The sequence below is a fragment of the Paenibacillus antibioticophila genome, from assembly GCF_000455265.1.
GTDB classification, from domain to species: domain Bacteria; phylum Bacillota; class Bacilli; order Paenibacillales; family Paenibacillaceae; genus Fontibacillus; species Fontibacillus antibioticophila.
In genome coordinates this window covers 93,937-151,607 of sequence record NZ_HG005143.1, presented here as the reverse complement: position 1 = coordinate 151,607, position 57,671 = coordinate 93,937, and the positions used below count along the sequence as shown (strand labels likewise).

The 57,671-nt window shown below is 50.7% G+C and carries 42 protein-coding genes (2 of these 42 only partly in view); 36 read left to right on the top strand and 6 right to left on the bottom strand.

Annotation, left to right across the window (positions count from 1 at the left end):
• From TX85_RS23435 to TX85_RS23425, 3 genes are all read left to right on the top strand, one after another.
• Positions 1–464: the 3' portion of a carbohydrate ABC transporter permease gene (locus TX85_RS23435; protein WP_044482328.1), read on the top strand. Its footprint begins 421 nt before the window's first position; only the last 464 of its 885 coding nucleotides appear in the window; its start codon lies off the left edge, out of view; the stop codon is at positions 462–464.
• A gap of 120 nt (positions 465–584) precedes the next feature.
• Complete coding sequence (locus TX85_RS23430) at positions 585–3,050, top strand: glycoside hydrolase family 31 protein (RefSeq protein ID WP_049895204.1); 2,466 nt, start codon at positions 585–587, stop codon at positions 3,048–3,050.
• A 16-nt stretch (positions 3,051–3,066) separates the two neighbouring features.
• Positions 3,067–4,488, top strand: a complete 1,422-nt coding sequence (locus TX85_RS23425; protein WP_233500845.1) for an alpha-amylase family glycosyl hydrolase — start codon at positions 3,067–3,069, stop codon at positions 4,486–4,488.
• Between the two features lie 56 nt (positions 4,489–4,544).
• Here TX85_RS23425 and TX85_RS23420 read toward each other — a convergent pair whose 3' ends face one another.
• The gene (locus TX85_RS23420) at positions 4,545–4,736 is read right to left on the bottom strand and encodes a hypothetical protein (RefSeq protein WP_148444407.1); all 192 of its coding nucleotides are present in this window, start codon (positions 4,734–4,736) and stop codon (positions 4,545–4,547) included.
• A 247-nt stretch (positions 4,737–4,983) separates the two neighbouring features.
• Here TX85_RS23420 and TX85_RS23415 point away from each other — a divergent pair, with 247 nt between their 5' ends.
• From TX85_RS23415 to thrS, 7 genes are all read left to right on the top strand, one after another.
• A complete protein-coding gene (locus TX85_RS23415) occupies positions 4,984–5,934 on the top strand; it encodes a VanW family protein (protein WP_044482326.1) in 951 nt (316 codons plus the stop codon).
• Between the two features lie 41 nt (positions 5,935–5,975).
• The gene (locus tag TX85_RS23410) at positions 5,976–6,797 is read left to right on the top strand and encodes a class I SAM-dependent methyltransferase (RefSeq protein WP_044482325.1); all 822 of its coding nucleotides are present in this window, start codon (positions 5,976–5,978) and stop codon (positions 6,795–6,797) included.
• 77 nt (positions 6,798–6,874) lie between these two features.
• Positions 6,875–7,048, top strand: a complete 174-nt coding sequence (locus TX85_RS27105; RefSeq protein ID WP_187375193.1) for a hypothetical protein — start codon at positions 6,875–6,877, stop codon at positions 7,046–7,048.
• 161 nt (positions 7,049–7,209) lie between these two features.
• Positions 7,210–9,417: an ATP-dependent helicase gene (locus TX85_RS23405; protein ID WP_044482465.1), complete on the top strand. Its 2,208-nt coding sequence runs from the start codon at positions 7,210–7,212 to the stop codon at positions 9,415–9,417.
• 216 nt (positions 9,418–9,633) lie between these two features.
• The gene (locus TX85_RS23400) at positions 9,634–10,890 is read left to right on the top strand and encodes a hypothetical protein (protein ID WP_044482324.1); all 1,257 of its coding nucleotides are present in this window, start codon (positions 9,634–9,636) and stop codon (positions 10,888–10,890) included.
• Positions 10,891–10,970: 80 nt separating this feature from the next.
• Entirely contained in the window at positions 10,971–11,117 is a 147-nt protein-coding gene (locus TX85_RS26920) for a hypothetical protein (RefSeq protein ID WP_158297371.1), read from the top strand.
• Between the two features lie 236 nt (positions 11,118–11,353).
• On the top strand, positions 11,354–13,270 hold the full coding sequence (gene thrS / locus TX85_RS23395; RefSeq protein WP_044482323.1) for a threonine--tRNA ligase: 1,917 nt from the start codon (positions 11,354–11,356) through the stop codon (positions 13,268–13,270).
• Positions 13,271–13,407: 137 nt separating this feature from the next.
• On the opposite strand, the gene TX85_RS23390 is transcribed toward thrS, so the two are convergent.
• Positions 13,408–13,908 (bottom strand): GNAT family N-acetyltransferase, encoded by a 501-nt coding sequence (locus tag TX85_RS23390; protein ID WP_044482322.1) that lies wholly within the window; start codon positions 13,906–13,908, stop codon positions 13,408–13,410.
• Between the two features lie 295 nt (positions 13,909–14,203).
• On the opposite strand from TX85_RS23390, the gene TX85_RS23385 reads away from it, so the two are divergent.
• The 5 genes from TX85_RS23385 to TX85_RS23365 all read left to right on the top strand — a co-directional run bounded on the left by TX85_RS23385 (position 14,204) and on the right by TX85_RS23365 (position 20,927).
• Positions 14,204–15,961 (top strand): glycoside hydrolase family 35 protein, encoded by a 1,758-nt coding sequence (locus tag TX85_RS23385; protein ID WP_044482321.1) that lies wholly within the window; start codon positions 14,204–14,206, stop codon positions 15,959–15,961.
• A 253-nt stretch (positions 15,962–16,214) separates the two neighbouring features.
• Positions 16,215–17,981 (top strand): alpha-glycosidase, encoded by a 1,767-nt coding sequence (locus tag TX85_RS23380; protein WP_044482320.1) that lies wholly within the window; start codon positions 16,215–16,217, stop codon positions 17,979–17,981.
• 199 nt (positions 17,982–18,180) lie between these two features.
• Positions 18,181–18,909 carry a ThuA domain-containing protein gene (locus TX85_RS23375; RefSeq protein WP_044482319.1) on the top strand — a complete coding sequence of 243 codons (729 nt, stop codon included), beginning with the start codon at positions 18,181–18,183 and terminating at the stop codon, positions 18,907–18,909.
• Positions 18,910–19,054: 145 nt separating this feature from the next.
• Positions 19,055–19,666, top strand: coding sequence for a TetR/AcrR family transcriptional regulator (locus tag TX85_RS23370; protein WP_044482318.1), 612 nt, complete (start codon positions 19,055–19,057; stop codon positions 19,664–19,666).
• Between the two features lie 28 nt (positions 19,667–19,694).
• Positions 19,695–20,927, top strand: a complete 1,233-nt coding sequence (locus TX85_RS23365) for an MFS transporter (RefSeq protein ID WP_044482317.1) — start codon at positions 19,695–19,697, stop codon at positions 20,925–20,927.
• 72 nt (positions 20,928–20,999) lie between these two features.
• Here the strand turns inward: TX85_RS23365 and TX85_RS23360 are convergent, their stop codons facing one another.
• A complete protein-coding gene (locus TX85_RS23360; RefSeq protein ID WP_044482316.1) occupies positions 21,000–23,720 on the bottom strand; it encodes an S-layer homology domain-containing protein in 2,721 nt (906 codons plus the stop codon).
• Between the two features lie 392 nt (positions 23,721–24,112).
• On the opposite strand from TX85_RS23360, the gene TX85_RS23355 reads away from it, so the two are divergent.
• Positions 24,113–24,745 carry a TVP38/TMEM64 family protein gene (locus TX85_RS23355; protein WP_044482315.1) on the top strand — a complete coding sequence of 211 codons (633 nt, stop codon included), beginning with the start codon at positions 24,113–24,115 and terminating at the stop codon, positions 24,743–24,745.
• A 3-nt stretch (positions 24,746–24,748) separates the two neighbouring features.
• Here the strand turns inward: TX85_RS23355 and TX85_RS23350 are convergent, their stop codons facing one another.
• A complete protein-coding gene (locus TX85_RS23350; RefSeq protein WP_044482314.1) occupies positions 24,749–25,738 on the bottom strand; it encodes a helix-turn-helix transcriptional regulator in 990 nt (329 codons plus the stop codon).
• Between the two features lie 125 nt (positions 25,739–25,863).
• Between TX85_RS23350 and TX85_RS23345 the strand changes: the two genes are divergently transcribed.
• Entirely contained in the window at positions 25,864–26,745 is an 882-nt protein-coding gene (locus TX85_RS23345; RefSeq protein ID WP_044482313.1) for an SDR family oxidoreductase, read from the top strand.
• Positions 26,746–27,239: 494 nt separating this feature from the next.
• Here TX85_RS23345 and TX85_RS23340 read toward each other — a convergent pair whose 3' ends face one another.
• Positions 27,240–27,671: a DUF2500 domain-containing protein gene (locus TX85_RS23340; protein ID WP_044482312.1), complete on the bottom strand. Its 432-nt coding sequence runs from the start codon at positions 27,669–27,671 to the stop codon at positions 27,240–27,242.
• 105 nt (positions 27,672–27,776) lie between these two features.
• Positions 27,777–28,712: an ArsR/SmtB family transcription factor gene (locus TX85_RS23335; RefSeq protein WP_044482311.1), complete on the bottom strand. Its 936-nt coding sequence runs from the start codon at positions 28,710–28,712 to the stop codon at positions 27,777–27,779.
• A gap of 143 nt (positions 28,713–28,855) precedes the next feature.
• On the opposite strand from TX85_RS23335, the gene TX85_RS23330 reads away from it, so the two are divergent.
• The 19 genes from TX85_RS23330 to TX85_RS26620 form a co-directional block, all read left to right on the top strand.
• Complete coding sequence (locus TX85_RS23330) at positions 28,856–31,588, top strand: glycoside hydrolase family 2 protein (RefSeq protein ID WP_049895203.1); 2,733 nt, start codon at positions 28,856–28,858, stop codon at positions 31,586–31,588.
• A gap of 217 nt (positions 31,589–31,805) precedes the next feature.
• Entirely contained in the window at positions 31,806–32,729 is a 924-nt protein-coding gene (locus tag TX85_RS23325; RefSeq protein WP_044482309.1) for an ArsR/SmtB family transcription factor, read from the top strand.
• A gap of 177 nt (positions 32,730–32,906) precedes the next feature.
• On the top strand, positions 32,907–34,667 hold the full coding sequence (locus TX85_RS23320) for a glycoside hydrolase family 2 protein (protein WP_044482308.1): 1,761 nt from the start codon (positions 32,907–32,909) through the stop codon (positions 34,665–34,667).
• Positions 34,668–34,687: 20 nt separating this feature from the next.
• A complete protein-coding gene (locus tag TX85_RS23315; protein WP_044482307.1) occupies positions 34,688–35,656 on the top strand; it encodes a glycoside hydrolase family 43 protein in 969 nt (322 codons plus the stop codon).
• Positions 35,657–35,903: 247 nt separating this feature from the next.
• On the top strand, positions 35,904–37,655 hold the full coding sequence (locus TX85_RS23310) for an extracellular solute-binding protein (RefSeq protein ID WP_044482306.1): 1,752 nt from the start codon (positions 35,904–35,906) through the stop codon (positions 37,653–37,655).
• 118 nt (positions 37,656–37,773) lie between these two features.
• Positions 37,774–38,745, top strand: coding sequence for an ABC transporter permease (locus TX85_RS23305; RefSeq protein WP_044482305.1), 972 nt, complete (start codon positions 37,774–37,776; stop codon positions 38,743–38,745).
• Positions 38,746–38,759: 14 nt separating this feature from the next.
• Positions 38,760–39,698 carry a carbohydrate ABC transporter permease gene (locus tag TX85_RS23300; RefSeq protein WP_044482304.1) on the top strand — a complete coding sequence of 313 codons (939 nt, stop codon included), beginning with the start codon at positions 38,760–38,762 and terminating at the stop codon, positions 39,696–39,698.
• A gap of 140 nt (positions 39,699–39,838) precedes the next feature.
• The gene (locus TX85_RS23295) at positions 39,839–40,084 is read left to right on the top strand and encodes a hypothetical protein (RefSeq protein ID WP_044482303.1); all 246 of its coding nucleotides are present in this window, start codon (positions 39,839–39,841) and stop codon (positions 40,082–40,084) included.
• 23 nt (positions 40,085–40,107) lie between these two features.
• Positions 40,108–41,529, top strand: coding sequence for a family 43 glycosylhydrolase (locus TX85_RS23290; RefSeq protein WP_044482302.1), 1,422 nt, complete (start codon positions 40,108–40,110; stop codon positions 41,527–41,529).
• A gap of 73 nt (positions 41,530–41,602) precedes the next feature.
• The gene (locus TX85_RS23285; RefSeq protein WP_044482301.1) at positions 41,603–42,454 is read left to right on the top strand and encodes an MBL fold metallo-hydrolase; all 852 of its coding nucleotides are present in this window, start codon (positions 41,603–41,605) and stop codon (positions 42,452–42,454) included.
• An 81-nt stretch (positions 42,455–42,535) separates the two neighbouring features.
• Positions 42,536–43,537, top strand: a complete 1,002-nt coding sequence (locus TX85_RS23280; RefSeq protein WP_044482300.1) for an aldose 1-epimerase — start codon at positions 42,536–42,538, stop codon at positions 43,535–43,537.
• 202 nt (positions 43,538–43,739) lie between these two features.
• Positions 43,740–45,269: a sugar ABC transporter ATP-binding protein gene (locus tag TX85_RS23275; protein ID WP_044482298.1), complete on the top strand. Its 1,530-nt coding sequence runs from the start codon at positions 43,740–43,742 to the stop codon at positions 45,267–45,269.
• Positions 45,247–46,257 (top strand): ABC transporter permease, encoded by a 1,011-nt coding sequence (locus TX85_RS23270; protein WP_044482297.1) that lies wholly within the window; start codon positions 45,247–45,249, stop codon positions 46,255–46,257. Before TX85_RS23275 ends, TX85_RS23270 begins: the two co-directional genes overlap by 23 nt.
• Positions 46,254–47,279, top strand: coding sequence for a galactofuranose ABC transporter, permease protein YjfF (yjfF, locus tag TX85_RS23265; RefSeq protein WP_044482296.1), 1,026 nt, complete (start codon positions 46,254–46,256; stop codon positions 47,277–47,279). Before TX85_RS23270 ends, yjfF begins: the two co-directional genes overlap by 4 nt.
• Before the next feature lie 75 nt (positions 47,280–47,354).
• Positions 47,355–48,398, top strand: coding sequence for an ABC transporter substrate-binding protein (locus TX85_RS23260; protein ID WP_044482295.1), 1,044 nt, complete (start codon positions 47,355–47,357; stop codon positions 48,396–48,398).
• A gap of 126 nt (positions 48,399–48,524) precedes the next feature.
• Positions 48,525–50,294: a cache domain-containing sensor histidine kinase gene (locus tag TX85_RS23255; RefSeq protein WP_044482294.1), complete on the top strand. Its 1,770-nt coding sequence runs from the start codon at positions 48,525–48,527 to the stop codon at positions 50,292–50,294.
• An 18-nt stretch (positions 50,295–50,312) separates the two neighbouring features.
• Positions 50,313–51,518: a response regulator transcription factor gene (locus TX85_RS23250; RefSeq protein ID WP_044482292.1), complete on the top strand. Its 1,206-nt coding sequence runs from the start codon at positions 50,313–50,315 to the stop codon at positions 51,516–51,518.
• Positions 51,518–53,407, top strand: coding sequence for a substrate-binding domain-containing protein (locus tag TX85_RS25580; RefSeq protein ID WP_049895202.1), 1,890 nt, complete (start codon positions 51,518–51,520; stop codon positions 53,405–53,407). Before TX85_RS23250 ends, TX85_RS25580 begins: the two co-directional genes overlap by 1 nt.
• Positions 53,408–53,526: 119 nt before the next feature.
• Positions 53,527–57,671: the 5' portion of a family 43 glycosylhydrolase gene (locus tag TX85_RS26620; protein ID WP_049895200.1), read on the top strand. Its footprint extends 2,437 nt past the window's final position; 4,145 of the gene's 6,582 nt are visible here — the first part of the coding sequence; its start codon is at positions 53,527–53,529; the stop codon falls past the right edge of the window.

Sequence of the window (57,671 nt, the reverse complement as noted above, 5' to 3'; positions counted from 1 at the left end):
ACAGCATCTGGGGGCTTGTATTAGGCGGAGGATTACCGGTCTTTAACGTCATTCTGGTCATGAACTACATCCGAAATATGCCCAAGGAGCTGGAGGAATCAGCCTTGATCGACGGCGCAGGGCCTTGGCGGATCCTGTTCAGCATTTTGCTGCCGCTGGCAATGCCGGTGCTGGCTACGGTGCTGGTATTCACCATCGTGTATCACTGGAATGAATTTTTCCAAGGGCTCGTGCTGATGAACAAGGCGGATCATTACCCGCTGCAATCCTATATCCGGCAGGTAGCTGTCGTCATCGACCCGACCAAGATGGATGAGGAATCGGTGAAACGGATGTCCAACCTATCGAACCAGACCTTGAATGCGGCGAAAATCTTTATTTCCATGCTGCCGCTGCTGGTCATCTATCCGTTCCTGCAAAAATATTTCGTGAAAGGCATCACGCTCGGATCGGTCAAGGGTTGAGTGTGCGGCTCTATTTTCTAATATTGATAAATGATTGAGATTTAGATAAAAGCAAGGGAGCATTTTACGTACTTGCCTATCATCAAATTTATAGCGTAATTGGCAGGAGGAAGCAGAGACATGCTGACAAGTGAAGCAATCAGTCCTGATAAGGTGCAGGCCGTTGGCCGAACGATCGGGTCTATGACCCTCGGCCCGGTTCAGTCTGTCCGAAGGCAGGAGCAGGACCTGATCATCAGCGCAGAAAACGGGAGTCTGGTGATCCGGATCCTTCCGCGCGGGATGATTCGGTTCAAGCTCTTTCCCGGAGCTGCCGGCGAGGATGCAGTTCTCTCGATGAAATCTACCGTTGCGGTTGTGCCGCAGGAGAATTCAGGGGGGACATTGCCGGAGGCGCGGCTTACGGAAGAGGGAGATAAGTATACATTTGCGACCAGCGAGGCGATTCTGTCTATCGGCAAGCAGGATGGCGGGATTTCGTTTATGAGCGGCAGCCGCCAATTCATTGCGGATCAGGCTCCGCTGGCATGGGATGAGAGCCAGGCTGTCACCGGACTGTTTACGGCTGGGAAATCGGCGCATTTCTACGGTCTTGGTGAAAAGACAGGGGCTCTCGATAAGAAGGGCGAGCGTTATGAAATGTGGAACAGCGATGTTTATGCTCCGCATGTTCCGGAGATCGAGGCATTATATCAATCCATTCCGCTGCTCGTCGTTCATGAGGAAGACTACACGTACGGTTTGTTCCTGGATAATCCGGGAAGAACGTTTTTTGATATGCGAAGCAACACGGACAGCTTTCTGATGCAGACCGAAACAGGGAGCATGGATTACTATTTCATTCCGGGACCGGATATGAAGGGCGTCGTCTCGCGCTATACATCCCTGACGGGACGGATGGAGCTGCCGCCGCACTGGGCGCTCGGGTATCATCAATCGCGCTATAGCTATATGTCGCAGGAGGAGGTGCTGGAGCTGGCCCGCACGTTCCGGGCGAAGCAGATTCCCTGTGATGCCATCTATCTCGACATTCACTATATGGAAGGATACCGGGTCTTTACCTTTGATCCGGAACGGTTCCCCGACCCCAAGGGGATGATTGCGGAGCTTAAGAAGCTGGGCATCCGGATCGTGCCGATTGTCGACCCCGGCGTGAAGCTGGACATGAACTACCCGGTGTTCAAGGAAGGGACAATGAACGGCTACTTCTGTCTGAAGCCGGATGGTCAGCCCTTCGTCGGGCCGGTCTGGCCGGGGATGAGCGTCTTCCCGGATTTTACGGAGGATCGCGCCTCGGAATGGTGGGGGGATTTGCACCGCTTCTACACAGAGATGGGTATCGAAGGAATCTGGAACGATATGAACGAGCCGGCGGTATTCAACCCGTCGATGACGATGGATCTGGATACGATGCACGGCAATAACGGGGAGCCTGTAAGCCACGGAGAGATTCATAATCTGTACGGACTGTTAATGTCCAAGGCAACCGCCGAAGGCATGAAGCGCAACCTGAACGGCCATCGACCGTTCGTGTTGACCCGGGCCGGTTATGCCGGGATTCAACGGTACGCCGCGGTATGGACAGGAGATAACCGCAGCTTCTGGGAGCATATGGCGATGTCCATACCGATGGTGCTTAACCTGGGGCTGTCGGGCGTGGCATTTGCCGGGCCCGACATCGGCGGCTTCGCTCACCATACGAGCGGGGAATTGCTTGTCCGCTGGACGCAGATGGGAGCCTTGTTCCCGTATTGCCGCAATCACAGCGAGCTTCGTTCGATCCGCCAGGAGCCGTGGTGCTTCGGCCCGGAGGTGGAGGAGATCTGCCGGGAGTATATCGGATTGAGATATCGCTTGCTGCCGCTGATCTATTCGGTGTTCCGGGAAGCGGCCGAAACCGGGCTTCCGGTCCTTCGCCCGCTGGTGCTGGAGTATCCGGAGGACCCGAATGTCACGAATCTGTGTGACCAGTTCCTGCTGGGTGAGCAATTGCTTGCTGCACCGGTATATCGTCCGGGGACGACCTGCCGGGCCGTTTATTTGCCGGCGGGAACCTGGATCGATTACTGGTCCGGTCAGCGGTACGAAGGCGGGCGGCATATTCTGGCGGAGGCTCCGCTCGAACGCCTGCCGCTCTACGTAAAGGCAGGAGCGATTGTGCCGCATCAGCCGGTCGTAGAGTCGACGGACCTTGAAGCGCAGAGGGAGTTGACGATTGATGTGTATTGCTCGGGGGACGAGTCGACAGGTCATTTTGAGCTGTATGAGGATGACGGGCTGACCCTGGATTATGAAGCTGGCGCTTACAGTCTGCGCCGCTTCCGGCTTCAGGAAGAGGCGAGCGTGATCAAGCTGCGCATCGATACGCTGCATTCCGGCTATGGGACCTCACTGGATACCTGGCGGCTGCGGTTCAAGCATTTGTCCTTCTTGCCGGGAGAAATCGCCGTAGGCGCAATTTCAGCGGACGGAGCCGTTGAAGCATCAAACAGCCCTGAAATTTATTACGACGAAGCCGAGCAGGAATTGACGTTATGGATATCCCGCCCGTCGTCAGACATGGAAATTCGGATTCACCAGAAATAACCGGGAGGTGAATGCTTTGAATAAACCGACGAAATGGCTCATTGTCGTTCCGCTCATGATTTCAATCCTGGGGCTCAGTGCCTGTGGAGGGACTTCCGGCGGAGACACAGGGGAAGGTGACAAGAAGCCGCAAGGAGAGAAGGAGCCGATATCCCGGTCTGCTCCGGTTCCGGAGTGGGCGGATCAAGCCGTGATGTATGAGGTCAATGTACGGCAATATACAAAGGAGGGGACGTTCCGCGCCTTCGCCGAGCATCTGCCCCGGCTCAAGGAGCTTGGCGTCGATATTCTTTGGCTGATGCCGATTCACCCGATCTCGGAAGTGAAGCGCAATGGCTCGCTGGGATCGTATTACGCCGTGCAAGACTATAAGGGAATTAACCCGGAATTCGGGGATGAAGAGGATTTCAGGGCGTTGGTGGAGCAGGCCCATGGCATGGGCTTCAAGGTCGTGCTGGATTGGGTCGCCAATCACACCGGATGGGATCATGAATGGCTGGGCAATCCCGGCTGGTACACGACCGATGAAGCAGGCAATGTCGTACAACCGCCGGGAACGAACTGGTCGGATGTGGCGGACCTGAACTTCGATAATTCCGAGATGAGGGCCGCCATGCTGGATGCCATGACATACTGGGTCGAGGAATTTGATATCGATGGATTCCGCTGTGATTATGCAAGCGGGGTGCCGACGGATTTCTGGGAAGAGGCCCGCAAGCAATTGGAGCAGATCAAACCGGTCTTTATGCTCGCTGAAGACGATCAGCAGATCAAGCTGCTTAGCTATGCCTTCAATGCCAATTACGGCTGGCAGTTCTACAATCTGATGAACAGCATTGCAAAGGAACAGGGACAGAGCCGTGTGGAGCAAGTGCTTCGCTATGGCGAACGGATAAGCACCGGCTATCCCAAGGGCACTTATCCGCTTCATTTTACCTCGAACCATGATGAGAACTCCTGGACCGGGACAGAATTTGAACGGCTGGGCGAGGCCGTTGAGCCGATGGCGGTTCTCACGTTCACTATGCCGGGGATGCCTCTGATCTATTCCGGGCAAGAGGCGGGACTGAACAAGCGACTGCAATTTTTTGAGAAGGATGAGATTGTCTGGGATAATCTGGCGATGCAGGATTTCTACCGGGAGTTAACGGAACTGAAGCATGCCCACCCAGCGCTGGGGAACGGGGATGCAGGAGGCAGCTTTGAGCGTCTTGACACCAGGGGAGATCCAGTACTGGCTTTTGCCAGGGAAAAGGAAGACAGCAAGGTGATCGTTGTGGCCAACCTATCGTCTGAAGCAGTCGAGGACAAGGTTCAGATAGGTTCCTTTGCCGGAGAATACAGATCTTTCAAGGATGGAGCCTCTGTAGCCTTAGCAGCTGAGCAGCATGTCACCTTGGAGCCTTGGGAATATCTTATTTATACTTCCTCTGAATAGTAGAATGAAATGGAACAGCCGCAGCCGCTCTGGGACAATTTTACGTTCCCGAGCGGCTATTCATGTGACCCAGCAATTTTAATGCCATATGTCACTTGTTTCGTCGTACGAGCCTCTCCCTCGGCAATTTTAATGCCATATGTCACTTGTTTCGTCGTACGAGCCTCTCCCCCGACAATTTTAATGCCATATGTCACTTGTTTTGTCGCAAGAGCCTCTCCCCCGGCAATTTTAATGCCAATAAGCACTTGATTGCTCGATTGAGCGAATAGCGGACCTCCCTCGTCCCTCTTATGTTGCTGTCTTCCGGCCAAATGGGGAACCGCTTGTGGTTGGCTGTGCTAATCATGTTGCAACCCACCCGTTACGGTGGGACAAAGCTCCAGTCTGTGTCTTTTGCTGCTTCATAGGTTGTATGTCTCCAAGGTGGTATGAGATATAGGGATTCAGGTCAAGCTAATCAAAAATTGGACTTGGATCGAAGGTGTATACACTTTGAAATGGATTGCAGCCACAGCGGTATCAACAATACTGGCGCTTCAGCCTGCAGTGCCGGACCATTTATCAATTAACTTCAAAGAACAGACGATAGCTAATGTGGAGAGACAGGAATATGAGCAGCCGGTCTGGCCCCTTGTGGATCAAGCCAAACTGGATTCGCTGATGAAAAGTCTTGTTCCCGTGGTGCACAAGCAGCCGGAGAACGCCCGATTCGGAAATTCCGGTGCGATTATTCCGGAGGTTATTGGCTATACGCTGGATGAAGAGCGTTTTGCTGAGCTTTTTTATGATTTTATGTATGGAGAAGGCTCGCCAGCGGTTGAGGTTCCTCGAAGGGCGCTTTATCCGCGGGTAGACAGTGAAATATTGGCTCCGCTGCGAGAAAAGGCGATCGGTTATTATGTGACTTATTATAATTCCCGGAATCAGAGCCGCTCCCATAATATCCATCTGGCGGCAAAGGCCATCGACAATACCGTTGTATTCCCCGGAGAGACGTTTTCCTTCAACGAAACGGTAGGAATCCGAACACGGGAGAAAGGTTATAAGCAGGCGCCGGTAATCGTACGAGGAGAATTATCCGAAGGCATTGGCGGCGGTATCTGCCAAGTCTCCTCCACTCTGTTTAATGCGATTGACCGTGCCGGATTACAGGTCGTCCATCGTTATTCGCACAGCAGGCACGTTCCTTATGTCCCTTCCGGACGGGATGCAACGGTCAGCTGGGGAGGTCCTGATTTTGCTTTTCGCAATCCGTATAATCAGCCTGTGTTGCTGCGGACATTCTCGGGTCAGGGCAGGGTCCAAATCACGGTGTATTCTTCGGAGATGATCGAATTCTATCCTCGGGAGGTTCCGGGTGTCTCCAAGCCGAAGCGCATGCCGGATGAAATCCGAATAGAAACCAATGCCGAGCCTGGCGACCAGCTTCAACCTCCTTCCTGAAATGGTATAATGATAACAATTCGGGAGAGGAGAAGCGGAAGATGAATATACCTGCGGGAAACAGACAAGAAAATGTGGAGAGATTCACCGGCTTTGCAGCCCTGTATGATCAGCATCGTCCAGAGGCGCCGAAGGCAGTTCTTGAGATTCTTGAAGGCTATTTGGGACGGAAGCCGCAGCTCGTTATGGATATCGGGTGTGGAACGGGTCTCTCGACCATGATCTGGAATGGACATGCGGAGCGTGTCATCGGAGTAGAACCTAATGACGGGATGAGAGAACAGGCGGAGGCCAAGCTGCGCAGCAGCGGTGCAGATGCAATTACCTTCGTCAAGGGATTTTCTAATCGGCTGGATACCGCGGACGAGTCGGTTGACCTGATCACCTGCTCCCAGTCGTTCCACTGGATGGAGCCGATCAGCACGTTGCAGGAAGTAAATCGGGTGCTGAAGCCAGGGGGTGTATTCGCTGCCTTTGATTGCGATTGGCCTCCTGTGATCGGGTGGCAGCTGGAGCAGGAGTATGTGCGGCTGATCGCAGCCGGGGATGAGCTTCTGCAGCGGCTTGAGGCGCCAGACAGCGGTGCGGTTAAGCGCGATAAAGAAAAGCATCTTGCGACCCTTCGGGAGAGCGGAGTATTTCGTTATACACGGGAAATTGTATTTCATCATCAGGAGGACTGCACTGCAGAGCGTTTTATCGGCTTGGCACTCAGCCAAGGCGGGTTGCAGACCGTGTTAAAGCTGCAGCCGGAGGCGCTTGCCCCGGCAATTGAAGCTTTTAGAAACCGTGTAGAGAAGGAATTCAGCGAAGGTAGCAGAACCATGCGATTTGGATATCGGATGCGGATTGGAATTAAATAAGAATTGGAAGAGAAATCCAATCCTACTGCATAGATTCCCCTGCTCATGGCAATGATGGAGCCAAGGGGGGTGATGGGATGGATATTACACTTGATGCAGATCAGGTTCTTGCCCGGATCAGACAGCTTCATTCAGAGGGGAACTCTGTGAACAAGAAGCAGGTAAAGCAGAAGGATCCCCAGTTAATGCGGAGCGCTTTATTCTACTTTCCCAGTTGGGAGCATGCCTTGAAAAATGCAGAAATTATGTAACACCAAGAACCACTCCTATAGCGGAAATTAACGAAATTTTGATCTAGCCAAGATTCGGAGACGAATTCTTGGTTTTTTTTATTTGGACCGGCAACGCCCCCAAGGCTGAAATCTGATATAATCCTATCTTGAATACCTGTGGGTAGAAAGGATAGACAATGATGACTACAGAAGCAGCCACAGATACGATCATTGATTTACCGTTGAACTATTTTGCATATATCCAGAATGAACTGGGCGTATCTTTGAACAAAATCCAGAAGCAGGCGGTCACCCAAACAGAGGGAGCCGTCCTGCTTCTTGCATCTCCAGGCTCGGGCAAGACGACCACATTGCTGATGCGAATCGGATATCTCGTACGTGAACTTGGAGTCCGCCCGTCCCGGATCAAGGCGGTGACTTTCAGCCGTGCCTCTGCGAATGAGATGAAGGAGCGGTTTGTCCGTTATTTTCCAGGCCAGCATGCTCAGGTGCAGTTCTCTACGATCCACAGCCTGTGCTTTGAGATTGTTCGGGAGCATTACCGGGATCAGCCGGATTCCTTCCGGATTATCGAAGGGAGCATGGATCAGGCTGGAGTCCGCTCCGCATCCCCGGATCAGCCGCCTTTATACAAGCAGGCCATCTTGCGGCATATCTATAAATCCATAAATGGAGAACCGCTGACAGACGACCAAATGGAGGAACTGACGACTTATATCAGCTATGTAAAGAATAAAATGCTATCCGAGGATCAATGGGGAGCTGTCAAGGTTAGTGTTGCTCAGGCGGAACGGGTCCTAAGAGAATATGAGCGCTTTAAGCGTACGAGCCATTCCTGTCTGCTTGTTGATTACGATGATATGCTCACGCTCGCTAACGATTTGCTGGATCATCATCCTGCGCTGCTTGCAGCTTATCAGGAAAGATACGACTATCTGCTGACAGACGAAAGTCAGGATACCTCGTTAGTGCAGCACGAGCTCATTTCCAAGCTGGTAAAGCGTCATGGCAATTTGTTCGTCGTGGCCGATGATGACCAGTCGATCTACGGCTGGCGCGGCGCAGAACCGGAATATCTGCTTCATTTCCGAGATTACTATCCTTCCGCCGAAGTGCTTTTCATGGAACAAAATTACCGGTCAGTCCCTGTTATCGTCAATACAGCCGATCGGTTTATCCGGCGCAATAAGCAGCGCTATGACAAGAAGATGTACACGGAAAATGAAGACGAGGGCACCATTCATATCCATACGGCCGCGGATTCAAGGGCACAGGCAGCCTATCTGGTGGAGGAGCTTCGCTCCTTGGACAGCGATCAGCTCGCGAGTTCGGCGATTCTGTATCGGAACAATGCTTCCTCCATTGCCATGGTTCATGCGTTGGACCAGGCAGCGATTCCGTTTTACATCAAGGATATGGATAATCGCTTCTTCTCCCATTGGGTCGTCGAGGATATTCTGAATTTCATGCGGATGACCTTTACGGACAAACGTGCAGACCTGCTCCACAAAATTCACTTGAAAATGAACGGGTACATCAGCAAGCAACAGATGGCAGCATTGCTGAGCATCGACAATCAGGAATCCGTGTTCGATAATTTACTCCGGCATGTTCCCTTAAAGGACTATCAAATCAAGCCGCTGGAAGCTGTCCGCGATACCTTGCGGGAGATGAAAGGGATGCCGCCGCTGCCGGCTATTCGGGTGATCCGTGAGAGACTCGGGTACGATAAGGGGCTGGACAAGCTGTGCGAGTGGCAAGGACACCGGAAGGATAACTTGAATGAGATTCTGGGCACCTTGGAGGAAATAGCCGGAACGCAGGAGTCGATGGAGGCCTTTGCGGCCAGGTTGAAGGAGCTGGAGGCAGCTTTAAAGACCTCTAAGAGACATCGGCAGGATCAACAGCTATTAACCCTTTCTACTTTTCATAGTGCGAAAGGTCTTGAATTCGAGAGAGTATACATGATTGATCTGATGGACGGCATGATTCCATCCTCCGAGGATATTAAAGCCTATTCATCCGGAGATGAGAGTCGGATGGAGGAGGCGGTTCGCTTATTTTATGTCGGCATGACCCGGGCGAAGCGACATCTTGAACTGATCTCCTGCCGGGAGCGGGGCGGAGAGAAGACGGGTGAGTCCCGCTTCGTCTCACATGTCCGCTCGCTGTTGCAGCCGGAGCAGGCAGCGTCATCGGCAGAAGGCAGCGTCAATTCGGCCGCCATCCGGCCTGGAGACAGTATAAAGCACCGCAGCTTCGGAACGGGCGAGGTGACCGGGGTGAATGGAGATCTGGTCGATATCCGGTTTGCACAGGAGCTTCGAACCTTGTCGCTCCGCGTCTGTCTTGAGATGGGGCTTTTAGAGGTGCTGAGTACGGAGTGAATGACTCGCATGTGATCTTTTATCCCCGGAAAGATGATGTCCCCATGGTAATATGAGGAATAAGAATCAGAAATTATCCGGGAGTGATAGGTATGAACCTAGCTATTGTTAAATCTTCATGCATAGCCTGACAGGGCCGGGAATGCATGAAGAGGATAGAAAAGGGGCCCTGATTCAGGCTTGATCCATCCAAAGAATAACTAAGGAGAGAGCTCAATGAATCTAACCCATCATTGCAAAGCCGCATTTTCGCAAAAAGACATTACCCCCGATTTTCCGGTTGAGTTGATTGGCGGCTATAGGGGAGACGGCCAAGCGAGAGGCATTCTGCATCGCCTAAGCGTACAGATCGTTCTGTTCGAGCTCGGACAGGAGCGCAGCTGTTTGATCGCGATAGACAGTCTTGGACTGACTGCGAAGCTATCGGATGAATTGCGTTCGTTAACAGCGAAAGCACTAGGCATTCCTGCAGCCAGGATAATGCTTAATTTCTCACATACCCATTCTGCTCCCGCTCCGTTATCACCGTTAAATGGACAGAGATATTTCACCCTGCTGTGCAGCAAGGTAGCTGAGGCGACCCGGGAAGCGCTGCTCCAGTTGCAGCCCTGCTTGATCGGTTGGTCGGTCACGTATTCGGAATTAGCCGAAAATCGGAGGGATGGATGCTCGCTTGCAGATAAGCGCCTCGGAGCGCTCCAAATCGTTAATGCGGCTAACGGCCGCCCGTTGGCCTTGGTTCTAAGGGTCGGTGCACATCCCAATATCCTGATGGAGCATACGGATATATCCAGCGATTATTTCGGGATGACCCGAGACAAGCTGTCGGATGAATTCGGTTGTCCGGTCATGCTGCTTCAAGGAGCGTCTGGAAATCTCAAGCCTAGAGGAGTAAACACGATTAACGGAGGTACGCTGCAGGATGTGGAGCGAATTTCCGACCTGATCCTGCAAGATGCTAAGCGGCTTCAATTTGAACCGAGCCAAGTGGAGCGCCTCTCCCTGTATAGCAGGAAGATCGAATTTCATTCTGACGTGCCCTCAGAGGAGCAGGCGCTGCAAATCGCCGATGAGGCGCGCGCTCGGTTTGGAATAGAGGGGGCGTCCTGGCTAGACGAGTGCGAAAGGCTTAGACAGGCTGGCATTGTGAGTCAAATCCAGGAGACGAGTGTCCAGTTCTTCTTCCTGAATGAAGGTTGCTTTTGCGGCTTGCCGGATGAGATTTTTTGTGAAATCTCGCTTGAAGCCTCTCTCAGAGTCGAGTCGCAGTTGCTGTTCCTTAATGGCTACACGAATGGCTGCGCAGGCTATCTGCCTCATCGCGAGGAGTGGGAAAAGGGAGGCTATGAAACGTTATACAGCTATCTGATGTATTATCCTTATCACGGTCATGTCCTGCCGTACCGGAAGGATACTGCCCAGCGTATCGTAGAGCTTGTTGTAGCGGAATGGCATCGCGAGGGGAACGGTTAAGTTAAATGTCGCTTGACTTCGGACGCATTGTTGGATTATTGTAGTACACAATATCAATAGTTCAGGCGATGACCGAAGACATGATTTCCGACATACGGGCTGCACAGAGAGAGGAGCACTGGCTGCAAGCTTCTCCGGCAACGATCGGCGATTACCCCTTTGGAGCTGTGGCGTTGAACCTGTTTGGTGTGAAGACTGTAATACTTCCGGCACCAGACGGCGAGTAAGCGTCACCGGTTGATCCCCGTTAACAGATACTGATGAGGGTCTTTGACTTCTGAATCCTCCTGCTTAGCTATGATTGGCTGAAGGGAAGAGATGAATTGCAGGTCAAGACCGAAGCAGGGTGGAACCACGAGTCGAATGCACTCGTCCCTAAGTGGACGAGTGCTTTTTTGCGTGCATTTGTCCCAAATAGCCAGGCGTTCAAATTCAATTATCGAAGAATGGAGGAAGGATGATCATGGTAATTCAAATCACATTGCCGGATGAGACTGTAAAGGAGGTGCAGCAAGGGACGACGATCCGGGAAATGGCAGGTCTGATCGGAACCGGATTAGCTAGGCAGGCCGTGGCTGGCAAGCTTGATGGCAGAATAGCCGACCTTGATCGTCCTCTTGTGGAGAACAGCCATTTGGAGATTTTGACTTTGGACAGCCGGGATGGACTGGACATCATGAGACATAGCTGTACCCACGTCATGGCGCAGGCAGTCAAACGGATCTTCGGAGAAGAAGCGGTCCGCTTGGGCATCGGTCCCGTTATTGAGGACGGGTTCTATTATGATATGGCGTTGCCGCGGCCGCTATCGACGGAGGATCTTGCTTCGATCGAGCGGGAAATGAATACAATTATTCAGGAGAACCTCCCGATTACCCGCAGAGAGGTTTCACGCGGGGAGGCCCTCGCATTATTTGAGCAGCAGGGCGAAAGATTCAAGGTAGAGCTTATTCATGATCTGCCGGAAGAGGAAGTGATCACGCTTTACGAGCAGGGTGAATTTGTTGATTTGTGCCGGGGTCCGCATGTGCCGACAACTGGGCGGATCAAGGCGTTCAAGCTAATGAGTGTTGCGGGAGCCTATTGGCGGGGGAACTCCGACAATGTGATGCTCCAGCGTATCTATGGCACTGCCTTTGCAAGTGCGGCTCAGTTGAAGGAGCATCTGCAATTTCTCGAGGAAGCAAAGCGCCGGGATCATCGCAAGCTTGGCAAAGAGCTGGAGCTGTTCATGTTCTCGGAGGAAGCTCCCGGCATGCCGTTCTATCTTCCAAAGGGAATGACGATCCGGACGATTCTTGAAGACTTTGCCCGTGAAATTCAGCGGCAGCGCGATTATGAAGAGGTTCGTACCCCGCTGATGATGAACAACCGGATTTGGGAGCAGTCGGGTCACTGGGATCACTATAAAGACAACATGTACTTTACTTGGGTGGATGAGACCAAGTATGCTCTGAAGCCGATGAATTGTCCGGGGCATATGCTGATTTATAAGAACAGTCTGCGCTCCTATCGCGAGCTGCCGATTCGGATTTCGGAATTCGGCCAGGTTCATCGGCACGAGATGTCCGGTGCTTTGGGAGGCATGATGCGGGTTCGCACCTTCTGTCAGGATGATGCCCATCTATTTGTACTGCCTGAGCAGATTGAAGAGGAGATTGGACAGATCATGGATCTGATCGACTATATGTACAGGGTTTTCGGCTTCGAGTACAAGATTGAGCTGTCTACCCGGCCAGAGGATTCCATGGGCTCGGAGGAGCTCTGGGAGCGGGCGGAATCCTCACTGCGCAGCGTGCTGGAGCGGCGGGGAATCGATTATGTGCTTAATGAGGGGGACGGGGCATTCTATGGCCCCAAGATTGATTTTCATATTCTCGACGCCTTGAAACGGAGCTGGCAATGCGGCACGATTCAACTGGACTTCCAGATGCCAGAGAAATTTGAGCTGAGCTATATCGGGGAGGATGGACTGAAGCATCGGCCGGTCGTCATTCACCGTGCTGTCTACGGCTCCATTGATCGCTTCATCGGCATGCTGACCGAGCATTATGCAGGAGCATTCCCGCTATGGCTGGCGCCCGTGCAAGTGAAGCTGCTCCCGGTATCCGATCAGGTGCTGGGATATGCGCTGGAGGTCAAACGGTCGCTGGCAGAAGTCGGCATACGGACCGAGCTGGATATCCGCCAGGAGAAGCTGGGCTATAAGATCCGTGAAGCTCAACTGGAGAAGGTGCCGTACATGCTCGTCATTGGCGATAAGGAAGCCGAGGCGGGAACCGTATCAGTAAGAAAGCGCGGGGAGGGCGATTTAGGGCTTATAGGGACCAGAGAGCTGATCGCGCGAATCATATCGGAAATCAAGCAGAAGCAGGTTTAAACCGATAAAAAGAGCCGCTGGAGACATGGCCTTGAATCGGCCTTACTCCGGCTGTGCTCCGGACAATTATGCAGGAGGGGCGCTCTCGCCAGCGTTAGCGCTCCCTCCTTCTATACTTCGCTGCAATCGCAATGCGGCTATACCTGGTTCTCTTCTAAAGAATATACATAATCTATGTGCTCGCCGATAAAATCCGCAGTATTCTGACTTTTCCTTCTCTGATACATTTTGAATCCAACACTTTCATACATTCGTTGAGCGGGGATCAGGTCATCATTGGTGGTTACAATGATTTTTTTAACCTCCTCTTGGAGGATTCGATTCATCGCTTCTTGAAGCTGCAGCTTGCCATAACCATGACCTTTGTGTTTTGAAAGAATGCAATTATGGCCAATTTCCGCGTATTCCGGCATGTTCCTCGGGTCCCAGACCACAAATCCGATGGGCTCATCGTCCAGTGTTGTGATAAATGCGCACTTATCTGCAATCTGTGAATGGTCAAAGAAAAAGTTATCACAATCCTGCCAATCGGAATGACAGCTTTGTTCGTATTTGCCATCAAATAAGTACGCATCTGTCAGTAATGCCAAAAGTGTTCCCCGCTTTAATTCGCTCACTTTTTTAAATTCAACGCTCATATACTAATCCTCCACCTCAATTTCATTTAATCATCCTTGAGTCACGGCAGTGAACTGTTGTAAACTATGCAGATCTTAAACGGGTGCTGACTTCCTATCAATATCATTTATTACAGTAGCATTTTTAATAAATCAAAGGATTTTACAATAGTAAAGCACTTACGCCTCTGATACGATATTAGATATGAACCTTTTTCTGGTTATCTCATGGTGCATTTTTCGGGGAGTCACTAGAGCATGTCTCAGATAATATAAGTTCCCGAGTTCATCAATATATTTAAAAGGAGCCAATGTCATGTCGAAACCTGACCGTTCGTTTACTGTTACAGACCAATTCTATTTGAATGGAGAACCGTTCAAGATTATTTCCGGGGCCATTCATTACTTTCGTGTCGTTCCGGAATATTGGCAGGATCGCCTTGAAAAGCTTAAAGCCTTGGGCTGCAATACGGTGGAAACCTATGTTCCATGGAATATGCACGAGTCAAGGGAAGGCGAGTATCATTTTTCGGGCATGTACGATGTCAGAAAGTTTATTCAAACGGCCGAAGAGCTCGGTTTGTATGTGATCTTGAGACCTTCTCCCTATATTTGCGCCGAATGGGAATTCGGCGGTCTGCCCTTCTGGCTGCTGCGGGACGGGGAGATGAAGCTGCGCTTTAGTTACCCTCCCTATTTAGAGAAAATCGATCGCTACTATCGGCGTTTGTTCGAGGAATTCAAGGATCTGCAAATCAGCGACGGCGGACCTATTATTCTGATGCAGGTTGAAAATGAGTACGGCTCCTACGGCAATGATAAAAATTATCTCTATTCTTTGATCGAATTATTGAGAAAGCATGGCGCAACGGTGCCTCTAGTTACCTCCGACGGCCCGTGGCACGATATGCTGGACAACGGTTCGGTCCAGGATGCAGCGCTGCCTACGATAAACTGCGGTTCGGGAACCAAGGAGTATTTTGCACGGCTAAGGGAGTTTCACGGCGAAGAACGGCCGCTTATGGTCATGGAGTTCTGGATCGGATGGTTTGATGCGTGGGGCGATAAAGAGCATCATACTCGCGATGCCGAGAGCGCCGCAGCGGAGCTGAGCGATATTTTGAGTGAGGGCAGCGTGAATATTTACATGTTCCATGGCGGAACCAACTTCGGCTTTACAAGCGGAGCTAATTATTATGACAAGCTGTCACCCGATACAACTTCATACGATTATGATGCGCTGTTGACAGAGTGGGGCGATATTACGCCAAAATATAAAGCCTTTCAGCAAGTGATTGCCCGTTTTACGGAATTGCCGAAGGTGAAATTTTCAACGGATATTCAAAAAAAGGCCTACGGTGAAATTCCCGTGAAGCAGAAGGTATCCCTATTTTCCGTGGCGGATCAACTGGCTGAACCGGTAAAATCTCCGTATCCATTAACGATGGAAGTGTTGAACCAGCCTTCCGGATATGTGTTGTATCAGGCGGATTTAGGAAAGCAAAGACGTGTCGAGGATTTTCGATTGATCCAATGCGCTGATCGGGCCCAAGTTTTTATCAACCAGAAGCATATATTCACCAAATACGATCTTGATATGGAAGAGAAAGAATCTTTTGATTTACCGGATCCGGAAAATGAACTAATGATACTGGTTGAAAATATGGGCAGAGTCAACTATTCCGTAAAGATGAACAGCCAATACAAAGGGATTAAGGGCGGGGTTATCGTCAACGGCGCTTTCCAAAGCGATTGGAAGCAATATGTGCTTTCACTTGATCATTTGGAGACATTGGACTTTACTCAAGGATACCTCAAAGGTACTCCGGCATTTTACCGGTTTGAACTGGAAATTGGGGAAAAGGGCGATACATTCCTGGACTTTACGGGATGGGGCAAAGGCGTGGCCTTCATAAACGGCTTTAATTTAGGACGGTTCTGGGAAGTTGGTCCGCAAAAAAGACTATACATTCCAGCTCCCTTGCTAAAGCTGGGCATGAATGAGGTCGTTTTATTTGAAACGGAAGGGAAAAACGGGGAAACCATCCGGTTTGAGGATTCAGCCGGTTATTGATCTGAAGATTATTAGGAGCGCTTCTGACAGAATGACTAATCTCCGTGCATTATGTGCTATAATAGGAGTTGCGTTTCCTTTGAATCGCGGCTATATTAAAACTATAAACATAAGGGCAATGCCTGACTTGTTCATCTGAAATCATCCATTGGATGTTGGATCGACGAGCACAACCCCGAATTCAAAGGGGGTGTGCTCGTCTTTTTGTTTTGTTCATCCAATACTGATTTTTATTTTTGAGGAGGAGATTAATTTGATTAAAGAAGCGATTTTTCACCGTCCCAAGAACAACTTTGCTTACGCCTACGACGCAAACACACTGCATATCCGCCTTCAGGCGAAAAAGGATGACCTGACCCGGGTCGAACTGATTCACGGCGATCCTTACCGCTGGGCGGAAGGGCGAATGCTTTCCGACAAGCTGCCGATGGTCAAATCGGCATCCGATGAGCTGTATGATTATTGGTTCATTGCCATTGAGCCGGAAAATAAGCGGTTTGTCTATCAGTTTGAGGTGAGTGATGACCGGGAAACCTGGGTGTTCGGAGAGATGGGATTTACGGCGGACGTCGAGCAGAACCGGTTCTTCCGCTTCCCGTATCTAAACGCGGTTGACGTATTTGATGCGCCGGCATGGGTAAAGGATACCGTATGGTATCAGATTTTTCCGGAGCGGTTCGCAAATGGCAATCCGGCGCGCAAGACCAACACGAATGCAGTATGGGGAGATGTGCCGGGGCCGGACAGCTTTTTCGGCGGAGATTTCGAAGGGATTCTGGAGCATCTGGATTATTTGAGCGATCTGGGAATTACGGGCATTTATATGACCCCTATTTTCGAAGCGTCGACCAACCATAAATATGACACGATTGATTATATGAAGCTGGACCCTCAGTTTGGCGACGAGGAGACATTCCGCAAGCTGGTAAAGGCCTGCCATGACCGGGGAATCCGCGTTATGCTGGACGCGGTGTTCAACCACGCAGGATACGGTTTCGGACCGTTCCAGGATGTGCTGAAGCACGGGGCCGCGTCCCGCTATGCGGACTGGTTCCACATGCTAAGCTATGGCAATGGGGAAGAGGCGCCCCGATATGAGACCTTTGCGTTTACGCCCTACATGCCCAAGCTGAACACCAGCCATCCGGAAGTTAAGGAGTATCTGCTCGGCGTTGCCAAGCATTGGATCGAGGAATTTGATATCGACGGCTGGAGACTGGACGTGGCCAATGAGGTGGACCACCATTTCTGGCGTGAATTCCGCAATGCGGTTCGCAGCGTCAAGAACGATGTCTACATGGTAGCCGAAATCTGGAATGACGCTATGCCTTGGCTGCAAGGGGATCAATTCGATTCGGTCATGAACTATCCTTTCGGCGAGGCAGTCATTGACTTTATTGCCAAGGACAAAATTGAGGCAACACGTTTCGCCAGCCTGGTAACCAGCCACTTGCAGCTCTATCCTGAAAATGTGAGCAGAGTGCTGTTCAATTTGCTCGGCAGCCATGATACGCCGCGTATCCTCACGGTATGCGGGGACGACCTGAACAAGCTGAAGCTGGCGTTCCTGTTGCTCTATACGTATCCGGGAAGTCCATGCATCTATTACGGAGATGAGATTGGCCTGACGGGAGACGGGGATGATTTTGCTTATTATCGGGCATGTATGGAATGGGAGCCTGATAAGCAGAATCAGGAGCTGCTTGCCTTTGTGAAGCGCCTGATTGTGATCCGCAAGGCTTCGCCGGCATTGACGGATAACGCCCGTATGGAATTTCTGAAGACTGACGATGCTAAAGGCTTGGTCATCTATCGCCGCAGCTCGGGGGATGAGGAGATTCTGGTCGCCCTGAATAAGGGGGATCAGCCCGCCGAATTTGAGCTGCCAGCTTCATGGAGCGGGAAAACGGTAGTCGACCTGTGGACAGGACAACAGGCAGAGCCGGATAAGGGGCCGCAATCCACAGGCTTTAAGCTGAGCGGACAGCAATTCCGAATTCTCGGCCTGGGGATAAAGTGATTTTCCGCGGATTTGTACACATTACCCACAATACTGTTGTGGACAGCCTTTGAATAAGTGGATAACTTGGGATAATTTCTGTATAACTTTGTGGATAACATAACAGGATAACAAGCAACATGACAATCCCCGTTTTTAGTCGTAGAATCATTCATAGAATAGGTAAGGTAAGGGATTTATTACTGCAGGGGGCTGGGCCATGTCTTCAATTAAAGTAACGGTATGGAACGAATTTCAGCATGAAAAAAATAATGAGCGTGTCAAAGCAATCTATCCGGAAGGAATCCACGCGACGATCGCATCGTTCCTGAATGCAGAGGAAGGAATATCGGCGCGGACGGCCGTGCTCGACGAGCCGGAGCATGGGCTGACAGAAGCAGTGCTCCGAGAGACGGATGTTCTGATTTGGTGGGGACATGTCGCTCATGAGGATGTAGCAGATGAGATCGTGGAGAGAGTTCGGCAGCGTGTTCTGGAGGGAATGGGGCTGATTGTGCTTCACTCAGGACATGCTTCGAAGATTTTCCGCGCTCTGATGGGAACCAATACCGGCTCGCTGAAGTGGCGGGATGACGGCGAGAAGGAACGGGTTTGGGTCATTGAGTCAGCCCATCCGATTGCCGCCGGACTGGGAGAATACTTCGAGATTCCGAAGGAAGAGATGTATGGAGAGCGCTTTGAAATCCCGGCTCCAGATGAGCTGGTATTCATCTCCTGGTTCGAGGGAGGCGAAGTGTTCCGAAGCGGCTGCTGCTATAAGCGGGGGCTGGGCAAAGTATTCTACTTCAGACCCGGACATGAGACCTTCCCGGTCTATCATCAAGCCGAGGTGCAGCGCGTGATCATGAATGGCGTTCGCTGGGCGGTCAAGGGCGAAGGAGCCAAGGTAACTTATGGACGGGTTGCTCCTTTGGAGCCAGTCCGTTAATGACAATTTTAAGGGGAGCGCGTAATGGTTGCGCTCTCTTTTTTTCTCTCATAAATAGGCTCTTGTAAAGAATAATTTTATCTGTTAAGATACAGAACGAACGTTCAGTATGTATGGTCTGATCGTGGGATTGGAGCGGTGAAGTGTGAATAAGAAGCAGTTGCAAAGCGAACAGACGAGGAAGCGAATTGTGGATGCCGCCCGTATGCTGTTTGCTCAAAAGGGCTATAAAGCCACTTCTATCGAAGACATTATTGCGGCAACCGGAACGAGTAAAGGCAACCTCTATTATCATTTTAAAAGCAAAGAGGGTTTGTTTCTGTATCTACTTGATGAGTGGGATCGAGAATGGGAGGAGAAATGGGAGGCGAGGGAGTCCCAGTTCAAGACCAGCTCGGAGAAGCTTTTTGGACTTGCGGAGGTTCTGGTGCATGATGATTTGAATCATCCGCTTACCAAGGCGGCAGATGAATTTTTCAATGAAGAGAAGACCAGCGAGATTGAAGAACGTATTACCGGGATGGTGGACAGACACCTGGAGTGGAACCGCCGGTTGATCCAGGAAGGAATTGACCGCGGAGAGTATCGTGCGGAGCAGGCGGATGAATATGCCGTTGTCCTTGAAAGTCTGCTATTCGGTCTGAGTCACATGTCGCGCAATCGTAAGCCTGAGGCGGTGCTCGAATTATATCATCGGGCGATGAAAGTTTTTTTATACGGAATTTCTGCAGGAACCACCTCCCACACACCGGGCTGATTGGTTTACAGAATCGAGGAGGATTTTTATGTCATTATTATTAAGAAACAGGGGTACGATGCTCCTGCTGATGTTGAATATTTTTTTAGTATTCACAGGAATTGGTCTGGTTGTTCCGATTATGCCGACGTATATGAATGAGCTTCACATTACAGGGAGTACGGTTGGTCTGCTGGTCGCTGCCTTTTCCCTGACTCAATTACTGTTCTCCCCCTATGCCGGCAGATTATCCGACTCCCTCGGGCGCAAGAAAATCATTGTTGCCGGTATGATCGTATTCGCGCTCTCGGAATGGATATTCGGGATTGCCGTTTCACCGGTATTGCTCTTCCTGGCAAGAATGCTGGGAGGCGTGGGGGCCGCTTTGATTATGCCAGCCGTTATGGCATATGCCGCTGATGTAACCACCAATGAGGAACGAGCCAAGGGCATGGGGCTGATCAATGCAGCGATTACGACAGGCTTTATTATTGGACCGGGAATCGGGGGCTATCTGGCGGAATTCGGCATTCGCGTGCCGTTCTTTGCAGCTGCGGTTGCCGGGGCTGTCGCGGCAGTCATTACTCTATTTATTTTGCCGGAATCCCGTACAGCAGAACAACGGGCGTCTGCCGGAGCAGTTGTGGCCAAGAAGCAGAGCCTGCTGACTCAACTGCTGAACTCGGGCAAGGAGCGCTACTTCTTCAACTTGATTATTGTCTTTGTGCTGGCATTCGGATTAGCCAACTATGAGACGGTATTCGGATTGTTCGTGGATCATAAGTTTGGATTTACGCCAACAGATATTGCCTTCATTATTACCTTCGGGTCAATTGCGGGCGCGGTAGTGCAGTTGACGATCTTCGGATGGATCCTGAATCGGTTTGGCGAAAGACGGGTGATCGCGATCTGTCTGCTCATTGCCGGCTTGTTCGTTACACTGACTCTGTTCGTATCCAGCTACTGGCTGATCGTTGCCGTTACCTTTATTGTATTTCTCTCGATCGATATTCTTCGTCCGGCGGTTGGTACCCAATTATCCAAAATGGCCGGCGATCAGCAAGGGTATGTCGCAGGCCTCAACTCGGCCTATACGAGCTTGGGGAATATTGCGGGACCGATCGTCGCAGGGGCCTTGTTTGACCTTGATGTCAATTATCCGTACGTGGCGGCTGCCATTGTATTGATCCTCTGCTTCGTGCTCTCCCTAAGAGCGAAATCGTTGCAGGGAATACAAGTGCCGCTGGATGCGCCGAAGAAAGTAGAGCAGGCTAATCTGTAAATTAAAGAGGCTCTTTCCGGGAACCGAATGGTTGCCGAGAAGAGCCTCTTGTTGTTTGGTGAGAGTTATTGCTTATAAGGAATCATTGATCAGCTTGGAGGCAAGAAGAAGATTCCTTACAGCCGTTGCCGCTTCCGCGAAGGAAAGAGTTCCCTTCGGAGCGAGGGTGGTTAAGGTACGTCCGTTGAAAATGTCCGCACTGACTGTCTTTTTCACAGATGCATATGCCCAACCGGCTACCTGGTCTGCATCTTTAAACGCAGACATTTGCGTACCGTTGCCCTCTTGCAGCTGGATGACATCCATCGCCCGGGCATACATGGTCATTGCTTCTTCCCTGCTAATGTTCCCGTTCGGACGGAAGGTTCCATCCGGGTATCCGGTAATAATCCCATATGCGGTTGCAATTGTAGCTGCATCAGCCAGGTCTCCCGCTTCCGTTACATCACTGTAGAGGCGGGTATTTGCTACATCTGTGCGGAATAAGCCCAGCGCCTTAGTGATATATTCGGCGAATTCTCCCCTTGTAATCGCATCGTCCGGGGTAAAGGTTTCCGGATTTTTAACGACCAGACGGGATGCCATATCATTAACCGCGGTTTTGGACCAATGCTTCTCGACAGATTCAACTTCTAACGGATTCCAAATGACCGCATAGGCGGAATTGGTCATGGAATTGAGCTTGGCATAGTATAAAATATTTTGTTTGAAAACTTCGGTTGGTATATGGGAAAAGGTGCCGTCTTTATTGAACACAATCCCCGTCGTAATTTTGTTAGGGTCGATGGTGGAGGGAATCTCCATGACTCTTTGAACATATTGTGCAAATTTGTTCAGGGATACCTCTTTAACCTCTCCGGAGTCCAACGTTACCGTTGCAACAATATCGAATTCTGTTGGAATGGAAAGAAGCTGCTGCCCATTTCTGCTTGCCTGGCCTTGCATCCGTTCAATAATCGATGCATCGGCCTTGTTTATTTTCAAATCAATAGAGTAGCTCTTGATGTTGCCGCCGTTCATGCCAAGACCATGCATGACTGCTGTGGCGGAAATTTCTTCAGCTGGAATGATATACTTCACATTTCCTGCGTTCACGGAGAGATCGAATTGATGTTTCGTCATATTGTCTACAATATCTCCGTCCAAAATCAAGCTTAAGCGGTCAGGATCCTCTGAAGACACGAGGACCTCGACGATATGTTCGCCGGTAACGCCGGTCTCCTTCTCGTTATTCAGAACCTCTTCAATCTTTGCAGCGATTGCATCGGAATTCAGCAGGACTTCCACGGATTTCACTCCGTTTTGTACGGTTGCCGTTTCCTTGCCGGCCTCTTTTCTTTCTCCATTAACGAGAACAATTGTCCCTTTATTTTGATCTTGGGAACCGGTTGAGCTTCCCGGTAATCGCGGAGTTGTAGTTGAACCCGAACCGGGGCTCGAGCCGGAATCCGTATTTCCCGGGTCCGTATTGGATGAGGAATTCAATACAATCGTGTAAGTAAATACAGTTACTCCATCCTCCGCCGTCACAATCAGAGTATCGCCGGTTTTGACAGGATCGGAAAGTCCGTCGGTGTTCCAGGTTTGATGCTCTTCACCTTTGGTCAAGCCAGCCAGCAATTGTTCCTTTGTTGTACCGGAGGGGATTCCGGTAATCTTACCTTCACTTGGCCCGCTCGTGCTTACTTGATAAGTGTCGGAAGTTACGGTAGCGATGTTGCTTAGACTCGCTGAGGTTTTGAGGCTCAAGGTATAAGTCACGACGGTAACTCCATCTTGAGCTGTGACGATTAGGGTATCGCCAGTTTCAATTGGATCGGACAGATCGTCCGTGTTCCAGGTCTGGTGCTCTTCGTCTTTGCTTAAGCCAGCCAGCAAGGCTTCTTTTGTTGTGCCTGCGGGGATGCCTGTAATGGCTTCCTGGCTTGTCCCGTTCTTGCTAACGGTATAAGTATCCGAGGTGACTGTGGCAACATCACTAAGAACCGGAGTTTCTTCACCGATTCCGCCGGTCGTTGCCTTGCTTGGCTTCAAAGTGGAGAGGAATAGGCCTGTGTCGTAGGCACCATCGGTTGTATCAGCAATAACAATTTTTATAGTGTGTTCTGTTCGCGTACTGTCCAGTAGAGCGTTAATTTTTTTAGGCATGGAAATACCGTCATATTCAATGTTAAGTCCATTGTTAGGCAACATTTCAGCTTCACTTACTACTTTAAGAGGAATGTCCCCAGCAAATTTTGCGTAATTGACCCCATCAACAATGATCGCCGCTCCATCAACGACATCATTCAAATATTCGGGGTATTCGTCAGAACCGAACATGAACGCCATTTGAATGGCGGGGTAACCTTCAGGTACAGTGAACGTAAACTCTAGGGAAAAGGCATCTTTTGAATTGGATACTCCTGCAAAAGCTTCTACGTCTGCATCACCACTCAAAGAAAGGTCTATTCCATAATTATTCATTGTATTGCTCTCCGGAGGGGTTCCATCCCCAGTAGTGACAAGAATCCCGGCTGGCAAGGAATAGGAGACCCCATCCATTGAACCCAGGTCAAGACTAGAATAGGTGGAGGCGGCCGTCAAGCTTCCTTTAAAATCGGGAGCCCCTATGATCGTAATCCCGGCATCTGGCGCAATTAATGCATTAACGAGTTCCGCAGCCGACGTTGCTTCCTTAAAGGTTCCAGCTGCATGAGCGGAAGGAACCCAAGGAATAGGCATGACTGAAAAAAGAAGAACTGAGGAGGATAGTAGTGCGGCAAGTATTTTTGACTTTGCTCTTTTGGTCATTGGTGGGCTCCTTTTATCAATTCATATGTATATATAAAGATCAATATGAAATTATTGATCGGAATTTTCAAAGATATATCATTCGACAAAATTGGAATAAAAAGGAATCATAAATAGGGCGTAAGTATCATTCGCGTTAATATATATCGTCATTTTATGTCGAAATTTTAGAGAATACAATATAAAGTGTGATATTTTTATCATTCATTGAGTGAAAATCGATAGGATTAATAGGGGGAGAGTAGTAGCAGAACTAAATACTGTGAGGTTAAAATATAAATTGTAATGCGGCGGAAATTTCATTTCCTTCCCAACTTTGTTGATATTGCTGGCTGGGAACACAGGATTTCTATAGTATAATTGTGTGACCCTGTGCAGAGAGGTGTGAAGCGATGTTAGGCACAGAACTTGGCCTGATGGATTATTTTACGGAACAGCAACTGGAAGCCTTTCTTGAATCCTTCAGATCCTTGGGCCCGCTCCCGGGGATTCTGTTAACTTTTATGAAGTCTTTTATTCCTCCGCTGCCGACGCTAGTGATTGTCGGTGCGAATGCCGCGATCTACGGAATGTGGGCCGGCTTTTTGTATTCGTGGATCGGCCTGGTGTCAGGCTGCCTGATTACATTTCTGTTCTTCCGCTGGGCGGCGGGGACGCCATATATGCAGCGGTGGGCTAATAAGCCAAAGGTTCGGAAGCTGATGAACTGGGCGCAAAAGAACGGATTTAATTTCGTCTTTCTTCTCAGCATGCTGCCTGTTGGGCCGTTCGTGCTGGTGAATATGGCGGCGGGGCTGACTCGAATGCAGATAACGTCCTTTGCAGTGGCAGTTGCGCTTGGCAAGGCCGTTATGGTCTTTTGTGTTTCGTATATCGGAACGAATATGACCGATTTTATGGAGCAGCCGCTGAAGCTGGCGGGGGTTGTCCTCTTTATTGGCGCTTCCATCTGGATGAATCGTAGATTGCAGGCCTATTTTGCAGCATCTGCACCTCTTGCCCCGGATACCGAGATCGAGATTTAATCTTTATTTATCGTTGTATAGCTCCTCTATTGCCTTGGCTTCAGCCTGCACCGCTTCGGCGAGCTCCTGCGGGCTGATGACCCTGGCTTCTCTGCCGCACCCAAGCAGCAGTTCGCGGGCTGATTCCAGCGTGTCGAACTGGATTTCCGCGGTGACCCAACCTTCCATCTGTTCCTGTAATGAGAAAGTTTGAATTACTTTGACATAGCGGTTCCTGCTCAAGCGGGTCAACCGCTGTTTAGTGATGCAAATACAGGCGGGAAAGGAGGGAAGACTGGCCTTAAACTCGGTGGTGGATCGTTCCCAGTATTGGGCCAATGAAAAGTTCTCCGGCCGCTCAAAGCCCTCTTCCAATCGTTGCACATCGAGAATACGGGAGATGCGGAAGCTGCGCATGGTATCGTCATTGGTGGCTTTTTCCTGTCCATCCATTGCAACGAGATACCACACACTCCCCTTGGCGACCAGACCAATCGGCTGGACAATTCGTTCATTGACGCTTCCGTCGGTCTTTCTATAGCTCATTTCGATCTTTCGCTGTGTCCAAATGGCCTCTTGAAGCTGGCTTAAATAGGGAAAACGCTCCTCTTGCGTGTGCCAGGGAGCTCCATCGATATGGATCCGCTCCTGCAGGGTATCTATATATTGCTTTAAAGGAGCGGGAGAAGAAGCCACAATTTTCTGATAGGCCGCTTCCTGATGTGTCTTCAGGATGCCAAGGTCATGAAGCAGCTTGCTCTGACTATTGACCAGTAAGGCGAGGAGCTCTTCTTTGCCCAGCCCGGTCAAGGTTGTCCGGTAAGACTCCGTGAGCCGCCAGCCCCCCAGAGGGCCTCGCTCGGCATAGATGGGAATGCCTGCAGCGCTTAAGGCATCCATATCCCGGGTGATCGTTCTTTCCGACACCTCCAGCTTGGCTGCCAGTGCCCGGGTGGTCAATTTTCCGCCATTCTGGAGAAGCAGCATAATACTTAGCAGACGGTCAGCACGCATGTCTATATCCCCTTTCGATCATCTCACTTGCATTTTATCATTCTTTATAAGACATAGGATGTCTTATTTACAGGATAAACTGAGGATCAGGAACAATAATCTTATTTGCTGAGGAGGAACAGGATTTGGAGCAACCGTTAAAGGGAAAAGTGGCTGTTGTTGCAGGAGCAACCCGAGGGGCAGGCAGGGCCATCGCTATTGAGCTTGGCGCAGCCGGAGCCACCGTATACTGCACTGGGCGGAGCGTTCGTGGAAGTGCTTCGGATTTAAATCGGAGCGAGACGATTGAGGATACGGCAGAAATGGTTACAGCGCGGGGAGGTACGGGGATTGCTGATCGAACAGATCATACTTTGGAAACGGAAGTAGAGGCACTGTTTGAGCGTGTGAATCAGGAGCAAGAAGGCAGGTTGGACGTACTGGTGAACGACATTTGGGGCGGTGAACATCTGACGCATTGGGATACACCTTTCTGGGAACAACCGCTGCAGGACGGGCTGCTTATGCAGGAGCGGGCTGTCCATGCTCATCTGATCACCAGCTATTATGCAGCTCCGCTCATGATTAGAAGGCGTGAAGGTCTGCTAATCGAAATTACAGATGGATCGACTTACAACTACAGAGGGAACCTATATTATAGTCTGGCTAAAATATCTCCGATCCACCTTGCAAAGGCTATGGCAGAGGAATTAGGTCCCCATGGAGTAACGGCGCTCGCGGTCACGCCGGGTTTTCTCCGTTCAGAGCAGATGCTCGATTACTTCGGAGTTACGGAGAACAACTGGCAGGAGGCTGCCAAGCAGGAGCCTCACTTTATTGCCTCCGAGACCCCTTTTCTCGTCGGCCGTGCCGTGGCGGCGCTTGCCGCAGATCCTTTGGTGCGGGAGAAGGCAGGAAGAGCATTGACCAGCTGGGATTTATCGGACGAGTATGGATTTACCGATGTGGACGGTCAACGACCTCATTGGGGCAATTATGCCAAACGGCTTGGTCTGCCCCTTAACTAAGCCTAAAGCTGGGGTGTCCCGAAAGCAGTAGCAGATATGAGGGGCACCCTCTCCTCAAGGCTATGAAAACCAGCTAATGTTTGTCAACCCCAAGTAGTTGAAATAGGGCAACGCTACTGTTAGGCGGAACACCTTGCAGACAGCATGCAAGCAGCGCAATCGATACATTTGCTCAGAGGGGAAATGCTTGGTCTAACGGACATTACGTCTCCTTAAAGGCTACTATTGATGAATCCAGAAATGTAACGAACATTTTGGCTGCTTAGATAGGTGAGTTGCGTGAATCAGAGCCGTTTGAGCGTCCTAAATGCCGAAAATGTCCGTTACCCTCCAAAAATATGCGAAAAAGTCGGCTAATGGTTCAAAATGTCCGTTAGCGTTAGCAGGTCCGAGTTTGGCAACAAGGGGTTATACCCCAAAAACAAATAACCACCCGCCTAACGGGTGGTTATCATTTTGTGGCCTTATAGGACAGCCCCGCCTTCATGAACCGATTATCGGAAAGAGCTCTGTCCCTGATTGACATTCCGCTCGAAGGCGACGATCCAGTCCCCTTGAACAGCGGCGTACCCTTCATCCCCCTCCGCGACCAAGCCGTACAGATTTTTCACATCCAGGTATTCTTGACGGTGCCCGTTATCGAATTCCAGCGTGATGTAATAGTACGTACGCGACGAGGTGCTGTGCATCATGTTGTCATTGCCATGACTATGCGAGGTGTTCTTGACATCCATACGCTTCGAGACGATCCGGGCGTAATGGGTGTTTTTAGGCGACGAGGCATTTTTCGCATATCGGACTCCGCTGCCTATCAGAGAAATAATGATGATGACAAATACAATCCCGATCAGCACAGGAACAAGTGTGAACATAAAATCAAAGCCTGCCCCCGGGCCAGAGCTGAACGAGCCAAAACCAGAATCCATTCCATGATCCCTCCCCTTATATGTACAGCATAGCTGACAGATTCATAAGCCTTGGCTAAAAATGCAACCTGATCATTCTACGCAGGAAGGAAGAAAATGTTTCATCTACTCCTGGTCTGCACGTCGAATAAACTCCAATACGATATCCTGAGGATGATCCCCGAAATGGCTTCCGAACAGGTTCAGGCCGTGCTTGTTAACGGCGTCCTCCCTGACCTCGAAACGAACCGCGATCGGCTGATTAAAGGACAGCTGAAGCATATCAATCGTAGTATCCGCCGCAGTATACCCGTTCACCAAGCTCCCGTCGTTCGTAATGCGCCATTCAGTCAGCATACCGTATTCCGTACCGCTCTTCCAGCGCTCCGGTGTCAGCTTGCCCTTGCGGTCGCCGAAGTCGGAAGGACAGGTCCAGGTTCCCGCATGGTGGCCATTAACCGTAAGGGAAATGTCGGACGCCCACTCCATATTGCAGGCTGGAGCCTCAGAACACAGCTCGGCCCGAATGCGGATCTCATCCAACGCTACACCGGGAGGAAGCGGGTTGGAGAAATAATATTCAATATATCCGGTACCGGCAAACCACAGCAGGGATGCGTCAATCCGCTCAGGCATATAGAATACGCGCGGATCATCCTGCGAACCGATCACAGCTCCGTCCTTCGCCGCCATTCCGCAGGACGGACTGACGGAGCAATGAGAATACATGCCGATCGGCATGTGGATGGCTTCAATAGCATGGAGGCCATCTCCCGGCTTGGCAGGAAGCTCAAGCTGGATCGAGCGGCAGGTAACAGAGCAGATTTTCTCTCTGTTGGCGCCTTGCGTGGATGTGACCAGCTCTGCCTGCTCCAGGGTCTGCACATTAATGGAAATGGTTGGCTGTGCCACTCCAAGTGCCTCCGCTAACTGGCTGACGCTCATCGATTTATCGCCAAGCGCCTCCAGAATCCGGACGCGCAGGTCTCCGGACAGCGCCTTGGCCACATCAAGAATACGTGAAGCTGGATAACGGATGATGTCTTGCACGGGTTCGTTCATTTATAAACCATCCTTTTCATAAATCTAACAATACTCTAATTCTACATTGAAGCGTTCTCATTGTAAAATCGCAATATATATTGCATTATCATAATATTCGTGCTAAACTAAGCACAAATATAAGCTGAGAGGTCGTGTATAGCGTGAGCACAACACTTCAAAATGCAGAAACTGAACTGATTCCCCGTCCTGAATTTCCTCATCCCCATTGGCAGCGAGAGAACTGGAATAATCTGAACGGAACTTGGTCCTTCCGTTTTGATACAGATAATGAAGGAATTCAGCAAGAATGGAGCAAGAACAGCAGCATTCCTTTTGAAGACGAGATTAAGGTGCCTTTCTCCTGGGCAAGTCCGTTGTCGGGCATTGGCAAGGATGTAAAGGGAATTGGCTGGTACCGCCGCATAGTGTCATGGGCTCCTGCCGAGTCGGGCAGCCGGATCTTCCTGCGCTTCGGCGCTGTGGATTACTTATGCCATGTATGGGTGAATGGAGAACATGTTGGCTCGCATCAAGGCGGATACGGTTCCTTCGAATTTGAGATTACCAGTCAGTGGCTGCTGGAAGGCGAGAATCTCATCGTGATCAGAACAGAAGACCAGGATCATAACTATCAGGCCCGCGGGAAGCAGGGTTATGGTGAGGTCCGGGGGATTTGGCAGACGGTATGGCTTGAGGCACGGCCTGCTCAATATATCGGACAATCCAAGTTCAGAACTTCTATAGATGGAAAAGTAGAGCTTGAGGCAGTAATCCATGCAGATCAAGCGGGGCAAGCCGAGCTTAGCCTTGACTTTGCCGATGGAGAGGTCCGGCATCAGATTGTAGTCGAGTTGAAGTCAGGAGATAATCGGATCTCGACGACATTCGAAGTCAAGCATCCGAGATTGTGGACCCCGGAGACACCGGAGCTGTATGAAGGGAAGCTTCGTCTGCGCAGCGCATCCGGCTGTGACGAGGTCAGCACGTACTTTGGCATCCGGGAGATTGGCACCGCACGCTTCGGAGACCGCGGTTATCGCTGGATTACCTTGAATGGCAAACCGGTCTACCTGAACGGTACACTCGATCAGTCCTACCATCAGACAGGCTTCTTTACGTATCCTACGGATGAGGAAATGCATAATGAAATTTACCAGATGAAGCGTCTGGGTCTTAACTTTGTCCGGATTCACATTAAGCCGGAGGAGCCTCGCAAGCTCTATTGGGCGGATAAGCTCGGGATTCTGGTGATGGAGGATATGCCTTGCTTCTGGGGCAATCCGGATGAACAGGCACGCAAGGCTTATGAGAGCGAAGCGCTGGAGATTATCGACCGGGATTACAATCATCCTTCGATTTTCTCATGGGTTATGTTCAATGAAACCTGGGGTCTGAAGACCGATCCTGCGACCATGGATGTAACAGGCGGTGCGGAGCAGCAGAGCAGCTACCTTCCGGAGACGCAGGCGTGGGTGCGGGAACAATATCTTTGGGCGAAAAAGCTCGATCCGACACGCCTTGTGGAGGACAATTCGCCGTGCAATTATGACCATGTCGAAAGTGATCTGAATACCTGGCATTTCTATATTAACGGGTATGAGCAGGTCCGTGCGCACCTGGACGAGGTGGATGCCAAGACTTATCCAGGCTCCACGTTCAACTACATCGGCGGACATGTTCAATCCGATGCGCCGCTTATGAACAGTGAGTGCGGCAATGTCTGGGGGATCGTCGGCGGTGGCGGCGACAGCGATCTGGCTTGGCATTACCGCTACATGATGAATGAGTTCAGAAAGCATGATAAGTTATGCGGCTTTGTGTTCACGGAATTCCGGGATGTAACGAATGAATTTAATGGCTATTATCGTTTGGATGGAACGGGAAAGGATTTCGGGTACGGTGATCTGGTGCCAGGGATGACAATTGCGGATCTGCACTCGCCGGACTTTATCGTACTGGACGCTCCGCCTAGCCAGACACTGGATGCAGAAGCTGTGGCAGAGGTTCCGTTGCTGGGTTCCAGCTACTCGGATCAGCATCATGGTCAGCAAATGCAGGTGCAGTGGGAGCTTCGCTATGACCGTTTCGGCGCTACTATGGTTGAGAGCAGCGGAAGCATTTCAGTGGATTGGAACGGATATGGTGTCTCCGACCTTGGTGTACTAGAGGTCAAGATGCCGAAGCATGACGCAGTCGCTGTATTGGCTGTAACACTGGCTGACGCTGCAGGCCATCCGGTTATGCGCAACTTTATTGCCTTTGATGTTCGCGGCAACGATACGAATGGCGTGGTTGCTGTCGCACCTGGCGCTTATTCAGAGCATAGCTTCCAGCATGAGTGGTCCTCGCTGCAAGGAGCTAAGCATAGCGGAGCGGGCAAGGGAAGCTTTGTGTATGAGATTCAATTACCGGATGCGGAGACGAAGCCGCTAATTAACCAGCTTGAGATTCTGCTTGAAGCAGGCGCCAAACGTGTGCTTGCCCGTAACGTAGAAGGCGCGAAATCGACGGATATGGGAATCGGAGCAATGCATGGAGCAGACGCGCAAGTGGAGTATAACACCAATACGTACTATATGACTGATGAAAGCAAGCATCCGTCCCGTCTGAATATCCTGATCGACGGCATTCCGGTTGGCTCCTTCGAGCTGCCGGATGATCCGGCTGACGCCAGAGGCGTTCTGTCCTGGCACTATCAGCCTGTGGCGAACAAGCTCGATGATGCCGGTTCCTACGGCTACCTTTGCAAGCTGGAAGTTCCGGTCCAGCTGCTCATGGAACTCAATCGCCGCAGAGCGTTCCGTCTGGAGCTTCAGGCCGAAGAAGGCGGCGTCACGCTTTATGGAAGAAACAGCGGGCGTTATCCGTTGGATATTACCGTGAGATACAGCTGATTTTATATAAATTAAAATGATCACTTTGTGAGCAATTTACTTGGCCGACTTCTGTCGGCCTTTTTGTCATTTCCTTTCGAAAACGCTGCCAAAATGACGTTTTCATCTCTTTACTATTCCAAATTTTGTGCTATGATTGTTTTGTTACAATAAAAAAGGATATAAACCAAATATTTAAGTATTTTTTTTGTTTATAATGAAAAGTAGGTGAATAATTATGCTCGACCTTACCATAAACGACCCCGACAGGTTAGTGAAAGTAGCCCATGCGTTAAGCACGCATACCAGAATCGGTATTATCAAGCTTCTTCTGGAATATCCGAATCTGAACATTCTGGAGATCGCCGAGAAGCTGGATATTCCGGTCTCAACAGCGGCAAACAATGTAAAAGTGCTGGAGGAAGCGGAGCTGATTGTTACCGAGCTTCAGCCTGCAACAAGAGGGGCTATGAAGGTATGCAGCAGAAACTTCGATGATGTGCGCATGGTTCTCAATCCAAGCGCCTATGAGCAGCACCCGGGCAAGGTTCAGGAAGTAGAAATGCCGATCGGGCATTTCAGCAATTTCGATATCATTCCCACCTGTGGAATGGCCAACACACTCGGCATGGTCTTCCCGGAGGATGACCCGGTCAGCTTCTATCACCCGGACAGCAGGACGGCTGAATTGATTTGGTTCCGGAAGGGCTGGATCGAATATCGCTTTCCTCAGAAGATTCCTGCTGGAGCACGGGTTCGCTCGTTGGAGTTCTCCCTCGAATTATGCTCTGAAGCGCCGAACTATAACAACGATTGGCCGTCAGAGATCACGGTGTGGGTCAATGATGTTGAAATCGGCTCATGGATTAGCCCTGGTGACTTCGGAGATCATCGCGGCAAGCTGAATCCTTCCTGGTGGTTTGACGGGAGCACGCAGCATGGTTTACTGAAGACTTGGGCTACAGATCATACTCGGAGCACCGTCGATAAAGAGAAATGCTCGGACACGACTCTTCTGGATTTGAGCCTGGAACAGAAGCCATTTATCACATTTAAGATCGGCGTCAAGCCCGACGCCAAGCATCAAGGCGGCCTGAACCTGTTCGGCAAATCATTCGGCGATTATGCGCAGGCGATCATTATGAGATTGGAATACGATTGAGGATCAGACCTTATTGAAATGGCAGGCCCTGGGAAACAATGATGGATCATTGCTCCCAGGGTTATTTTTTGTATTAAAACAAAATAAATATAAGAAAGCGTTGACATAAAATCATTCTCCCTTTAGAATTTTGTATATAAACAAAATAATTGAAACAAAACAAAGGAGTAGGAATGGATGACAACGGAGATGTATATCAAAGACTATCCGCGGCCTCAATTCGTTAGACCATCCTGGACTAATTTAAATGGTGCGTGGAGCTTCGGGTTCGATGATGATAACAGAGGAGAGAGCGAGCGTTGGTATGAACAATTTGGCGGGGATTTGACCATCCAGGTTCCTTTCACATACGAGACCAAGGCCAGTGGAATTGGAAGAGAAGAGCATCATCCTGCAGTATGGTATCACCGCTCTCTGGAGCTTGCGAAGGAATACGAAGGAAAGAGAGTTATCCTGCATTTTCAAGCGGTAGACTACATCGCCAAGGTATGGGTAAACGGGCAATACGTCGGTCATCATGAGGGCGGCTACGCAGCGTTTTCCTTTGATATCACTCCATACATTCATCTGGAGGGTGAGAACAGTCTGACAGTAAAAGTGGAGGATAGTATGGATGCCACACAGCCTCGGGGAAAGCAGCGTTGGGTCGAGCACAACTTCGAGTGCTTCTATGTTCAAACGACCGGAATCTGGCAGTCCGTCTGGCTGGAGGCTGTTCATCCGGCTCATCTTGATTCGGTGAAGATGACCCCTGACCTTGATTCGCGTTCCGTTCGTTTCGAATATCAGGTGAACGGGGATCTGACGGCTAACAATATCCGGGTAGAAACGATCATTCGCATGAAAGGTCAACAGGTGAAGAAGGCAAGCTTGGTGATAGACCGGCCTTGGCTACAACTTGATGTCGATCTCGTTCACGAGGCGAACGGGCCTTGGAAATCCTGGTATTGGAGCCTGGCCCATCCTAACCTGTATGATGTGCAATTTATTCTGTATCAGGGTGAAGAGGTAATCGACCATGTGTATTCCTATTTCGGAATGCGGAAAATCTCGATTGAAAAGGGTCAGGTTCTATTGAACAATGTCCCGCTCTACCAGCGCTTGATTCTGGATCAGGGATATTGGTCCGAGAGCCATCTTACACCTCCATCCGAAGATGCGATCATCCAGGATATCGACCTTACGCTTCAGTTGGGTTATAACGGCGTCCGCAAGCATATGAAGGTTGAGGATGCCCGGTTCCTGTACTGGTGCGATGTTAAGGGGCTGCTGGTGTGGTCCGAAATGGCAGCGACCTTTGAATTTAATGATAATGCGGTGCAAAAGTTTGCGAACCAGTGGATGGAGGTTGTCCGTCAGCAATATAATCATCCGAGCATTATTACATGGGTCCCATTTAATGAATCCTGGGGAGTCATGCATACCTTCAAGGATAAGCGCCAGCAGAAATTTACTGAATCTGTCTATCATTTGACCAAGGCATTTGATCCTAATCGCCCGGTCATTTCCAATGACGGATGGGAGCATACCATCTCGGACATTCTGACGCTGCATGACTATGTAGAGACCGGAGAAGGATTGCTGAAGCGATTTGAAGACAAGGATGCCATTGTCAACAATGACAGATCCTTTAATCATTTCAAATATGCATTTGCCGACGGTTATTCTTATCAAGGCCAACCGATTATCATCAGTGAATTCGGAGGCATTGCTTTCCAATCCGATACGGGCTGGGGATACGGGAAGCAGGAAGCATCCGAAGAGGCCTTTATCTCCCGTTTCCGGGGATTGCATGAGGCGATCAAGAAGACCGATTACATTGCAGGCTACTGCTATACACAGATTACGGATGTACAGCAAGAGATCAACGGCCTGTTAACGGAAGAGCGCAAACCGAAGGTGCCGATTGAGGTCATTCGAGAGATCAATCTATCTTGAGATCAGTAAAGGAGGCAGCAATGATGGATCAGCGTAAATTTCAAAACCCGATCCTTCCTGACGGGGCAGACCCATGGATGGTGAAGGACAAGGATGGCAGCTATTATTTGACCGTAACATTGGGGAACCGAATTGCACTCTGGAAAAGCAACAGCATGACCGGATTGGCCGAAGCAGAGCCGGTAACGGTCTGGACGCCGGAGCCGTCCGGACCTTATTCTCATAACCTGTGGGCGCCGGAGCTTCACAATATCGACGGCCGCTGGTATATCTACTATACGGCTAATGACGGCGGAGGAGATGATACGCGCAGAGTCTGTGTCCTTGAGCTTGAGGGACAGGATCCACTGAAGGACGAGTGGGTGTTCAAGGGAGCTGTCAATACAGCATATCCGGGGCTTGACGGAACGGTGATTAGTCATCAAGGAGAGCTTTATTTCTTTTATTCGGGGTATGGACACTTTCCGGATTATGGCTCCGCTATCTATGCAGCCAAAATGGAGAATCCCTGGACCTTGAGCGGAACAAATGCATTGATTTCTGCACCTACGGAGCCTTGGGAGAAGCAAGGCGGAATGGCGATCAATGAAGGTCCTGTCTTTTTACGTCGTAATGGAAGGATATTCCTCATCTTTTCTGCAAGCGCCACCTGGTCTGACGATTACTGTCTGGGAATGACGAGTATTGCTGAAGGCAGCGATTTGCTGGATCCGTTAGCTTGGGAGAAGCATCCGGGCCCTGTATTTGTTAAAAATCCTGATGAGGGTGTCTATGCACCGGGACATAACAGCTTTACAGGTTCTCCGGATGATCGTGAAGATTGGATCGTTTACCATGCCTATTCCTATTCCGAATCCGAGATGAAACGTTCGGAGGGCTCCAGACGCAGCACGCGTATGCAGAAGATCAGCTGGAATGAGGATGGCAGTCCCGATTTTGGCGCTCCTGCAGGATTGGAGCAAAATCTCGATCTCCCTTCAGGAGAATAGTTACAAAAGAATTGGAAGGTATGTAATTTTGTCATAGAACAAACCAAATATTAATTAAATAATCGCAATGAAAGCGTTGACATGGAGAAAGCTATGACTTATACTTTTAATAAAGATACAAAATAATTGTATTAAAACACATAATTAGTTTGTATCTAATAATTACAAACGGAAAAGGGGACATGGCTCTTGCAGGGCAGTATCAACTAGCTGTTGGATCTTGTGAGAAGAAAAAAGGAGGATGAAGATGAAGAAATTCACGAAACGTATGGTTAGCCTGACAGTAATTTCGGTGTTGTTGATGACAACGATTACTGCTTGCGGCGGAAGCGCTGATAACAATGCTTCGAAGGACAATGCTAGTAACAACTCTACAAATGTTACAGAGACGAACAAAGGCAATGAGACGACCTTTACAGACATCAGTGCCGATATCCGCGGCAATGCGAACCCTAGCGCGGAGCAAATCGAGCAGGTGAACTCAACGCTGAATGACACTTATCTGGGCGACATTTTCGATACAGTTATTCCGAGTGATTATTCCAATTACCCCTATAAAGGGGATGTAACGCTGGATGTATGGCTGCCAGCTAACAGCGATATTCCGGATCAAAATGCACATGGCGTTCAGAAGATGGTGGAGAAGATGACCGGAATCAAGGTAAACTTCATTACACCGCCGCTTGGACAAGAGGCTGACTCCTTTACTTTGATGATCTCCTCCGGCGATCTGCCTGATATCATCATCGATCCGGGCCGCTATCCGGGTGGTCTGGAAGCGGGCGTGAATGATGGCGCTTACCTGGATTTGACAGATCTGATGGAGAAGAATGCTCCGAACTACACAGCTTGGAGAAACTCTGACGATATGCGGAGAAAAACGACTGTAACGGACAGTGGGAGACTGCTAGGCTTCCACGGTATCGCTCCTTATTCGGAGTGGATGTGGTTCGGATTGCTGATCAAGCAGGAAGCGCTTGACAAGACAGGCATGGAAGTTCCGAATACGATCGACGAATGGTATGCCTTCCTCAAGAAATGTCAGGAAGTGGGCTATAAACATCCATTGAACTATGGCTCCAACTATGGTCAGATTTTCACCGGTATTCTTAATGGCGCCTATGGCGTATGGGACTGGACCTTCCTTGATGAGAATGGCAAGGTACAATGGGGCCCGGCACAACCGAAGGCAAAGGAATATCTGGCTACGATGCAAAAGTGGAACAAAGAAGGTCTGTTAAATCCTGACTGGGCGACAGCCGATTTCAACCAAAGAATGGCAAGTGCCGTTTCAAGCGATACTGCGGTTATGATGGATTCCCCGGACACGATGTGGAGCTATTGGAAGACGCAGAACAATATTGATTTCGTTGGTGCCTTGAACCCGATTCTGAATCCTGGAGATCAATCGGCAACGACGTATAAAAACTTTATGAGAGTAGGAACATCAGCGGCGATTACTACACAGGCCAAAGATGTTGAAGCTGCAATGGCATGGCTTGACTTTGCCTTCTCGAAAAAGGGATGGGAAGTTTATAACTACGGCGAATACGGTACAGTGCATCTGATTGACGGAAATGGCAAGCCTTATTTCCCTGAAGACGGTTATATGTATAACGACCCTGACGGTCAGCCGATCTCGGTTGCGCTTAATAAATATCGTAGACATAGCTGGCCAAATATTCGCGACGAGCACAACTCTAACCCGAACATCGTGGCAAGAGGAAGCTATTCCGGTGACATTCGTCAATTTTGGACGGAAAAGATGGATAGCAGCCCGGCTATTCCTCCGATTACATTTACACAAGAAGAAGCCTCACGCGAAGCAGAACTGGGTAACCAGTTGTCTACGCTGCGCGGCGAATACTTCGCGAAGATTATCAAGGGAGAATTGCCGGTTGAGAGCTATGACAAGTTCTTGACTGAAGCGAAGAAGATGGGGCTGGATGAGTTCCTTAGCCTCCACCAGGCAGCACTGGATCGTTACAACAACAGATAATACCAATTCAGCCTGAGATTTATGCATAGGACAATGACGAGGGGGATTCAGCGGCAGCTAATCGTCCCCTCGTCATCCTTGTATTCTGATCGGGATAAGAAAAGTAGGTGATAGGGTAATGGAGATTACACCAAGCAACAATAACATTGACAAAATCGTCCCTGCTCGAAAGTCCAAAAACCTTAAGTATACCCTTCAAAAGGACTTCAAGAAGAACTGGTTTGCCTATCTGTTGGTTTTACCGGTTGTAGCCTGGTACCTCATTTTCTGCTATGGACCAATGTGGGGCGTTATGATCGCCTTTAAGGATTTCAAGCCATTACTCGGCTTTGCCGAGAGTGATTGGGTGGGATTGAAGCATTTTGTCGATTTCTTTACCGGACCTTATTTCTGGCGGGTCGTTAAGAATACCTTGCTCTTGAACGTATGGGGCATTGTCTTCGGATTTACTGCACCAATTATTCTGGCACTCATGCTGAATGAAATACGTGACGGCAAGTTTAAAAAGACGGTTCAGACTATTACGTACATGCCTCACTTTATCTCCCTTGTCGTTGTAGCCGGTATTATTCATATTTTCACTGCCGATGAAGGGGTTATCACGCAAATTCTTCAATTGATCACAGGTAAAGAGTATACCTCATTGCTCGGGTATTCCTCTTTCTTTAGACCCATCTATACCTTCTCGGGAATCTGGCAAAGTATAGGCTGGAATAGTATTATCTATCTCGCTGCGATGAGCACCATCGATCCTGCACTTTACGAGGCTGCTGACATTGATGGTGTAGGGCGGATTAAGAAAATGTGGTATATTACCCTGCCGCAGATTGCTCCGACTATTGTCATTCTCTTTATCTTCGCGATCGGAGGACTCATGGCCTCTGGACATGAGAAGATCATTCTCCTCTATAACCCTCTGACTTACGATACAGCCGATGTTATTGCATCTTACGTGTATCGTCGTGGTCTGAGGGAAGCAAGCTTGAGCTTCTCGACGGCTGTAGGATTATTCAGTGCGGTTATCAACTTCGGACTTCTGTGGATTACCAACAAGGTTGCGAAGCGCACCTCAGAAGTTAGTCTTTGGTAGAAAGGAGTATGGCTATGTCGCAATTACAACAGGTTCGATTCAAGAAAAGCAAACTGAAGCCGGCCACCTTCGGAGACCGCGTGTTCGATGTCACGAATATCATCTTGCTGATTGCCTTGACGATCGCTTGCTTATATCCGTTGTTGCATATTTTGTTCGCTTCCGTAAGTGATCCGGTGCAGTTAGTGGCTCACAAAGGTGCGCTGATCAAGCCGTTAGGCTTCACGCTAGATGGATATAAGCTGGTCTTTAAGGATAGCAGCTTGCTTATCGGCTATAGAAATACAATCGTGTATGTGGGCCTGGGAACGCTCGTCAACATGGTGATGACGATCATGGGCGCATACGTGCTTTCCCGCCGTGATCTGTATTTCAAGAACTTCATTATGATCTTGATTACCATCACAATGTTTTTCGGCGGCGGCTTGATCCCGTGGTTCCTCATGATGAAGGACATCGGCCTTTACAATAACCTGTGGTCCATGATTTTGCCAACAGCGTTAAGTACGTGGAATATCATCATTATGAGAACAAGCTTCCAGGCTCTGCCGCTGGAGCTGGAAGAAGCGGCAACCATTGACGGAGCCAGTCAGGCGAACATTCTGATCCGAGTGATCTTGCCGCTCTCAAAGGCAACGCTGGCCGTTATCTTCTTGTACTATCTCGTAGGGAACTGGAACTCCTGGTTTAATGCGATGGTGCTGTTGAAGGACCGCAGCCTGTTCCCGCTGCAATTGCTCATGAAGGAAATTCTCGTTGCCAACGATGCAACAGCAACAACGATCGGCAGTGCCGGGGGTGTTGTGATCGATAGTGCGGAGAGCTCTACGGCCTTCCGTGAGCTGGTGAAATATTGTGCCATTGTCGTATCTACCTTGCCGATTCTGATGGTATATCCGTTCCTGCAGAAGTATTTTGTCAAGGGCGTATATGTCGGATCCATCAAAGGCTAATCTTGCTTCCTTATACTATCTATAATTGCCCCTTATTTATATGCCCCCTCCTAAGTATTGGCGGGGGCTGTTTTTACACTATCGGCTATAGAGCTTCCCGGCAATAATATATTTATATAGATTAATAAAGGAGCAGGCATATGAAGTTATCGAATTCGAATTTCTCCCCGACACTGCCTCGTCCCGTCGAAGAGGAGTTCATCGAGCGCTATCGCGGCTTAACCGATACCTTACTTGACCATCCGAAGATGTTCGGCTTCTGCTACACCCAGCTGTATGATGTCGAGCAGGAAGTGAACGGCCTGTATACCTATGCTCGCAAGGCGAAGTTTGACCCGGCAGTTATTCGCCAAATTAACTTACGAAAAGCAGCGATTGAGGATTAAACCGGAAAGGAGCGAGGCAGGGCATGAGAAGGCTTATCATCAGAAAAGCACTGCTGCCGGCGATCTGCCTGTTTTTATTGGTCCCGATCGGCTGCGGGAAGGTGGAGAAGATGGAGAACACGAATCTATTTTTCAATATGATCATGCAGGATGGGGCTGACCCTTGGGTATATAAACATACGGACGGATTTTATTACTTCACCAAGACAACAGGAGATAACGTCACAGTCTGGAAATCCCCGGACTTGACTACGCTCGATACCGGTGCTAAAAAGGTAATTCCAACGGGCGGACACGGCATCTGGGCGCCTGAGCTGCATTATATCCATGGGGCTTGGTACATTTATTACGCTATGGACGACGGGGACAACGTGAACCATCGGATGTATGTTATGGAGAACACCTCGGAGGACCCGACCCAGGGCTTCTGGAAGCAAAAGGGTCAGATTACAGACGAGACGAACCGCTGGGCAATTGACGGCACCGTGCTTCAGGTGGAGGATGAGCTTTATTTTATATGGTCCGGTTGGGAGGAAGACATTAATATCCGGCAAATTCTATACATTGCGCATATGAGCGATCCGTGGACGATCGATTCGGAGCGGGTGGAGATTGCCAGACCGGCCCTGAGCTGGGAGACGAATCATTCCCCGAATGTCAACGAGGGACCGCAGGTGATTATTCGCAACGGAGTCATTAATCTTGTGTATTCGGCAAGCGGAAGCTGGACGAATGACTACTGCCTGGGGTTAATAACCGCAGAGGCGGGCAACAACCTGCTTGATCCGGCCTCCTGGACGAAGCGGGATGAGCCGATCTTCAAGTCGGCTAACGGCATCCATGGACCGGGGCATCACTCCTTTACAACCTCTCCTGACGGGTCGGAGGACTGGATCGTCTACCATGCCGCTAAATATGACGGTGCCGGGTGGAACCGCGAGGTTCGGGCGCAGACCTTCACCTGGAATGAGGATAACACCCCTCATTTGGGCGAGCCTGTTAACCCGAATCAACCGATCTCCCTGCCGGCAGGCGAACCTGCAAGAGTCCGCTTTGAAGCCGAGAAGGGGACCTTCGGCGGCGGAGCAGCTGCCTTGGAGAGCAGCACTGGCTCCGGGGGAGAGAAAGCAGGTCATTTCAGCGAGGAAGACAGCTATGTGGAGTTCAGTGTGAAGGTTGATCAAGAGGGTGAATATGCGCTACTAGCCAGAACAGCTAATGGCGCAATGGATGGAAAGACCTCTCACTTCTTGCTGAGCGTGAATGAAGGCAGGGCAACTGAGCTGTATGTCGTTCACAAAGGGTGGGAAAATTGGGGGCTATCTACAGCAAAGGTACCATTGCAGGCCGGCGACAACCTGATTCGATTTGCAAAAGGAACTGGAGAAGCAGAGCTTGATTTCTTCGATTTGAGACCGTTGTTCTTCTCTGGGACAACCAAGTAGGAAGTGAAGGCCCGAAAGGGCCTTCTTCACTAACAGCAGTAACTGTTACAATAGGCATGAAGGGAGGATGAAGATGAAATCTGCAAGAAAAGGAACAGCATTAATCCATGAGGTGCGCAGCACCGAGGTTCCGTACGGCACCTTGGCGATCTGGTTCCTGGGTCAGGAGAGTGTGATCATTAAGGGAGATGGGATTACGGTATACATCGATCCTTATGTTTCCGACTTCTTGGACCGTAACGGTCCTGTCCGCTCCTACCCGGCTCCGATCATTCCCGAGGACATCACCGGGGCTGACCTGTGCCTGATCACCCATGAGCATGATGATCATATGGATGAGGGGACGTTGACGGTATTCCATGCCCAGAATAAGGAGGCTCCGATTATAGCGCCTGCGTGCTGCCGGCAAGAATTGCTTCGGATGGGTGTAGAAGGCGCCGGGATTTTGACGGCGAATGCAAGGGAAGCAAGGGAGCTGTTCTCCAAGCTGCGCCTGACTGTCATTCCAGCAGCACACGAAGAGCTTGAGCAGGATGAGAATGGATATGAACGCAGCGTTGGTTATGTGCTGGAGCTGAATGGAGTAACACTGTATCATGCCGGCGACACCGTGATCTATCCCGGACTGGCGGATCGGCTTGCCGAGATTGCTCCCGACGTGGCGATGCTGCCCATTAACGGGCGCGATTATTTCCGCAGAGAAAAAGGAATCATCGGCAATATGAACTACCGTGAGGCCGCAGAATTAGCGGTTCGAATCGGCGCGGAGACCGTGATTCCGCTGCATTATGATGTGTTTGCCGGAAACAGCGAGAAGCCGGGTTATTTTGTTGATTATTTGTACGAGCACTATCCCGAGCAGAAATGTCATGTGATGGCGCGCGGCGAACGTTTTGTTTACGTGTCTGCCCGTGCATTCGTGTAAGAACACTTTACACGTTGCCCCTCAGTGTACAATCTTAGTTCAACTTAATATAGAATCGAAGAAGATAAAGGAGAGGTGCATATGTGTGCATTGGAATTGAAGGCTTACGAAGGTCAGTATCAAGGTGAGACAGCCATTTGGCTGAAGGCGGGAAACTATGAGGCCGCCCTGCTGCCCGAAATTGGCGGGAATCTGATCGCATTCCGTGATATCGAGCGGGGACTTAAATTGCTGCATGAACCGACTGCCGAGGAGATGGAATCGTTCAAGGCCAGACCGATGGTTCATGGCATTCCGGTACTGTTCCCTCCCAATCGCTATGAGGACGGCAAATTCCCATGGAACGGGAAGGTTCATCAGTTTCCGGTAAATGAGAGTGCAACCGGCAACCATCTGCACGGCTTTCTGTATAACATTCCTTGGCAGGTAGAGGATTACGGAACTACAGGAACGGAAAGCTACGTGTCGGTGACCATGTCCGTGGATGAACGGCATGAATCCTATCAATACTTTCCTTACAAATACAAGATCCGGCTTCGTTACAGCCTGGGAGAGCAGGGGCTTTCACAGCAAGTCCTGGTGCTGAATACCGGAGAGGAAGCGATGCCTTGCCTGCTCGCTTTCCATACCTCGGTCAATGCGCCGTTCGCGGAGGGAAGCGCGGCTAAGGATTATCGTCTGAAGCTGACGATCGGGGACCGTTGGGAGCTGAATGAACGGATGCTGCCAACGGGCAAATTCCAGCCGCTTACGGAGCAGGAACAGCTGATGAAGGGCGAAGGCGTCTATCCATTCTTCGAAAGCATGGATAATCATTATACGGCTGCGGCACAGAACGGAAGAAGCCGGATGGAGCTCACCGACCAGAGCCGCGGGCTGACACTGGTCTATGATGCGGGCACCTCGTACAAGCAATGGATGATCTGGAACAACGGGGCCCGTGAAGGCTTCTTCTGTCCGGAGCCGCAGATCAATCTGGTGAATGCTCCGAACACGGGCCTGGCAGCAGATGAGATCGGCTTGTTCGGGCTTGAGCCCGGCGAGATCTGGGAGGAGAGCAGCCGACTCTATGTCCGTAGTTAAATCGTAGAAAACTGTTGAACTAAAATTGAATGAGGATCAAGCGAGCACATCTGGGAGGTCCAAAGCCGGATGTGCTTTTCTTATGAATGGTTGCTTTCTTGCTTCAAAAGTCCGAATTGCTTAAAAAAAGACTCATTATTCTAAATACAGCGCCGCCTTCTACTTTCTAAAATGAGATTGAACAAAGAAAGAGGGTGAGCGAATGAATTATGATATTTTGCTGCGGATGGAGGGAATAGGGAAGGAGTTTCCCGGTGTCGCAGCCCTTTCGAATGTCGATTTCTGTCTTCGGAAGGGGGAAATTCATGCGTTGATGGGAGAGAATGGTGCAGGGAAATCAACGCTGATCAAGGTGCTAACCGGTGTGCATAAGGAGGATGCCGGAACAATAAAGCTTCGCGGAAGAGAGATTCATCCCAGATCACCGCTAGAGGCGCAGCAACTGGGCATCAGCACGGTCTATCAGGAGGTCAATCTCTGTCCCAACCTTTCTGTTGCGGAAAATATATATATCGGCAGACAGCCGCGCAAGCGGGGCATGATCGACTGGAACGCAATGCACCGTCTCAGCGAAGAGCTGCTGGCCAGACTGGATCTGCATATTGACGTCAAGCAGCAGCTGTCCCTGTACTCGGTAGCGGTCCAGCAGATGGTCGCCATCGCCAGAGCCGTTGATATTTCCAGCGGAATTCTGATTCTGGACGAGCCGACATCAAGCCTGGATATGAATGAGGTTAAGCAGCTGTTCAGCGTCATGCGCAAGCTGAAGGATGAAGGCATGGGGATTTTGTTCGTCACCCATTTCCTCGATCAGGTCTACGAGATATCGGACCGAATTACGGTTCTGCGTAATGGATTATTGGTCGGGGAGTATGAGACGAAGCAGCTTCCAAGGACACAGCTCGTCTCCCACATGATCGGGCGGGAATGGAATCCGGGAGAGATGGCATTGGAGAAGAGCGGGCGGGGCGAGCAGACCGGAATTTTTCTGGAAGCGAAGGGGCTTGGCAAAAAAGGCTCCATTGAGACCTTTGACCTGAAGATCCACGAAGGGGAAGTGGTGGGCCTTGCCGGATTGCTTGGTTCCGGGCGGACGGAAGTAGCGCGCCTGCTGTTCGGAATCGACAAGAGCGACTCGGGTGTTATGGAGCTTTACGGAGAAAGGCTGGCAGCGATCTATCCACAAAAGGCCATTCGCAGCGGGATGGGCTTCTGTCCCGAGGACCGCAAAGCGGAGGGGATTGTGGGCGAGCTCACGATCCGCGAGAATATTACGCTGGCCTTGCAAGCCAAGCAGGGCTTGTTTCCTTATATTCCGGTCAGCAAGCAGAAGGAAATCGCCGAGAAATACATTGACTTGCTGAAGATAAAGACGCCAAGTACAGAACAGCGCATTGATAATTTGAGCGGCGGGAATCAGCAGAAGGTCATATTGGCCCGTTGGCTGGCCACCGGGCCCAAGCTGCTGATCCTCGATGAGCCGACGCGCGGCATCGATGTGGGTTCTAAAGCGGAGATCCGCAAACTGATCTTCGAACTGGCCGCCACCGGCATCTCGATTCTGATTATTTCGGCCGAGCTGGAGGAATTGGTGAATTGCTGTGATCGGGTGATCGTTCTGCGAGACCGTGTTCAAATCGGCGAGGTATCCGGCATGGAAATGAATGAAGGCCGGATTATGCAGATGATTGCGGAGGGGGGAGAACGACATGAAGCAGCCGGCATGGCTTGAGCGCGGAACACCGACACCCAAGGTGGTTTGGCCGCTCCTCGCTCTGCTGATTCTGTACTTGTTCAATCTGATCGTGATGCCCGGCTTTTTCAGGGTGGAACTGATCGACGGGCATCTATATGGGAACCTGGTGGACGTGTTGAACCGCGGGACACCGCTGATGATTATTGCCCTCGGCATGACGCTGGTGATTGCGAAGGAAGGCATTGATATTTCGGTCGGCTCCGTGCTGGCTATCTCCGGCTCGATGGCGATTTACATGCTGGAGGGGCATCGCCTGTGGGTTGCGATCCTTGCCGCCCTCGGGGTTGGCTTGCTCTGCGGACTGTGGAACGGGATGCTGGTAGCCGTGCTGCGGATTCAGCCGATGGTGGCAACGCTGATTCTGTTGACGGTAGGGCGGGGGATTGCCCAGCTCATCACGAACGGGCAAATCCTCACGACGACCCGGGACAGCTACGAGTTTATCGGCAAGGGCTTCCTCTTTGGCATCCCCTTTGCAGTCTATATTGCGGCTATTGTCTTCCTGTTGATCTATCTGCTTAAGACGAAGACCGCCTTCGGCCTGTTTCTCGAGTCGACCGGAGCAAACCGCAAATCAAGCGAGTTTGCCGGCGTCAAGCCCCGGGTTATTTTCATGACGGCATACGCGATCTGCGGTCTGCTCGCTGCGCTGGCCGGAATTATCTACAGCTCCAATCTCAGCAGTGCGGACGCAAATAATGCGGGACTGTGGTATGAGCTTGATGCCATATTGGCGGTTGTCATCGGAGGGACCTCCATGCGCGGTGGGCGCTTCTATCTGGGAGGAACGGTGATCGGAGCTATCTTTATCCAAAGCTTGACGACTACGATCTATTCACTCGGCGTCCCCCCGGAATCTATTCTGTTGGTGAAGGCTGTCGTCGTCATCCTTGTATGCCTGATCCAGTCCGATGTATTCAGACAAAAGCTGACATCTCGTAAAAGGAAGGTGACGGCGTCGTGATCAAATCCGGACTTCGTATAAGCAGCAACAACATTATTGTGCTGGCGACGCTGCTGTTGCTCATCCTGTTGTATGGCTCAGGCTCCTTCATGTACACCGGCTTTTTCTCCCTTCAGGTATTTCTGAATCTGTTCATTGATAATGCTTACTTAATTATTGTTGCGACCGGGATGGCCTTTGTCATTATTACCGGCGGTATTGATCTATCCGTGGCCTCTGTAGTTGCCATGATCAGCATGATCTCGGCGTCTCTGCTTCAGCAAGGCATGAATGCTTACCTCGTAATGGTTCTGTCGCTGCTGGTCGGAATTGTATTCGGTGCCGGGCAAGGCTATTTAATCAGCAAGTTCCAGCTCCATCCGTGGATTGTAACGTTGGCCGGGATGTTCCTGGGGCGGGGGATTGCTTATCTGATCGGAACCGAGAGCATCGTCATCACCAACGCAACCTACACCGCTATTTCAAGCTACAAGCTCAGGCTGTTTGGGGGAAGCTTCATTTCGATCAGTGTGGTTATTGCCCTGTTGTTCGTACTGGCTGCTCTTCTGGTCGGAAAATATACCTCCTTCGGGCGGGCTGTCTATGCGCTTGGAGGCAGTGAACGGTCGGCGGTGCTGATGGGGCTTCCGGTGAGCGGAACGACGATTGGGGTCTATGCGCTGAGCGGCTTTTGCTCCGCCCTGGGAGGGATTGTGTTCACCTTCTATATGCTGTCAGGCAACTCCCTTCACCTGATGGGGATGGAGATGGATGCGATTGCCGCCTGCGTAATCGGGGGGATTTTGTTGACGGGCGGGTTCGGATACTTGCTCGGGCCGATGCTTGGCGTACTGTGTACCGGCATCATTCAGACGATGATTATTTTCCAGGGCACACTCAGCTCATGGTGGACCAAGATTGCAGTAGGCTTCTTGCTCTTCCTCTTCATGGCGTTGCAGCGGCTTATCGTTATGCGTAAAGAAAGCGGCGGAGCCCCGATGAAGATAGCTCGGAATATTGCAAAGAATGACGTGAAAATGTAAATACACCGAGTATTCGAATCGATATAGTGAAGATGCAATGCTACATCACCTATTCAAGGGGAGGAATTGGAAGGTATGAAACGAAACAGAAAAAGCTTGCTGCTGAGTCTTCTTACACTCATGATGGTTGCGACGCTCTTTGCCGCCTGCGGCAACAGCAATTCCGGAAATACAGCGGAAGGAAATAACGCGCCTGCCGACAAGCCGGCGAACACCGCACCTGCGGAAGAACCGGCTGGCAAGAAGATCGTCGTCGGATTTGCGCAGATCGGTGCGGAGAGCGGATGGCGTGATGCGGAGACGGCCTCCATCAAGGATACCTTCGGAAATGACCCCGCCTTTGAGTTGAAGTTCTCCGATGCCCAGCAGAAGCAGGAGAATCAGATCAAAGCGATCCGTTCCTTCATTGCTCAGAAGGTAGATGCCATCGGGCTTGCTCCGGTTGTGGAATCCGGCTGGGAGACGGTGCTGAAGGAAGCCAAGGATGCAGGCATTCCCGTATTCCTGCTCGACCGGGGCATTACGGCCGGGAATGAAGATCTGTACACCTCTTTCATCGGCTCCGACTTCATTCTGGAAGGTGAAAATGCAGCCAAATGGATGCTTGATGAATTTGGTGCCGATGCAGAGGTGAATATCGTGCAGCTCGAAGGCACGGTAGGAGCGAGCGCAGCCAATGACCGTAAAAAGGGCTTCGAGGATGCGATTGCCGGCAATGCAGGCTATAAAATCGTATACTCCCAAACCGGGGACTTTACCCGTGCAAAGGGAAAGGAAGTCATGGAGGCTTACTTGAAGAAGGATAAGAACATTCAAGTCGTCTATGCACATAACGACGATATGGCGCTTGGAGCGATTCAAGCGATTGAGGAAGCCGGCCTGAAGCCGGGAACCGACATCAAGATCATCGGCGTTGACGGTGTGAAGGGAGCTTTCGAGGCAATTGCCGAGGGCAAGATGAATGTGACTGTAGAATGTAACCCGCTGCTCGGACCTCAGTTGAAGCAGGCAATTCTGGATTATCAGGCAGGCAAGGAGCTTCCGAAGTGGATCAAATCCGAGGAAGATGTCTATTTCGGTCAAAAGGCGATCGATGCCTTGCCGAACCGCAAGTACTAAGCGGAAGGTTGTCCCAATACAATAGCTTAAGTGATTTTGCAAAAGAGAGCTCTCTCTTTTGCATTTTCGCGTTTTGAAAGATGAGTGATGAAGATTCCATAAACTCCAGGAGGACGGGCTGATGCCATGGGAATTGGTGTGGTTGCCAATCGAAGCATAAGATTCAAGCTGCTCTTGTACTTTGTCTTTACAGTTACCTTCTCGATTCTGACTCTAGGGCTCTGGGGCAGTGCCCTGTACAAAGAGTCTATTGAAGAAGAGACCCACTCCCATACGATCCAGATGATGAATCAGGTCCAGAGAAATATAGAGATTTACCTGGATGAAATGGATAATGTCATTCACTATTTGACGAAGGAAGATACCGTCATCGAGTTTATGCGGGCCAAGGAACTGCAGGAGGGGAGCCTGGATGAGCTAGTTGCTCTTGTAAAGCGGAGGGAGCTGCTCTACGAGCTGAAGCGGCCTGAAATAGCCGGAATACTGTCAGTGAACCGGAGCAATTTGTACGCGAGCAACACAATGGAGCGGATCACAAGAGACCCGCTTACAGAGGAGGAGTGGTATCAGGCGGCTGTCGGCCATCCGGATCAGCTCCATCTCTTCAGCCATCCCATCGGCCGCAATATCAAGATGAAGGGACAGCCGAATCTGAGTGCGGATCAGGTGCTTAGCATCGTCCGGGCGGTCAAGGACCCCGTTACAGGCGAGATCATCGGGGTGATTCTGATCGATATGAGACTGGATTTCATTGAACGGAACGTCGAGTCCGTGTCCCTGGGCAAGAGCGGATTTATTTTTATCATGGATGAAATGGACGGGGTTGTCTATTCGCCGGTGAACCGCTTGGTGTACCGGATCAAGGGCGAATGGCTGGCGGGGGAGTCGGGCAGTCTGATCAAGCCGATCTTCGGCAAGGAGTATCAGATTTTCTACAACAGCTTCAACGGCACGGGCTGGAGAATCGTCGGAACGATCCCGCTAAGCGAGCTGTTAAAGGTGGTCACCGACCTGCAGACGGCTACGGTAATCGTGGCGATGTTTACGCTTCTTGTCGCATTTATTGTCTCCTGGTTCTTCACGAATTCCATTGTGCGGCCGGTTGACAAACTGAGGAGCCTGATGCGGAAAGTCGAGGAAGGAGAGCTATATATTCGATTTCCCGGCAAATCCAAGGATGAAATCGGCCAACTCGGCAACAGCTTCAACAAAATGGTTCAGGAGATCGAGAATCTGATCAACATGGTGTATCTCGAGCAGAGGGAGAAACGCGAGGCAGAATTGAAAGCGCTTCAGGCCCAGATCAAACCGCATTTTCTCTACAATACCCTGGATACGATTCAATGGATGGCTCAGGATCGTGATGCTCAAGACATTGTTGAGATGGTGATTGCCCTTACGAATCTGTTCCGGATTGGCCTGAGTAAAGGCAACGAGATCATCGAGCTAAGCAAGGAGCTGGAGCATGTGGAGAGCTATCTGGTCATTCAGATGGCTCGTTATGAAAATAAGCTGACCTATGAGATGGATGTCCCGGCGGAAATCAGAGGTTATCAGGTCGTAAAGATCATTTTGCAGCCGCTTGTGGAAAATGCCATTTACCACGGAATCAAGCTGAAGCCGGGAACGGGGAAAATCCTTATTCGCGGACGAATAAAGGACAACAGCTTAACTCTGGAGGTTCTGGACGACGGGATCGGAATGACGGAGGAGAAGCTGCGGCAGGTGCGAGAGGATTTGCAGCAAGTTAGACAATCGGAGCGCAACAGCGGCTACGGACTGTTCAATGTTCATGAAAGAATCCGGCTATCCTATGGCCCAAGCTATGGGATATCCATCGATAGTACGTTGGGACAAGGGACGGTAATTGTAGTCCGCTTGCCATTAGTGAATTGACAGATGGGGGGATCCGTCATGTGGAAGCTGCTAATCGCTGATGATGAGCCGAAGATTCGACGGGGGCTGGCCAAGATCATGCCCTGGCAGGAATGGGGCATTGAGCTTGTGGGTGAAGCGGAAGACGGCCAACGGGCGCTGGAGCAGGTGGAAGGACTTCAACCGGATATTCTGTTTATGGATATCAATATGCCTTTTATTAACGGACTGGATCTGATTGAACAAATGAGGCCTTACCTTCAGCGCTGCATCGTTATTGTCATTACCGGCTATGATGAATTCGCCTATGCCCAGAAGGCATTGAAGCTCCGGGTGTTCGATTACATTCTGAAGCCGGTTATCAAGTCAAAGCTGGAGTCTGTTATTGCCCGGGCCGTGGAGAGCCTGGAGCAGTCCCGGCTGAAGGAGGAGAAGCAGCGATGGCTGGGAGAACAGCTTCAGTCCCATTCCTCTCTGATCCGGGATCGGTTCCTAATGAATTGGCTGGAGGGACTGACTCAGCAGGAGGAGGAGATACGCAGGAGCCTGAATTTTTTCGAGCTTCAACTGGAGGAAGCCTGCGGCATGCTGGTCGTGAAGGTGATGAGTCATCTGGACACCGGTTATACCCATCGGGAATGGGACAAGGATTTGCTTGAGTTTGCCGCCAGAAATGTGGTTGAAGATGCTGTCCGCTCCGAGCAGGCCATTGTCTTCGGGGACCAAAGGGGGCATATTGTCGTTCTGTATACGAGCCCGGTGCATATGCAGCGTACGGAGCTTGGAGAGAAGGTCCAGCAGAAGCTTGAGAATATCCTTGAAAAGGTCGTGCTGTATGAGCAGAGCAATGTGTCAAACGGGGTGGTAGAAATACCCGCCAAGTACATGGAAATGCTCACTGAGCTCAAGAAGAAAGGCAGTCTGTCTCCGGTCGTTATGCTGGCCAAGAAGTACATCGACCGCAATTATCATCAGCCGGAGCTGTCACTGAGCGATGTCGCAGAAGGCGTCCAGGTCAGCCCGACTTATCTGAGCAAGCAATTAAAGCGGGAGCTGGGGCTGTCCTTTATCGATTATTTAACCGAGGTGCGTATTCGCCGAGCCATCCAAATGATGACCGATCCGGCGGCCAAGGTCTATGAAATTGCCGAAATGGTCGGCTATAGCAGCCAGCATTATTTCAGCAACACCTTCAAGAAGGTGACCGGAATCTCGCCGTTAATGTACCGGAAGGGGCAGCGCTGATGAGCAGAACGGTAAGGGGGATCATGGTGCTTTTCCTGCTGGGGCTATGCCTTCTGGCTTGGCAATACAAATGGTTTGACAGCAAGGAGACCGGGAATGAGGTTCGATATCTGATCGGGGTATCGCAGCCCAACCTGTCGGAGCCTTGGCGGGTGGTGATGAATGAAGAGATTCTTGAGGAAGTGCAGCGCCGGGATGACGTCAGAGTGATCTTCATGGATGCCAGCCAGACCAGCGGACAGCAGGCGAAGGATGTAAAGAATCTGCTTGAATACGGAATCGATCTGCTGATTGTCTCGCTGGATGACCCGGTTGCCTTAACGCCTGCGATTACCGAGGCTTACAGCAAGATCCCGGTCATCGTCATGGGCAGGGGAGTGACTGGATACGATTACTCCCTGTACATCGGTACAGATAATGAAATGATGGGCCGAAAGGCCGGGGAATTCGCATTGGAAACCTTGGGGGAGCAGGGGGGCAGAGTGGTTGAAATCCAGGGGCTGGAGGGCTCGCCCAGTGTGACGGAACGAAGCATGGGGTTCCGCGATATCGTGGATAACGCCGGGAAGGTGCAGATTGTCAGGACCTTTCAGGCAGACTGGCAGCGGGATAAAGCGGAGGATCTGTTGACCCGCTGGTTTGCTGACAACCGGAATGTGGATCTTGTGTTTGCCCATAATGAAGCGATGGCATTGGGGGCTTACCGCGCAGCTCAGAACTCCGGATTGCCCCATCTGGATATTATCGGCATTGACGGTGTGAATTCGGAGAATGGAAGCTATCATTTGATCTCGGACAACCAGCTTACAGGTACATTCACCAGCCCGACCGGGGGAAAAGAGGCCGTCAATTATGCGATCGATATTTTGAATAAGGAGAAGGGGATCCCAAAGCAGGTCATCTTAAGGAGCCAGAAGATCACCGCCGATAGCAGTCTTGGCGCTGAAGGGCTTGAGGGTGATAAGCAAGCCTTGAACGGAAAAACGGAAAAGAAGGTGAATACCAAGAAGAACAAAATTGTGCTCGGGTTTGCCCAGGTGGGTACAGAGAGCAGTTGGAGGCTGGCGAATACGAAGTCGGTGATTGAGGCCGCCAAGGAGGCGGATATTGAGCTTATCTATGATAACGCCGAGCAGTCGCAGGAGAAGCAAATTGAAATTATCCGCAGGTTTATCAAGCAGAAGGTTGACGTGATCGCCTTCTCGCCCAAGACGGAATCAGGCTGGGAGACTGTTCTGCAGGAAGCAAAGGAAGCAGGGATTCCGGTTATTCTGTCGGACCGGGAGGTGAATGTCAGCGACGATACCCTGTGGACGGCTTATATAGGCTCGGATATGACGGATGAGGGGCGCCGGGCTGCGAACTGGCTCGTCAAGAATGTGAGGGAGAAGGAGCAATACCGCATGATTGAGCTGCAAGGAACAGAGAAATCGGCGCCGGCCCTCGGCCGTAAGAAGGGCTTCGATGAGGTGATCCGGCAGTTCAGCCAGTACGAGCTGCTCTCTTCTTATTACGGAGATTACACGCTGCAAAGCGGCAGGCTCATGATGGAGCAAGCCCTGCAGCAATACGGAGATCAGATCGATATTGTCTATTCCCACAATGACGATATGGCGCTGGGTGCCATTCAGGCTATTGAGGATTACGGGCTGGCTCCGGGCAAGGATATGATCCTGATCTCCATCGATGCGACAAGGCCGGCGTTTCAGGCCATGGCTGCCGGGAAGCTGAACATGGCGGTAGAGTGTAATCCGCTCCTCGGACCGCAATTGATGAAGGCGGTACGGGACTTGATGGACGGCAAGGATTTGCCTATGAAGATTATTACCGCGGAAGGATTGTTTCCGATGGAGACTGCCAAGCGAGAGCTGCACAACCGGGAGTTTTAGGGCGGAATATTACATGAAATGCCGTGATTTTATAAATACTTCCTTGCCATGCGATTTCTATAATGTAAATGTGATATTCCTTATAGCACTGACCAAAACTTTTTGAAGGAGGAAGGGACTTGTTATTTTCATGGAAAAAGGCAACCCGCGGAGCACTCAGACAGACGCTATCCATCTTCATATCGGTTTCAGTCGTCCTTTCACTGTTTCAACCCTTGAATGCGCTTGCAAGCGCAAATCCGGTTCCGTCATCGGATCCGCCTAAGAATGTGTTCAAGGAGGATTTCAACGATGGGGCTGCCGCAGGCTGGGTTACTTATGCGGCAGCGAATGGCGGCAATGCCTGGCAGGTAAATCATGGACAATATCAAGTAACCGGCTCGGACGGAACCAAGTCGGTGTATCCAGACGCTTCGTTCACTGATTTGGTCTACGAGGCAGATTTCGCTGTAGGGGGGGATAATGACGACTCTACCGGCGTGCTCTTTCGAGTCTCGGATCATCTGAACGGAAATGTTGCCGACGGCTATAACGGCTACTATGTCTCTTTGAGGGTTGACAAGAAGGCCATGCTGGGCCGGGTTACTGGCAACAATGAGTGGAAGGAGCTTCAGACCGTTTCAATCCCCTGGAGGAGCGGGCATTTGAAGGTGGTTGCAGTGGGCAATCACCTTCAGGTATTTGTGAACAACATGGACTCTCCGGTGATTGATTACATCGATCAGGACGGCAAAGAGATTACGGAGGGCGGAGCCATTGGCTTGCGTACCTGGTGGGGAACCTCGACGATTGATAATATCGTCGTTAAGGAATATGCAGAGCTTCAGACAAGTGCACCGATGTTCAGTCTTGCGGGCGGACATAATGAAAGCTCTCAGCTCGTAACATTGTCTTCGGCAGCAGATGATGCGGTCATCCGGTATACGACGGACGGGAGCGAGCCTGACCGTCAGTCGCGTATTTACCGCTCTCCGATCCTTGTATCCTCTGCGAAGATGATCAAGGCATATGCGGAGAGAGCGGGAGAGATGGTCTCGGACACGGTGACTGCGTTATATACCGTTGGGGATGCCGAGGTCAGGCTCGAGCCGGGGTTTAGCGATAGCGATGCAGGCGGCTGGACTGCCTTTGACGGCTGGAGAAGCGGTGAATGGTCCGCAACGGATGCCGTTTATGACGCATGGTCCGTCACGAATCCGATTGTCCAGGTCTCCGGAGGGGGAGGATCGGCGGATCCATCCATCGTGTTCAAGGACGGCTACTATTATTATGTAAAGTCTGTGAGAGACAGCTCCATTGTGGTGGCGAAAGCCAGAAGGCTTCAGGATATCGGCTCGGCGCCGCGTGTGACCGTCTATACGCCGCCAAGCGGAACGATGTACTCCAAGGATCTATGGGCTCCTGAGCTTCAGTACATTAACGGCAAATGGTACATCTATTTTGCCGCCGATGACGGCGACAATGCCAATCACCGGATGTATGTGCTTGAAGGCAACTCGCAGGACCCGCAGGGAACATATACCTTTAAGGGGAAGATTACCGATTCAACAGATCGCTGGGCGATTGATGGCGCGGTTCTCCAGACCGATAACGGCTCCCTCTACTTCACTTGGTCCGGTTGGGAGGGTACAGTGAATGTCAAGCAAAACCTGTACATTGCACCGATGAGCAATCCATGGACGATCAGCGGACCGAGAGTCATGCTCTCAACCCCGACAGAAGCCTGGGAGCTGAATGGCCAGCCCTATATTAATGAAGGTCCCGAGCTTCTAAAGAAGGACGGCAAGATCTTCATTGTTTATTCGGCGAGCGGCAGCTGGACGGATGATTATGCACTGGGCATGCTGACGAATACAAATGGAAATGTGCTTGATCCGGCTTCCTGGACCAAGAGCGGTCCGGTATTCTCTAAAGCACCTACGGCATATGGTCCCGGCCATAACACCTTCACGGTGTCTCCGGACGGGACGGAGGATTGGCTTGTCTACCATGCTGTGAAAAACTCTGGCGGAGGCTGGGCCAACCGCAGTGTTCGGGCACAGAAATTCACCTGGAACGCCGATGGCACGCCTAATTTTGGGACACCGGTGTCCTATGGCACCGCCATCGAGGAGCCTTCGGGTACTCCTGCTATCGAACGGTATCAATATGAGGCAGAGGATGCGCATTTGGGCGGCAAGGCTGCTATAGTCAACGAAGGGAATGCCTCGGGAGGCAAGGTCGTCGGGCAACTGGATACTTCATCCGATTATGTTGAATTCAGCGTGGATGTAGAGCATGGAGGCGAATATACGCTTATTGTTATGGCTGACAACGGGTCCTCCGGCAGCGGGTTAGCCGAGCAGTCCGTCCGGATTAATGATGGAGCAGCTCAGAGCATTTCTCATTCAAGCTTTGGCTGGGGACACTACAATCCATCCTCGATCGATGTTCATCTTGAGAGCGGTTCGAATACGATACGGATTGCCGGCAAGATGAATTTTGCCCAGGTGGATTATATTGTACTGGAGCGGATTGAAGCAGATTCCGGCAGTAACCCGGTAGAAGACTTATTGCTGGATAAATCCTCGGTTTCCGTCAGAGCGGGTGCCTCTGCCACGGTAGAAGTAGCAGCAAGACCGATTGCTGGAACTGACAAGATGCTTGCAGCGGTCTCCTCCGACAGCCAGGTGGCCGAGGTTGCCTGGAGCGGGAAGGATACGGCTACCGGGCGGGCATTCTACACCATAACCGGCATCAAGCCAGGCACGACGACAGTCGAGATTACGAGCAAGTCAAACAGCAGTTTGAAGGTCAAGCTGCCGATTACCGTGCTTGGTGAAGCAAGAGAACCGGATTTGACGGGATTTACGATTGATCATTTTGACGGCTCCCAGTTGGATCCCGCCTGGTCCATCGTAAAGGAAAACAAGGCGAACTGGAGTCTGAGTAAAAATCCGGGAGCCCTGACGATCAATACGACAGCGACTGATGTATACCAGGATAACAACTCCCAAGACAATGTGTTTTTACGGGAGGTATCCAAGAACAGTGATTTTGAAATCATCGCCAAGATGACGATGCCCATTACGGCCAATCATGAGCAGGCGGGAATGTTTGTGTGGAAGGATGCGGACAATTTCGTGAAGCTGGGTCATGTATGGAGCAACGGCCGAATTATCGAGACGGCCTATGAGTTGAACCGTACCTACCGCAAGCCGGGCAACTACGCTGCGCATCCGGGCGGAGACACCATGACGCTCAAAATCCGCAAAATGGGCAACGTATATACAACCTTCTACTGGGATGGCTACCAATGGGTTCAGGCATCGGATCCGGTGACGGCAGATCTTGGCGACGTCAAGGTAGGCTTCTATGCCAATAGCATTGTATCCGGCGTTTCCAAGCAAGCGGTCTTCGATTATTTCGCGGTCCGCGAAATGACCGGCGGCGTTGAAGTGACGCCGAAGACAGCGGCGCTGAAGGTTGGGGAAAGCCTGCAGCTTACCAACACGGGAGCAAGCGGAGAGCATGTCATATGGGCTTCATCAAATACAAGTATTGCCGAGGTAAATGCCTCCGGTCTTGTCCAGGCCAAGGCGCCGGGACGGACGATAATTACTGCGAAGGACCACAGCGGCAATTACAGCTCACAGGCTGTGATTACAGTGGAGGACTCAAGCGCCGTACCGGAGGTCTTATATGAGGAGGATTTCGAACAAGGCAATATTTCCGATTGGGAGACCTACGGAGGAACCTGGAAGATCTCTTCGGATCATGCTCTGACTGTGAATAGCGGAGCAGGCTACAAGGCTCTGCTGAAGAGGAAGCACTTCACAGATTACATTTATGAAGCTGACGTCACTTTAGTGAGCGGAACGGAGGCGGGCCTGATCTTCCGGACTGCCAATGCCGCAGTCGGACCGGATGCTCTGGACAGTTATTATATAGGCATCAATGCGGCCAACAAATCGGCAGTCTTCGGGGAGATGAAAGGCGGAATCTGGCGGGAGATTGCTGCCCGACCGCTGCCGATCCATTTGAATCAGACCTATAGGATCAAAGCCGTTGTGGAGGATGAGCATATCCAGATTTACATCAACGATAATCCATTGAATTTAAATCCTTATCCGAAGTTTGATTTGACGGACAGTGCTCATCCAGGCACAGGAGCGATCGGCTTCAGAACCTGGAATGCCGAGGCCAAGTTCGACAATGTGAAGGTAAGCTCGTATGCGGAACAACTCCCGGAACAGACCTATTCCAACCCTGACTTGTTACCGGG

Coding starts and splice junctions, on each gene's coding strand:
- TX85_RS23280 (WP_044482300.1), top strand. CDS start 42,536: ATGTGTGCATTGGAATTGAAGGCTTACGAAGGTCAGTATCAAGGTGAG.
- TX85_RS23335 (WP_044482311.1), bottom strand. CDS start 28,712: ATGAACGAACCCGTGCAAGACATCATCCGTTATCCAGCTTCACGTATT.
- TX85_RS23300 (WP_044482304.1), top strand. CDS start 38,760: ATGTCGCAATTACAACAGGTTCGATTCAAGAAAAGCAAACTGAAGCCG.
- TX85_RS23405 (WP_044482465.1), top strand. CDS start 7,210: ATGACTACAGAAGCAGCCACAGATACGATCATTGATTTACCGTTGAAC.
- TX85_RS23290 (WP_044482302.1), top strand. CDS start 40,108: ATGAGAAGGCTTATCATCAGAAAAGCACTGCTGCCGGCGATCTGCCTG.
- TX85_RS23400 (WP_044482324.1), top strand. CDS start 9,634: ATGAATCTAACCCATCATTGCAAAGCCGCATTTTCGCAAAAAGACATT.
- TX85_RS23255 (WP_044482294.1), top strand. CDS start 48,525: ATGGGAATTGGTGTGGTTGCCAATCGAAGCATAAGATTCAAGCTGCTC.
- TX85_RS26920 (WP_158297371.1), top strand. CDS start 10,971: ATGATTTCCGACATACGGGCTGCACAGAGAGAGGAGCACTGGCTGCAA.
- thrS (WP_044482323.1), top strand. CDS start 11,354: ATGGTAATTCAAATCACATTGCCGGATGAGACTGTAAAGGAGGTGCAG.
- TX85_RS23305 (WP_044482305.1), top strand. CDS start 37,774: ATGGAGATTACACCAAGCAACAATAACATTGACAAAATCGTCCCTGCT.
- TX85_RS23355 (WP_044482315.1), top strand. CDS start 24,113: ATGTTAGGCACAGAACTTGGCCTGATGGATTATTTTACGGAACAGCAA.
- TX85_RS23270 (WP_044482297.1), top strand. CDS start 45,247: ATGAAGCAGCCGGCATGGCTTGAGCGCGGAACACCGACACCCAAGGTG.
- TX85_RS23385 (WP_044482321.1), top strand. CDS start 14,204: ATGTCGAAACCTGACCGTTCGTTTACTGTTACAGACCAATTCTATTTG.
- TX85_RS23410 (WP_044482325.1), top strand. CDS start 5,976: ATGAATATACCTGCGGGAAACAGACAAGAAAATGTGGAGAGATTCACC.
- TX85_RS23320 (WP_044482308.1), top strand. CDS start 32,907: ATGACAACGGAGATGTATATCAAAGACTATCCGCGGCCTCAATTCGTT.
- TX85_RS23360 (WP_044482316.1), bottom strand. CDS start 23,720: ATGACCAAAAGAGCAAAGTCAAAAATACTTGCCGCACTACTATCCTCC.
- TX85_RS23430 (WP_049895204.1), top strand. CDS start 585: ATGCTGACAAGTGAAGCAATCAGTCCTGATAAGGTGCAGGCCGTTGGC.
- TX85_RS23340 (WP_044482312.1), bottom strand. CDS start 27,671: ATGGATTCTGGTTTTGGCTCGTTCAGCTCTGGCCCGGGGGCAGGCTTT.
- TX85_RS27105 (WP_187375193.1), top strand. CDS start 6,875: ATGGATATTACACTTGATGCAGATCAGGTTCTTGCCCGGATCAGACAG.
- TX85_RS23250 (WP_044482292.1), top strand. CDS start 50,313: ATGTGGAAGCTGCTAATCGCTGATGATGAGCCGAAGATTCGACGGGGG.
- TX85_RS23350 (WP_044482314.1), bottom strand. CDS start 25,738: ATGCGTGCTGACCGTCTGCTAAGTATTATGCTGCTTCTCCAGAATGGC.
- TX85_RS23390 (WP_044482322.1), bottom strand. CDS start 13,908: ATGAGCGTTGAATTTAAAAAAGTGAGCGAATTAAAGCGGGGAACACTT.
- TX85_RS23295 (WP_044482303.1), top strand. CDS start 39,839: ATGAAGTTATCGAATTCGAATTTCTCCCCGACACTGCCTCGTCCCGTC.
- TX85_RS23310 (WP_044482306.1), top strand. CDS start 35,904: ATGAAGAAATTCACGAAACGTATGGTTAGCCTGACAGTAATTTCGGTG.
- TX85_RS23375 (WP_044482319.1), top strand. CDS start 18,181: ATGTCTTCAATTAAAGTAACGGTATGGAACGAATTTCAGCATGAAAAA.
- TX85_RS23315 (WP_044482307.1), top strand. CDS start 34,688: ATGATGGATCAGCGTAAATTTCAAAACCCGATCCTTCCTGACGGGGCA.
- TX85_RS23365 (WP_044482317.1), top strand. CDS start 19,695: ATGTCATTATTATTAAGAAACAGGGGTACGATGCTCCTGCTGATGTTG.
- TX85_RS25580 (WP_049895202.1), top strand. CDS start 51,518: ATGAGCAGAACGGTAAGGGGGATCATGGTGCTTTTCCTGCTGGGGCTA.
- TX85_RS23325 (WP_044482309.1), top strand. CDS start 31,806: ATGCTCGACCTTACCATAAACGACCCCGACAGGTTAGTGAAAGTAGCC.
- TX85_RS23275 (WP_044482298.1), top strand. CDS start 43,740: ATGAATTATGATATTTTGCTGCGGATGGAGGGAATAGGGAAGGAGTTT.
- TX85_RS23285 (WP_044482301.1), top strand. CDS start 41,603: ATGAAATCTGCAAGAAAAGGAACAGCATTAATCCATGAGGTGCGCAGC.
- TX85_RS23260 (WP_044482295.1), top strand. CDS start 47,355: ATGAAACGAAACAGAAAAAGCTTGCTGCTGAGTCTTCTTACACTCATG.